This window comes from Acinetobacter sp. 797_lipA (assembly GCF_058243025.1).
Genome location: NZ_JBZAYQ010000002.1, coordinates 1 through 57,671, shown reverse-complemented (window position 1 = coordinate 57,671; position 57,671 = coordinate 1). Strand labels below are relative to the sequence as shown.

The 57,671-nt window shown below is 40.9% G+C and carries 54 protein-coding genes, 8 pseudogenes and 1 other annotated feature (1 of these 63 running past the window's edge); of the genes and pseudogenes, 21 read left to right on the top strand and 41 right to left on the bottom strand.

Annotation, left to right across the window (positions count from 1 at the left end; translation table 11 throughout):
* The 3 genes in view from AC4CU2_RS17760 to AC4CU2_RS17750 are tightly spaced (at most 5 nt apart) and all read left to right on the top strand, a layout consistent with a single transcriptional unit that may run on beyond the window.
* Nucleotides 1-661, top strand: the 3' portion of a protein-coding gene (locus tag AC4CU2_RS17760; protein ID WP_004733147.1) for a hypothetical protein. The gene continues 23 nt to the left of window position 1, outside the view; 661 of the gene's 684 nt are visible here — the last part of the coding sequence; its start codon lies beyond the left edge, outside the window; the stop codon is at nt 659-661.
* The gene (locus tag AC4CU2_RS17755) at nt 645-1,223 is read left to right on the top strand and encodes an NADH dehydrogenase ubiquinone Fe-S protein 4 (protein ID WP_004637113.1); all 579 of its coding nucleotides are present in this window, start codon (nt 645-647) and stop codon (nt 1,221-1,223) included. The genes AC4CU2_RS17760 and AC4CU2_RS17755 overlap by 17 nt, the downstream gene beginning before the upstream one ends.
* A gap of 5 nt (nt 1,224-1,228) precedes the next feature.
* Nucleotides 1,229-1,540, top strand: coding sequence for a cation:proton antiporter domain-containing protein (locus AC4CU2_RS17750; RefSeq protein ID WP_004637114.1), 312 nt, complete (start codon nt 1,229-1,231; stop codon nt 1,538-1,540).
* Between the two features lie 322 nt (nt 1,541-1,862).
* Here the strand turns inward: AC4CU2_RS17750 and AC4CU2_RS17745 are convergent, their stop codons facing one another.
* The 9 genes and pseudogenes from AC4CU2_RS17745 to AC4CU2_RS17705 form a co-directional block, all read right to left on the bottom strand.
* The gene (locus AC4CU2_RS17745; protein WP_004637115.1) at nt 1,863-3,014 is read right to left on the bottom strand and encodes a S1C family serine protease; all 1,152 of its coding nucleotides are present in this window, start codon (nt 3,012-3,014) and stop codon (nt 1,863-1,865) included.
* Between the two features lie 19 nt (nt 3,015-3,033).
* A pseudogene (locus AC4CU2_RS17740) lies at nt 3,034-3,683 on the bottom strand (M48 family metalloprotease).
* The gene (locus tag AC4CU2_RS17735; protein ID WP_004637117.1) at nt 3,673-4,818 is read right to left on the bottom strand and encodes a hypothetical protein; all 1,146 of its coding nucleotides are present in this window, start codon (nt 4,816-4,818) and stop codon (nt 3,673-3,675) included. The pseudogene AC4CU2_RS17740 and the gene AC4CU2_RS17735 overlap by 11 nt, the downstream one beginning before the upstream one ends.
* Nucleotides 4,819-4,903: 85 nt before the next feature.
* Nucleotides 4,904-5,515 carry a heat resistance membrane protein HdeD-GI gene (hdeD-GI, locus tag AC4CU2_RS17730; RefSeq protein ID WP_004637118.1) on the bottom strand — a complete coding sequence of 204 codons (612 nt, stop codon included), beginning with the start codon at nt 5,513-5,515 and terminating at the stop codon, nt 4,904-4,906.
* A 96-nt stretch (nt 5,516-5,611) separates the two neighbouring features.
* The gene (gene yfdX2 / locus AC4CU2_RS17725) at nt 5,612-6,499 is read right to left on the bottom strand and encodes a heat resistance protein YfdX2 (protein ID WP_004637119.1); all 888 of its coding nucleotides are present in this window, start codon (nt 6,497-6,499) and stop codon (nt 5,612-5,614) included.
* 209 nt (nt 6,500-6,708) lie between these two features.
* Nucleotides 6,709-9,558 (bottom strand): heat shock survival AAA family ATPase ClpK, encoded by a 2,850-nt coding sequence (clpK, locus tag AC4CU2_RS17720; RefSeq protein WP_151982546.1) that lies wholly within the window; start codon nt 9,556-9,558, stop codon nt 6,709-6,711.
* A 52-nt stretch (nt 9,559-9,610) separates the two neighbouring features.
* On the bottom strand, nt 9,611-9,772 hold the full coding sequence (locus AC4CU2_RS17715; protein ID WP_004642278.1) for a hypothetical protein: 162 nt from the start codon (nt 9,770-9,772) through the stop codon (nt 9,611-9,613).
* A 92-nt stretch (nt 9,773-9,864) separates the two neighbouring features.
* A pseudogene (locus AC4CU2_RS17710) lies at nt 9,865-10,017 on the bottom strand (IS5/IS1182 family transposase); the annotation flags it as partial.
* A 54-nt stretch (nt 10,018-10,071) separates the two neighbouring features.
* Complete coding sequence (locus AC4CU2_RS17705; protein WP_004733335.1) at nt 10,072-10,776, bottom strand: IS6-like element IS1008 family transposase; 705 nt, start codon at nt 10,774-10,776, stop codon at nt 10,072-10,074.
* Nucleotides 10,777-10,840: 64 nt separating this feature from the next.
* Between AC4CU2_RS17705 and AC4CU2_RS17700 the strand changes: the two are divergent.
* Together AC4CU2_RS17700 and AC4CU2_RS17695 are read left to right on the top strand one after the other, a co-directional pair.
* Nucleotides 10,841-11,047, top strand: a pseudogene (locus AC4CU2_RS17700) (type II toxin-antitoxin system RelE/ParE family toxin); the annotation flags it as partial.
* The gene (locus AC4CU2_RS17695; RefSeq protein WP_000985610.1) at nt 11,048-11,329 is read left to right on the top strand and encodes an addiction module antidote protein; all 282 of its coding nucleotides are present in this window, start codon (nt 11,048-11,050) and stop codon (nt 11,327-11,329) included.
* Nucleotides 11,330-11,415: 86 nt separating this feature from the next.
* Here AC4CU2_RS17695 and AC4CU2_RS17690 read toward each other — a convergent pair whose 3' ends face one another.
* Nucleotides 11,416-11,958 carry a cysteine hydrolase family protein gene (locus AC4CU2_RS17690; protein WP_004637127.1) on the bottom strand — a complete coding sequence of 181 codons (543 nt, stop codon included), beginning with the start codon at nt 11,956-11,958 and terminating at the stop codon, nt 11,416-11,418.
* An 83-nt stretch (nt 11,959-12,041) separates the two neighbouring features.
* Nucleotides 12,042-12,926, bottom strand: a complete 885-nt coding sequence (locus tag AC4CU2_RS17685) for an MBL fold metallo-hydrolase (RefSeq protein ID WP_004733158.1) — start codon at nt 12,924-12,926, stop codon at nt 12,042-12,044.
* 132 nt (nt 12,927-13,058) lie between these two features.
* Between AC4CU2_RS17685 and AC4CU2_RS17680 the strand changes: the two genes are divergently transcribed.
* From AC4CU2_RS17680 to AC4CU2_RS17660, 5 genes are all read left to right on the top strand, one after another.
* Nucleotides 13,059-14,030 (top strand): GlxA family transcriptional regulator, encoded by a 972-nt coding sequence (locus AC4CU2_RS17680; RefSeq protein WP_004637133.1) that lies wholly within the window; start codon nt 13,059-13,061, stop codon nt 14,028-14,030.
* Between the two features lie 229 nt (nt 14,031-14,259).
* Nucleotides 14,260-14,547: a BrnT family toxin gene (locus AC4CU2_RS17675; RefSeq protein ID WP_004884492.1), complete on the top strand. Its 288-nt coding sequence runs from the start codon at nt 14,260-14,262 to the stop codon at nt 14,545-14,547.
* A complete protein-coding gene (locus tag AC4CU2_RS17670; protein ID WP_005098515.1) occupies nt 14,534-14,848 on the top strand; it encodes a BrnA antitoxin family protein in 315 nt (104 codons plus the stop codon). The genes AC4CU2_RS17675 and AC4CU2_RS17670 overlap by 14 nt, the downstream gene beginning before the upstream one ends.
* A 196-nt stretch (nt 14,849-15,044) precedes the next feature.
* Nucleotides 15,045-15,380 carry a carboxymuconolactone decarboxylase family protein gene (locus tag AC4CU2_RS17665; protein ID WP_151725197.1) on the top strand — a complete coding sequence of 112 codons (336 nt, stop codon included), beginning with the start codon at nt 15,045-15,047 and terminating at the stop codon, nt 15,378-15,380.
* Nucleotides 15,381-15,540: 160 nt separating this feature from the next.
* Nucleotides 15,541-16,566 carry an IS30-like element ISAba125 family transposase gene (locus AC4CU2_RS17660; RefSeq protein ID WP_010326927.1) on the top strand — a complete coding sequence of 342 codons (1,026 nt, stop codon included), beginning with the start codon at nt 15,541-15,543 and terminating at the stop codon, nt 16,564-16,566.
* 155 nt (nt 16,567-16,721) lie between these two features.
* On the opposite strand, the gene AC4CU2_RS17655 is transcribed toward AC4CU2_RS17660, so the two are convergent.
* Together AC4CU2_RS17655 and AC4CU2_RS17650 are read right to left on the bottom strand one after the other, a co-directional pair.
* Nucleotides 16,722-17,720 (bottom strand): hypothetical protein, encoded by a 999-nt coding sequence (locus tag AC4CU2_RS17655; protein ID WP_490769272.1) that lies wholly within the window; start codon nt 17,718-17,720, stop codon nt 16,722-16,724.
* Nucleotides 17,713-18,267, bottom strand: a complete 555-nt coding sequence (locus AC4CU2_RS17650; protein WP_490769271.1) for a hypothetical protein — start codon at nt 18,265-18,267, stop codon at nt 17,713-17,715. The genes AC4CU2_RS17655 and AC4CU2_RS17650 overlap by 8 nt, the downstream gene beginning before the upstream one ends.
* A 203-nt stretch (nt 18,268-18,470) precedes the next feature.
* Here AC4CU2_RS17650 and AC4CU2_RS17645 point away from each other — a divergent pair, with 203 nt between their 5' ends.
* A complete protein-coding gene (locus AC4CU2_RS17645) occupies nt 18,471-19,133 on the top strand; it encodes a hypothetical protein (RefSeq protein ID WP_490769270.1) in 663 nt (220 codons plus the stop codon).
* Between the two features lie 66 nt (nt 19,134-19,199).
* Nucleotides 19,200-19,901, top strand: a complete 702-nt coding sequence (locus AC4CU2_RS17640; RefSeq protein WP_490769269.1) for a hypothetical protein — start codon at nt 19,200-19,202, stop codon at nt 19,899-19,901.
* 582 nt (nt 19,902-20,483) lie between these two features.
* Here the strand turns inward: AC4CU2_RS17640 and AC4CU2_RS17635 are convergent.
* The 4 genes and pseudogenes from AC4CU2_RS17635 to AC4CU2_RS17620 form a co-directional block, all read right to left on the bottom strand.
* Nucleotides 20,484-20,819, bottom strand: coding sequence for a hypothetical protein (locus tag AC4CU2_RS17635; RefSeq protein ID WP_129717937.1), 336 nt, complete (start codon nt 20,817-20,819; stop codon nt 20,484-20,486).
* Nucleotides 20,820-20,865: 46 nt separating this feature from the next.
* Nucleotides 20,866-21,258, bottom strand: coding sequence for a hypothetical protein (locus AC4CU2_RS17630; RefSeq protein WP_213687791.1), 393 nt, complete (start codon nt 21,256-21,258; stop codon nt 20,866-20,868).
* Between the two features lie 83 nt (nt 21,259-21,341).
* Nucleotides 21,342-21,635: pseudogene (locus AC4CU2_RS17625) on the bottom strand (type II toxin-antitoxin system RelE family toxin).
* On the bottom strand, nt 21,625-21,870 hold the full coding sequence (locus AC4CU2_RS17620; RefSeq protein WP_155861421.1) for a type II toxin-antitoxin system RelB/DinJ family antitoxin: 246 nt from the start codon (nt 21,868-21,870) through the stop codon (nt 21,625-21,627). Before AC4CU2_RS17620 ends, AC4CU2_RS17625 begins: the two are co-directional and overlap by 11 nt.
* 143 nt (nt 21,871-22,013) lie before the next feature.
* Here AC4CU2_RS17620 and AC4CU2_RS17615 point away from each other — a divergent pair, with 143 nt between their 5' ends.
* Complete coding sequence (locus AC4CU2_RS17615) at nt 22,014-22,469, top strand: hypothetical protein (protein WP_490769268.1); 456 nt, start codon at nt 22,014-22,016, stop codon at nt 22,467-22,469.
* A 133-nt stretch (nt 22,470-22,602) separates the two neighbouring features.
* Here the strand turns inward: AC4CU2_RS17615 and AC4CU2_RS17610 are convergent.
* Nucleotides 22,603-22,761, bottom strand: a pseudogene (locus tag AC4CU2_RS17610) (transposase); the annotation flags it as partial.
* 171 nt (nt 22,762-22,932) lie between these two features.
* Here AC4CU2_RS17610 and AC4CU2_RS17605 point away from each other — a divergent pair.
* Nucleotides 22,933-23,349, top strand: coding sequence for a hypothetical protein (locus tag AC4CU2_RS17605; RefSeq protein ID WP_490769267.1), 417 nt, complete (start codon nt 22,933-22,935; stop codon nt 23,347-23,349).
* Nucleotides 23,350-23,415: 66 nt separating this feature from the next.
* Here AC4CU2_RS17605 and nadS read toward each other — a convergent pair whose 3' ends face one another.
* From nadS to AC4CU2_RS17555, 10 genes and pseudogenes are all read right to left on the bottom strand, one after another.
* Nucleotides 23,416-23,688, bottom strand: coding sequence for a NadS family protein (nadS, locus tag AC4CU2_RS17600; RefSeq protein ID WP_004942828.1), 273 nt, complete (start codon nt 23,686-23,688; stop codon nt 23,416-23,418).
* On the bottom strand, nt 23,681-24,001 hold the full coding sequence (locus AC4CU2_RS17595; RefSeq protein WP_490769266.1) for a type II toxin-antitoxin system RelE/ParE family toxin: 321 nt from the start codon (nt 23,999-24,001) through the stop codon (nt 23,681-23,683). Before AC4CU2_RS17595 ends, nadS begins: the two co-directional genes overlap by 8 nt.
* A gap of 220 nt (nt 24,002-24,221) precedes the next feature.
* Complete coding sequence (locus AC4CU2_RS17590; RefSeq protein WP_490769265.1) at nt 24,222-25,169, bottom strand: sensor domain-containing diguanylate cyclase; 948 nt, start codon at nt 25,167-25,169, stop codon at nt 24,222-24,224.
* 181 nt (nt 25,170-25,350) lie between these two features.
* Nucleotides 25,351-26,871 (bottom strand): catalase, encoded by a 1,521-nt coding sequence (locus AC4CU2_RS17585; RefSeq protein WP_490769264.1) that lies wholly within the window; start codon nt 26,869-26,871, stop codon nt 25,351-25,353.
* A 603-nt stretch (nt 26,872-27,474) separates the two neighbouring features.
* On the bottom strand, nt 27,475-28,593 hold the full coding sequence (locus AC4CU2_RS17580; protein ID WP_126039520.1) for a Fic family protein: 1,119 nt from the start codon (nt 28,591-28,593) through the stop codon (nt 27,475-27,477).
* A 321-nt stretch (nt 28,594-28,914) separates the two neighbouring features.
* Complete coding sequence (locus AC4CU2_RS17575; RefSeq protein ID WP_004637135.1) at nt 28,915-29,112, bottom strand: hypothetical protein; 198 nt, start codon at nt 29,110-29,112, stop codon at nt 28,915-28,917.
* 69 nt (nt 29,113-29,181) lie between these two features.
* The gene (locus AC4CU2_RS17570; RefSeq protein WP_004637137.1) at nt 29,182-29,409 is read right to left on the bottom strand and encodes a hypothetical protein; all 228 of its coding nucleotides are present in this window, start codon (nt 29,407-29,409) and stop codon (nt 29,182-29,184) included.
* 98 nt (nt 29,410-29,507) lie between these two features.
* On the bottom strand, nt 29,508-29,723 hold the full coding sequence (locus AC4CU2_RS17565; RefSeq protein ID WP_004637138.1) for a cold-shock protein: 216 nt from the start codon (nt 29,721-29,723) through the stop codon (nt 29,508-29,510).
* 327 nt (nt 29,724-30,050) lie between these two features.
* A complete protein-coding gene (locus AC4CU2_RS17560; RefSeq protein WP_490769263.1) occupies nt 30,051-30,983 on the bottom strand; it encodes an IS5-like element ISAba12 family transposase in 933 nt (310 codons plus the stop codon).
* 55 nt (nt 30,984-31,038) lie between these two features.
* Nucleotides 31,039-32,108, bottom strand: a pseudogene (locus tag AC4CU2_RS17555) (IS3 family transposase); the annotation flags it as partial.
* Nucleotides 31,717-31,833, bottom strand: a sequence feature (AL1L pseudoknot). It overlaps the preceding pseudogene by 117 nt.
* 203 nt (nt 32,109-32,311) lie before the next feature.
* On the opposite strand from AC4CU2_RS17555, the gene AC4CU2_RS17550 reads away from it, so the two are divergent.
* The 3 genes from AC4CU2_RS17550 to AC4CU2_RS17540 are packed head-to-tail and all read left to right on the top strand — an operon-like array spanning nt 32,312 to nt 34,471.
* Nucleotides 32,312-32,938: a LexA family protein gene (locus tag AC4CU2_RS17550; RefSeq protein WP_004637145.1), complete on the top strand. Its 627-nt coding sequence runs from the start codon at nt 32,312-32,314 to the stop codon at nt 32,936-32,938.
* A 14-nt stretch (nt 32,939-32,952) separates the two neighbouring features.
* Nucleotides 32,953-34,248, top strand: a complete 1,296-nt coding sequence (locus AC4CU2_RS17545) for a Y-family DNA polymerase (RefSeq protein WP_000834353.1) — start codon at nt 32,953-32,955, stop codon at nt 34,246-34,248.
* A gap of 4 nt (nt 34,249-34,252) precedes the next feature.
* On the top strand, nt 34,253-34,471 hold the full coding sequence (locus tag AC4CU2_RS17540; RefSeq protein ID WP_000550046.1) for a hypothetical protein: 219 nt from the start codon (nt 34,253-34,255) through the stop codon (nt 34,469-34,471).
* Between the two features lie 237 nt (nt 34,472-34,708).
* Here AC4CU2_RS17540 and AC4CU2_RS17535 read toward each other — a convergent pair whose 3' ends face one another.
* The 8 genes from AC4CU2_RS17535 to AC4CU2_RS17500 all read right to left on the bottom strand — a co-directional run bounded on the left by AC4CU2_RS17535 (nt 34,709) and on the right by AC4CU2_RS17500 (nt 48,729).
* The gene (locus AC4CU2_RS17535) at nt 34,709-37,909 is read right to left on the bottom strand and encodes a tyrosine-type recombinase/integrase (RefSeq protein ID WP_314340329.1); all 3,201 of its coding nucleotides are present in this window, start codon (nt 37,907-37,909) and stop codon (nt 34,709-34,711) included.
* 4 nt (nt 37,910-37,913) lie between these two features.
* Entirely contained in the window at nt 37,914-40,283 is a 2,370-nt protein-coding gene (locus tag AC4CU2_RS17530) for a hypothetical protein (protein WP_490769262.1), read from the bottom strand.
* Between the two features lie 12 nt (nt 40,284-40,295).
* Complete coding sequence (locus AC4CU2_RS17525) at nt 40,296-40,760, bottom strand: hypothetical protein (RefSeq protein WP_004762884.1); 465 nt, start codon at nt 40,758-40,760, stop codon at nt 40,296-40,298.
* Between the two features lie 308 nt (nt 40,761-41,068).
* A complete protein-coding gene (locus AC4CU2_RS17520) occupies nt 41,069-44,305 on the bottom strand; it encodes a type I restriction endonuclease subunit R (RefSeq protein ID WP_490769261.1) in 3,237 nt (1,078 codons plus the stop codon).
* A 37-nt stretch (nt 44,306-44,342) separates the two neighbouring features.
* Nucleotides 44,343-45,371 carry a DUF2939 domain-containing protein gene (locus AC4CU2_RS17515; protein WP_490769260.1) on the bottom strand — a complete coding sequence of 343 codons (1,029 nt, stop codon included), beginning with the start codon at nt 45,369-45,371 and terminating at the stop codon, nt 44,343-44,345.
* Nucleotides 45,372-45,424: 53 nt separating this feature from the next.
* Nucleotides 45,425-46,633 carry a restriction endonuclease subunit S gene (locus AC4CU2_RS17510; RefSeq protein ID WP_490769259.1) on the bottom strand — a complete coding sequence of 403 codons (1,209 nt, stop codon included), beginning with the start codon at nt 46,631-46,633 and terminating at the stop codon, nt 45,425-45,427.
* Nucleotides 46,630-48,177 carry a type I restriction-modification system subunit M gene (locus AC4CU2_RS17505; RefSeq protein WP_490769258.1) on the bottom strand — a complete coding sequence of 516 codons (1,548 nt, stop codon included), beginning with the start codon at nt 48,175-48,177 and terminating at the stop codon, nt 46,630-46,632. Before AC4CU2_RS17505 ends, AC4CU2_RS17510 begins: the two co-directional genes overlap by 4 nt.
* Nucleotides 48,178-48,486: 309 nt before the next feature.
* A complete protein-coding gene (locus AC4CU2_RS17500; RefSeq protein WP_490769287.1) occupies nt 48,487-48,729 on the bottom strand; it encodes a type II toxin-antitoxin system RelE family toxin in 243 nt (80 codons plus the stop codon).
* 171 nt (nt 48,730-48,900) lie between these two features.
* Here AC4CU2_RS17500 and AC4CU2_RS17495 point away from each other — a divergent pair.
* Nucleotides 48,901-49,137: pseudogene (locus AC4CU2_RS17495) on the top strand (EamA family transporter RarD); the annotation flags it as partial.
* 159 nt (nt 49,138-49,296) lie between these two features.
* Here the strand turns inward: AC4CU2_RS17495 and AC4CU2_RS17490 are convergent.
* Nucleotides 49,297-50,208 (bottom strand): LysR family transcriptional regulator, encoded by a 912-nt coding sequence (locus AC4CU2_RS17490; protein WP_490769257.1) that lies wholly within the window; start codon nt 50,206-50,208, stop codon nt 49,297-49,299.
* Between the two features lie 96 nt (nt 50,209-50,304).
* Here AC4CU2_RS17490 and AC4CU2_RS17485 point away from each other — a divergent pair, with 96 nt between their 5' ends.
* Both AC4CU2_RS17485 and AC4CU2_RS17480 read left to right on the top strand, forming a co-directional pair.
* On the top strand, nt 50,305-51,558 hold the full coding sequence (locus AC4CU2_RS17485; RefSeq protein WP_490769256.1) for an MFS transporter: 1,254 nt from the start codon (nt 50,305-50,307) through the stop codon (nt 51,556-51,558).
* A gap of 13 nt (nt 51,559-51,571) precedes the next feature.
* Entirely contained in the window at nt 51,572-51,907 is a 336-nt protein-coding gene (locus tag AC4CU2_RS17480; RefSeq protein ID WP_063454625.1) for a gamma-glutamylcyclotransferase family protein, read from the top strand.
* Between the two features lie 128 nt (nt 51,908-52,035).
* Here AC4CU2_RS17480 and AC4CU2_RS17475 read toward each other — a convergent pair whose 3' ends face one another.
* The 4 genes and pseudogenes from AC4CU2_RS17475 to AC4CU2_RS17460 all read right to left on the bottom strand — a co-directional run bounded on the left by AC4CU2_RS17475 (nt 52,036) and on the right by AC4CU2_RS17460 (nt 55,272).
* On the bottom strand, nt 52,036-52,500 hold the full coding sequence (locus AC4CU2_RS17475) for a hypothetical protein (protein ID WP_490769255.1): 465 nt from the start codon (nt 52,498-52,500) through the stop codon (nt 52,036-52,038).
* Nucleotides 52,497-53,417 (bottom strand): annotated as a pseudogene (locus AC4CU2_RS17470) (IS481 family transposase). Before AC4CU2_RS17470 ends, AC4CU2_RS17475 begins: the two are co-directional and overlap by 4 nt.
* Before the next feature lie 160 nt (nt 53,418-53,577).
* Nucleotides 53,578-54,477, bottom strand: coding sequence for a ParB/RepB/Spo0J family partition protein (locus tag AC4CU2_RS17465; RefSeq protein WP_063454626.1), 900 nt, complete (start codon nt 54,475-54,477; stop codon nt 53,578-53,580).
* Nucleotides 54,478-54,495: 18 nt separating this feature from the next.
* Nucleotides 54,496-55,272, bottom strand: coding sequence for a ParA family protein (locus AC4CU2_RS17460; RefSeq protein WP_063454627.1), 777 nt, complete (start codon nt 55,270-55,272; stop codon nt 54,496-54,498).
* 899 nt (nt 55,273-56,171) lie between these two features.
* Between AC4CU2_RS17460 and AC4CU2_RS17455 the strand changes: the two genes are divergently transcribed.
* Entirely contained in the window at nt 56,172-57,344 is a 1,173-nt protein-coding gene (locus AC4CU2_RS17455; RefSeq protein WP_004763141.1) for a replication initiation protein, read from the top strand.
* Nucleotides 57,345-57,671 lie beyond the last annotated feature (327 nt).

Genomic DNA, 57,671 nt, shown 5'->3' with positions numbered 1-57,671 from the left:
CTTTCGCGGCAGGGACGTCGCCTACCTGGTAATTTCCATTGTTTTAGTGGGCGTAGGTTACGCAGCCTACCGCGGCTTATACTTTGTTGGTGAAAACGTTCCTTTTGCCCAAGAGATGATCCTAGTGTTCCTGGGTGCAGCTGCCACTATCTATCTGACAGCTGTGCTCCTCAATCGCCAGACTGAGCTTGAGTTAAGAAAAGAAGGGCAAGTTCTTCTTTTTCAACAAAAGCATGACACATATATGCGCGTCATCGAAAAGGTTGCTGAAATCGTGGAGCGTGAACGTCATGATTTTGCGCTCATTGATGAACTCAGGGTCATCAGCCACAAGCTTGCCGTTGTCGGCAGCGCGCCAGTTGTCGAAGCGTTCCGACGCGTTCTTGATCTGCTTGTTGATGGACTTGAGGATGGCCAGTTGAACGGCAATGACGCAGAACAGGTGATGCATGCCGTAGCTGAAGTCACGATTGCGATGCGTTCGGACATCAGCAGCGACAACGACCCTGAAGCGCTTCGGTCGGCTGTAGAAACGATCATGGCGAACTCACGCAAGATCGAGCGGCTGGACGACATCGAGCACTCAAAGTCCAAGCCAGACGCAAATGCAGCCAACAATAAACAGAAGAAAGGAGATTCGAAAGATGATGCAAGGACATAACCGCCCGCCATTCGCACCAACAATTCCCGGAACCAACCTTCGTTCTCATGATGTGCCAACCGCCATCATTTACCGACCCGCGCGCGCGGCCGCCACGTCCGCGCCACGATCCCGACACTGGGTTCTGGAGTTCGAACCGTCACGCCCGCAGAACCTTGAGCCCTTGATGGGATGGACGACGTCTCAGGATCCTTACCGGCCTATCAGGATGACATTTCCAGATCGCGACAGCGCTGTCGACTATGCCCTCAAGAACGATTGGCGCTATATCGTGCGTGAAGATCGTCCGCGGCGCATCGGACCAAACCCTTGGGCGGGCACAAGCAGTCATCAGCTTTATCGCGGGGTCGATACTTCCAAGGAAGGGTGGGTTCAGATGGGGCAACCGACGATGTCGGAGCATCACCTCCCAAAAGGATACGGCGCATCCGAAAACACGGGAACGCCGCAGAAATCGGAGGCTGAGTTTCTCGATCCAGTTCTGGAGGCTGCCATCGAGTCCTTTCCAGCCTCTGATCCGCCGGCGTGGATTGGAACGACAGTATCCGGGCGAAGGGGCTGAAGTCGATGCATGGAACCGCCGAATTCCTGATTGCGGGTGCGACCCTGATTTCGGGCGCATTCATTGCCGTTGCCATATGCTCCCGTTTAGGTGTTCCTTCGATCGTTGGGTTTTTGCTTGCAGGCATGGCTTTGGGCCCGCACGGTCTCGAGCTTATTGATGGTGAAGCAACCCTTGGCGCTATCGGTGAATTGGGCGTGATCTTGTTGCTGTTCATGCTGGGGCTGGAATTCTCGCTTGGCAAGCTGATGGAGCTGCGGCGGCTGATCTTCGGTGTCGGTCTTTTGCAGGTCGCCACAACATCCGGTCGAGTATAGGAAGAATAAACACCTATATGAGAGTAATAAAGTTTCATCCTTTGTTGTGCATAAGTATTTGTTTTTATTGGTTCCAAAATTATATTGTATTTATTAAAGTATCATACTATAGGCAGGGCTAGTCTAAATTTAATTCTATCAAAATAAAAAAAGTTTCATACCAAAATTACAAAATACTGAAAATAATGAATATATCTTCTTTATTTTGAAAATTCGTATGAAACTTTATTACTAAGTATGATTATTTATTACCTAGTATTTAACTTTATTACTCAAAAACAGCTTGACTGCTTCGCTGTGCAGATCCATGACCCACTTTCCATCAAACTCCCGGTTGTAGTTCCACAAGCATCTCGCGAGTCTTGCCGGCCCGCTCCACTAACAAGACCACAACATCTCCAACGTTCTTGTCGTCTAGCCGGGCCTGTAATGTGGTGACGTCGTCGACGGCGATACCGTCGATGCTGATAACGCGATCGCCGGGCACGATGCCGCCTGCGGTGACCTTGATGCCGACGAGCCCGGCCCTGTGCGCCACCGAGCCCGGCGTCACGCGCAATACGAATACGCCCTTACTACCGGTCAGCGCCTGCAGACGCGCGTTGAGCTGCTCATCCACCTCGATGCCCAGCGCCGGACGGATGTACTTGCCGGTCTTTATGAGTTGCGGCACCACGCGCATGACGGTATCCACCGGCACAGCGAAACCGATGCCAGCGGACGCGCCCGAAGGGCTGTAGATGGCGGTGTTGATGCCGATCAGCCGCCCGGCCGAATCGAGCAGCGGGCCGCCGGAGTTGCCGGGGTTGATAGCGGCGTCGGTCTGGATCAGGTGATCGATGGCAGGCCCGCCCCCTTCGCCGTCGAGGGTGCGGTCGAGCGCCGAGACGATGCCGGTGGTGAGCGTCCAGTCCAATCCGAAGGGATTGCCGATAGCGAACACTTTCTGCCCGACCTTGAGGTCGGCACTGGTGCCCACCGGCACAGCGGGCGGGCGCTTGAAGCCGACGCCGATCTTGAGCACGGCGATGTCGTGCTCGGGGCTGGCGCCCACCAGCGCAGCCTGATAATCGCGACCGTCGGCCAGTTTGACCGTGGCAGACGATGCCCCCTGGATGACGTGGAAGTTGGTCACCACGTGGCCGGCATCGTCCCAGATGAAGCCGGAGCCGGTGCCGCGCGGCACGGAAAAGACATTGCGCGACCAGACGTCACGCACCAGTTGCGCCGTGGTGATGTAAACCACCGACCCGCGCGATTTCTCGAACAGTTGGATGGTGGTCTGCTCGTCTGCCGCCAGATCACCACGCGGTGTCACCGTGCGCTCGGCCGCTTCGCGCGGACTGAACCAGGCTTCGATGGCAGGCAAGAACTGCCACAGCAGCATGAGTGCGGCGATGCAGCCAGTGATGACGAGCCAGCGCCGGATGAATCGGTCCGGCGCCGGGCGGCTGTTGAGGTCGGGGTAGGTCATGCCATTCTCCTTGTTGAAATCAGCGCCAGACACCGCTGGCGCGCCAACGCGGTGGGCGTGGCGCCAAGGGGATGTCCGGCAGAAATGGGCTGGAATGAAGCGGTTGCGGTGCCATCGAATCAGCCAATTCCCGCAAGCGTTGGATGCGCTCTGTCGTCGCCGGATGCGTGCGCAACCAGGAGGGTTCCGGGTTGCCCCATCCGGGCAGCAACCAGGCGCGACTCTCCCGCTCGATCTTGGCGAGCGCCAAAGCCAATCCCTGTGGGTCGCCGGTCAATTCGGCGGTGAGCCGGTCGGCGTCGAATTCGTGCACCCGCGACAAACCCAGCAGCGCGAGCTGCGGCGAAACGGCCAGCAACAGCAGCGCCGGCCACTGGATAGCGACTGTGCCCCACAGCAAGGCCGGCAGGCTGAAGAGGAGCATGATTTGCCCCAACAAGGCCAGAAGATGGGTGAGCCGGCTGATGGAATCGGCCAGGCCCATGACACGCAAATCCTCGTTCGCAATATGCGCGATTTCGTGGCCGAGCACGCCGGTCAACTCGCGGGGCTCGCCCGTGAACAAGGGCTGCTGGCAGCGGCCACAGTTGGGATGTTCCGATAGCTTCGCAGTCGGTACGCGGTTGATGGACTGGCATGCGGGCAGACGAGGTGAAGATCATTCTTCATGGTTCGCCTCCTTGGACCACAGTGAGGCTGCCGCGCTTCGGGTCACAGACAATGCCGACCAATCAACGCCTTGGAGCCAATCGTTCCCGTCTTTGCTTACTCCGGCCTCTTCCAAATGAGCAGCGATGAACGCTTCGGCCTGCATGAGCCACCTTTGGACAGTATCTTCCTTACTAGGAATCAGCAGGATCTCAGAGACGCTGCTGGCATCCAGCCCGTCCACACGGATAAGCAGAAAAATGCGCCGCCACAAACGCGGCATGTCCTTCAGCAGGTCGAATGCGAAAGCGAACTCGCTCGACCGATCAACTAGCTCCTCCTGTTCCGCGATCGTTGCGGCATCGGGATGCTGACTGTCAGCGATGATATCGGCAAGCCTGAGTGTGTCATCGGGCTGATAAAATTCGAAGACTTCCTCTTCCACCATGGCCTCGGCGACGTCCTGGGCATCCGGTTCGACCGGCGCGTCCAGAGAAACGAATTCGCCAAATTGCCGGCTGTTTGCCACTTCGTGATCCAGGACGGCGAACAGATGTTTCAGAAGACCGAAGTAAGCCGCTTTTTCTTCCGGCACGGATTGCCATTCCACCTCAGCTTGGACAATCGCTTCATCCACCACGTCGCGCAGCGTCGGATAATCGCGCGGTAAATCGCCGACGGCCCGCAGATAAGCCAGCTCACGCCTTGCGACAGCCTCAAGTTTCGACAGTAGAGGCATTCGGGTCACGTTGGCCTCATGGGCGGCTGACGCGGGTTTTGCGGCAATTCGCACCTTGAGCTCGCGCAAGCGCTTGCGTCGTGCTTTGCGCTTGATTTGGTCCTGAGCATGCAGCCGGTCAAAATGCTTCTTGGCCTGACGGAACAACGACTGTGCGAGCATCTGCGCGAGGGGCGTCAGCTCGTCATGTGATGCAGTAACGCTGACAATCTTTCTGCCGGGCAGGTGCATATAGCCACTGGCCAGAAATTGCCGCTTGGTCTTGTCGCGATCAAGGACGATTCGAAGTCGCACTGAATCTTTAGTGTGTTTGTCGAGCAATGGCTTGAGGTCGCGCTCGACCGCATTTCCCAAAGCTCTCTGCCATGGTTCATGAAACTCTTTGTCGACAGCTCGATAGCTATATTGCATCTGCATGTATGACTCCTTTGATGTCATTTCTATGGAGGTATGAATCGAGGATGCTCATATCCATAGATATAGATTTTGGTTTGGCACGCTCTTACCCCAGGCGCGTTTTGCGAAGACTCCAACTAAAGAACAAAAGCGTGACGCCATAGACTGCCGCATGGAAACCCAACAGCCAGCCTGCGGCCACGAATGACTCGACCGGACGGGTAAAAAATATCCACAAGACGATAGCGCCAAGTATAATCGAGAGCAGTCCACTGAGGGCAAGCCAGATTTCACCCTTGATTTCCCGACGCAGCCGAACGGCGGCGGATATCTCCAGCACACCGGTGAAAATCGCCCAGAAGCCCACGCTAGCCCATAAAAAAGAAGCCAAGACTATCGTGGCGACCCAAGGAGCAACCAGGACGACGACGCCCGTAAGTATGCCGACAATGCCGCTGAACAGCAGCCAGCCCCAGCGCTCTTTTTTCTGGATATGGCGCACCGCTGCAAACAAGTTGAACGCGCCATTGACCAAGGAAAATGCGCCGAACATGATGGTCATGGCCAACAGAGCCGATTGTGGTATCCAGAACGCGAGGGCTGCAAAAATCAATGCCAAGACGCCGCGCAACGCAAAAATCCACCAATTTTCGGTCAATGAACACAGTGTTTTGGTGGGCTCATCCGCACTGGAATCGGTGATAGTGTCTATATTCATGCTATATCTCCCAAAGATCTAATGGGGTGAAAAAGCAAACATTCCTGAGCCAAGAGAGGGGCGCGACGCGCCCCTCTTACGCCCTATCCAGCGGTTTCAGAACAACTTGGACAGCTTTGCCTTGATTTCATCGAGCCAGCCTTTTCCGCCGCCTCCCCCAGCCGTCTTTTGCTTGACTTTCTTGAGTTCAGCATACAGGGGCTCAAAGTCCTTCTTCTTTCCATAGCCCAGCAGTTCTGCCATTTCCAACTGCTGCCGGGCTTCGTTCAATAATGTCTCCAGGCGCTCATTGGACGCTTCGCTGCGCTGACCATCTTCTACCAAGGTCTCGGCGCGCTGCAGGAGCAGCTTCGCACGCAGGACGGGCAGCGGAAGCACGCTGCGCTCCTCGACCAGCGTGCTGAGCGCTGCCTGCAGCGCGGCTTTGGCTTCTTCAATCTTGCCCTGATCGATCAGCGGCACGACTGACTTCACGACTGCGGGATAGGACGCCAGAGGGATGTTGGTGACCGTGATCACGATTTCACTGGCCAGCAAAGCCAGCACGTGACGTGCCTGTTGCACCTCGCCATGTTTGAGGGCATCCAGCGCCTCGTCGGTCATCGCCTCAATGATTTCCGTGTTGGCGAACAAGTCGTGCACGATGGTGCGCACATCAACGGGGGCCAGGGCAAGCGTGGGTTCGCGCGCAACGATCAGCTCCAGCTTTCCCGTCACTTCGGCCAGCGATGCTAATGCGCGTGCAGTGTCCTTGCCGTCAAGTGCGGCCAGCGCTGATTTGGTCAGCGACAAGGCCGAGACGGCCTCATCGAGGACTTGTTTACGTTTGTCTGCCGCCTGCGAGTCCGTTTCCTTCTGAACCTCAGGCTGTACCTCCGTGACGACTTCAGGCTTGGCCTCTGGACTGACAGGAAGGCTGCTTACCGCAGCCTGTTCGTTTATTCCTTCGTTCGTCGCATTGGGATTCGGTGTTTGCTCATTCATGGTGATATACCTCGTATGTGATAGTGAAAATAGGCGAATCTATTGGGGCTGAATGCGAACATCGCGAGACTGACCGACAGAGCAGTCAGCCCCTTCATCACCTCAAAGAAGATGACCGCGTGCCCCGCTGTGGGGATAGTGACCGCCAGCGGCACGAGGGTGGCTGCCCATGTCAGCCCGTTGGGGTCGGACACGACAGCCCCCATCGCTCAAGATTCGCCGCCCGCTGACTTCTTCTTGCGCGCAGGCTTGCTCGCGTCGCTCGGCGGCGCCTCAGCCACGTTCGCGGCATCGGGCTTCTCAGGCTCGGCCGGCTTCGCGGGTGGCTCCTGGCGCTCGAAGACCACCCGTTCGGCCTTGTCATCCCAGCGGGCGCTGGCGTGATCGCCCTTGCCGATACCGCCACCCAGCATCTCGCGCGCCAGTGCCGTCTCCAGCTCGCTGCGGATCAGGCGCTTGAGTTCACGCGCGCCGAACTCGGGCTTGTAGCCTTCCTCCGCGAAGTGGTCGATCAAGGTCTGATCGAAGGTCAGCGTCACGCCCTGGCTGGCGGCGTTGCGGGCCACACGATCGAGCTGCAGGCCGACGATATGGCGGATCTCCTCCTTGCCCAGCGCATGGAAGACGATGATCTCGTCGATGCGGTTGATGAACTCGGGGCGGAAGTGTCCGCGCAGCACGTCCATCACCTCGGACTTGGTCTTCTCGTATTCCTCGCCGGCGGCGCTACGGGCCTTCAGCCGACGCTGGATGATGTCCGAGCCCAAGTTCGAGGTGGCGATGATGATGGTATTGGTGAAATCCACCACCCGGCCCTTGCCGTCGGTGAGCCGCCCGTCGTCGAACACCTGCAGCAGGATGTTGTAGACGTCGGGGTGAGCCTTCTCGATCTCGTCCAGCAGCAACACGCTGTAGGGCTTGCGACGCACCTTCTCGGTGAGCTGGCCGCCCTCGTCATAGCCCACATAACCCGGAGGCGCGCCCACCAGGCGTGCCACGGTATGGCGTTCCCCGTACTCGGACATGTCGATGCGCAGCAGCGCACCTTCATCGCCATAGATGGACTCGGCCAGCGCCTTGGCGAGCTCGGTCTTGCCCACGCCGGTCGGCCCGAGGAACAGGAACGTCGCCACTGGCTTGCTGCCCTCGCGCAGCCCCGCGCGCGACAACCGCACGGCATCGGCTACCGCGCGCACCGCTTCGTCCTGGCCCACCAGGCGCTCGTGCAGCCGCTGTTCCAGATGCAACAGCTTCTCGCGTTCTTCCACCGTCAGCTCGTTGACCGGAATGCCGGTCAGGCGCGAGACGATCTGCGCGACATGCTCGGCCTTGACTTCGGCGCTGCCCGAGGCGCGCTCGCGCTCCCAATCTTCGATGAGCTTCTTGAGTTCGGCCTCTTTTGCCTCGATGCGCTTGCCCAGCTCGGCGGCCTTGTCGTACTGCTTGCGCGAGGCCATGTAGTCCTGCTCACGCCGCAACTGGTGCAGTTCGGACTCCAGCTCTTGTACGGCCACTGGGCGAGCCGTGGCCGACAGCTTCACGCGTGCGGCCGCCTGGTCAAGCAGGTCGATGGCCTTGTCAGGCAAAAAGCGCGCGGTGATGTAGCGGTCCGACAACTCGGCGGCGGCGATGATCGCATCCTCGGTGATGCTGACCTTGTGGTGCGCCTCGAAGGTGTCGCGCAGGCCGCGCAGGATCATCATGGTCTGCGCTACCGTCGGCTCGGGCACCATCACCGGCTGGAAACGACGCTCCAGCGCGGCGTCCTTCTCGATGTACTTCTGATACTCGTTGAGCGTGGTGGCGCCGATCAGGTTCAGCTCGCCGCGCGCCATCATCGGCTTGAACACGTTGGCCACGTCCAGCCCGCCTTCGCCGCCACCCTGGCCGGCACCGACGATGGTGTGCACTTCATCGATGAAGAGAATCATCTCGCCCTGGTGCTCGGTCACTTCCTTGAGCACCTTCTGCACGCGCTCCTCGAACTCGCCGCGGTACTTGGCGCCTGCCACCATGGCGTTGATGTTGAGTTCGACCAGGCGCTTGTCGCGCAGCGTCTCGGGCACTTCGCCGGCGACCATGCGCTGCGCCAGCCCCTCGACGATGGCGGTCTTGCCCACGCCCGGCTCGCCGATCAGCACCGGGTTGTTCTTCTTGCGCCGGGCCAGCACCTCGATGGTGGTCTCGATCTCCTGCGCACGGCCGATGACTGGATCGAGTTTGCCCTCGCGCGCCATCTTGGTGAGGTCGCGCGAGTATTTATCCAGCTCGGGCGTGTTGGTCGGCGTCTCGGCGCGGCCATCCTCGGCCCCTTTGCCGACCACCTTGCTTACCTGCTGGCGCAGCGCTTGCGGCGTGAGACCGTAACGGCGTAGCAGGTTGGCCGCCAAACCTTCGCCTTCCTCGGCGAGCCCGATCAGGAAATGCTCCGGCCCGACATAAGAGTGGCCGAGTTCATTGGAGGCCACGAAAGCACGGCTGAGCGCGTCCTTGACCCGGGGCGACACGCCGATCTCGCCCTCGAACGGCTTCTCGCCGCGCTTGGCTTCGGATTCGATCTGTTGCTTGAGGTCATCGACCTTGATCTTGAACTGCCCCAGGATGGTCTTCACCACATCGCTGTCGGATAGCGCCAGCAGCAGGTGTTCGGTATCCACCTCGGCGCGGCCAAATTCGGCAGCGTGTCGGGCGGCCTCCTGCAATAGGGCCTCGGACTGTTCGCTGATACGGCTGGCGAGCCCACTGCCGCGACGGCGCGGCGCACCCGAACCTGCGGCGGCGGGCTCGCCGAACGAGGCATCGACCACGTCATCGGTATCGGCGGCCATCGGCGTCGCGTCGTCGCCGATGCGGAAGAAGTCACTGCCGAGGAAGTCCTCGAACAGGCCGCTGCGCGAGCCGAACAAGGCTTCCAGCGGCGAGACGGTGCGCTTTTGCTGGCGCACCAGTTGACGGTAATGGTCGTCACACAACAGCATGGTGCTGTGACGACCGTTGAGATTGGCTTCCACCCGCACGGTGGCGGGTTGGCTGCAGACCTGGCATTGTTTTCTGTCCATACTGATGCTCCTGTAAAGATTGATCTGACGAGGCACCGACGATCACGGTGCCTCATCTCTTTTTGTTTTTTGAGAAAAACGCGCTGCCCCGCGTCAGCCGTTGATCGGGATCGAGCGTGAAAATCACCTGTAGGTGCGCTTTCATTTCGCCCTCTCCAATCGCGTCGCTTTGCGGTTCCGGCCAAGGAAATCCTTGCAAGACTTTGTAAGACATTGCGCTTACCAGGAAAAAATATCAAGAGTCAATGTACAGCGACTTTGTTGCACAAAGATTTGAAATGCAAAGCGCCCCTAATTGAGCCAAATTTAAGGCGTAACTTGGGTAAGTGGTCGACCTAATTCCGTAAATCTGTTGAGGACTGCTACACGTGCATGAATTTCATTCACCTGACTAGGAAAGCTTCTTGCCATTAATTTATCGCCTAATAATTTGATGCAATGCATCTTGGTTTCCACCAAACGGCACTGTTGCAAATAGAGATTTGAGTCGATGAAGTTCCTTTTTAAAAGTGCTTAGAGACCGAAAACCCTGTTGATTAGACACACTTCACCTTGAGGCTGACCATAATAAAATGACCATGCTTGTCCTTTACGTAGTGCACGCATGACTTCAATACCTTTAATTGTGGCATAAGCCGTCTTCATAGATTTGAATCCTAATGTGGCCCTGATGATCCGCTTTAACTTACCATGATCACATTCAATGACATTATTTTTATACTTAATCTGCCTGTGCTCAATATCTACTGGACATTTTCCTTCTCGCTTTAACCGTGATAAAGCATGGCCATAGGTCGCTGCTTTATCTGTATTGATGACCCGTGGAATTTGCCATTTTTTCACCGTATTGAAGATCTTTCCTAAAAAACAATAGGCTGATTTACTGTTCCGTCTAGCGGAAAGGTAAAAGTCAATCGTATGACCCCGTTGATCAACTGCACGATACAGGTAAGTCCATCGCCCCTTCACTTTGATATAAGTCTCATCCATATGCCATGAATGTAAATCTGTAGGATTACGCCAATACCAGCGTAAGCGTTTTTCCATTTCTGGAGCATAACGCTGAACCCAACGATAAATTGTGGTGTGGTCAACATTCACACCTCGTTCAGCGAGCATTTCTTGAAGTTCACGATAGCTGATGCCATATTTACAATACCAACGAACAGCCCAAAGAATGATTTCACCTTGAAAGTGCCGACCATGGAAGGGATTCATCTGCTGTATCTCGAAATAAATAAGATATTTAGCTTATCATGTCAGCCTATTTGCAACAGTGCCGGTTGAAGATGGAAACTTTGGAGATACTGAACCAGTCGGTGAAGGTGTCTCTGAATTACGTTTCTTCTTTGGACCTGGCTACAGGATCTATTACTGTAAGCAAGGGCAAAGGGTCGTTATTCTTTTAGCAGGCGGAGACAAGTCTACGCAAAGTAAAGATATAAAACTTGCCCTACAACTAGCACAAGATTTAGAGGAGGAGCTGTAAATGGCTATCAAACTTCGTAAATGGGACAGTGCTGAACATCTTAAAACAGAAGAAGATATGCAAGCTTACCTACAAGCCTGTATAGATGAATCTAATGGTGATGCGGCATTCATTGCAAAAGCTTTAGGTAATATTGCTAAAGCTAAAGGAATGGCTCAATTATCAAGAGACACAGGTTTAGGCCGAGAAAGTCTTTATAAAGCACTTTCTGGCGATGTAAATCCAAGCTTTGATACTGTTATTAAAGTGGTAAAAGCGCTGAATTTACGCTTAGCAATTTAAAAAAAACTAGTAAAAAAGGGAGCTTAAAGCTCCCTTTTTTAACTTCATATAACGTGTATTATGTTAATTTTAGGAAATCTTAGTCTTTAGCTAACATAATCTTCAGTTGATATTACTTGAGCATATGCAAATTCAAAAGCGGCCATTAATGTTGCATGGACATGACCAGCAGGTACTTTAACGCCATTAAATTCCAAGTCTAGTGTTGCACAAGCATCATGTATCACTTTTACCTTATAACCAAAATCAGAAGCAGCACGAACAGCAGCATCAACACACATATGCGTCATAGCACCAATCACGACTAACTCAGTCACTTGATTGCTATCTAAAATTTCTTTGAGATTCGTGTTTAAGAACGCATTGATGTGATTTTTAATGATCACAGATTCATCTTCTTGCGGCTTAACTGTGTCCTGAAATTCAATACCATTTGAGCTAGGTTCAAATATAGGAGATTCAGCATCAGCAATATGTTGGACATGAATCACTTGAGTACCCTGTTGACGGGCTTTCGCAATTACTTTCACTGCATTAGCAGCAGCTTGTTCAATATTTACCAATGGTAATTTACCTGTAGGTAGATATTCATTTTGTAAGTCGATAACTAATAAAGCTGATTTTGACATACCTATTCCTTTACTTAACTAATATTTGTTTTGTTCTACTTATGTTTTAAAGAAGTGGAATGCTTCCACTTCTTTAAGTCACTTTAGAAAGAAAGCGTTTCACCATCAATAGGAATTAAAACCTTATCTTGAATCCCTTTGTCTTTTACGTACTCTGCAAGCTCAGCACGTGTTACTGACATGTGGTTAATTGCATCCATGTGAACAGCAACCACTTTAGCATTTGGTGCTTTCTGAGTTGCACGATAAGTATCTTCTTTGCCCATAATAATGGATTCTTTAAAGCCATCAACCAAGGCGTTACCTGTATTTAAGACAATCACATCAGGTTTAAATGTTTGAATCGCTTGATCAACTTCAGAACGCCAGATGGTATCTCCTGCCACATAAACAGTTTCATGGCCAGCAGCTTCAAATACCACACCCATTGCTTCACCTAATCCAGCTTTAAGCTTAGGAATACGGTACATGGCATCAGTACCGTGTTGACCACCAGTTTTAGTGAGCTTAATCCCTTCAAAGGTCGCTTGAGTTAATACACGAACATCTTTGAAGCCTTGTGACTGAATGATTTTCTGGTCTTCTTTATTCTGTACAAACAACGGCATGTTTTTCGGAATAGTCGCTTGTGCTGCATCATCCCAATGATCTAGATGGGTATGGGTCACGATTACCGCATCTACACCTTCTAAAATCGTTTCGGGCTTGATAGGCAAATCGACTAATGGGTTCCGTAAATAGCTACGATGAGTATCAGGAAAACCTTCATAGAATCCTTTTTTAGCAAACATTGGGTCAATTAAAAAAGTCGTATCAGCATAGGTTACTTTAATCGTTGCATTGCGAATTTCTTGTATATGCGTAACTTTAGAAGTATCTCGCTGAACCACCTTATCATTCGCATATAAATGGACTGAAGCCATTGCCAGAGAGAGTGCAATAACAGAGCTACTTAAAATTTTATTCATGTTCCAGATCCAATCATTTAGTCATACTCGAATCATGATAGGAAAAATTAAGCAATAAAATTGTCTTTAAGGACAATCATCGAAACTATTGGGACAACATGCTATATTTATTATTTTAGAGAGGTAGACCGAATGGCTATACCAGTGATTGGATTGTTCGTTTATCCCAATATAAATCCATTTCACTTCTCTATCCCCCATATCATTTTCAATATCAGGATTGAAGATAAACGCTTATTTGATCTGAAAATTTTTTCTATAGATGGCCAACCCGTAAAAACAGAACAGTCTATGATGATTATCCCTGATGGGGGGATCGAACTCATTAAAGAGTCGGATCTTATTATTATTCCTGGATGGGATGATTTTAATCATGAGCCTGAAGAAGTACTTATCAATGCCCTAAATTGTGCATATCAGACTGGAATTAGAATTGTAGGGTTATGCTATGGAACTTATGCATTGGCATATGCAGGGCTGCTTGACCATAAAAAAGCAGCTACGCACTGGATGGCTGAACAAGATTTTAGTGAACGATTTCCACAGGTTCAGCTTGATAATGACGCCCTGTATGTAGAGGACCAAAGGATCGTAACCTCTGCTGGAACAGGCGCAGCGTTAGACTGCTGCTTGTACTTGGTACGTGAAATCTATAATGCACGAATTGCGAATAAAGTCTCTAGAGTAATGGTGATCCCGCCTCACCGTGAAGGTGGGCAAGCTCAGTTTATTGAACAGCCAGTCGCAGAATCGAGCCAAGATGCACAAATTAATGTATTACTTGATTTTTTAAGAAAGAATTTAGCTTTACAACATAATATTGAAAGCCTCGCTGAACGGACACATATGACACGCAGGACGTTCACACGGCATTTTAAGAAAGCGACAGGCATGACCCTAGTCGATTGGCTGAATACTGAAAGAATCAGATTAAGTTGTGAACTTTTAGAAACGACAAACTTGTCTATCGAAAAGATAACCGAGCTTTCAGGTTTTAATAATACCGTGTCATTTAGAAAAAATTTTCGTGAAAAATATGGCACCAGCCCTCAGGCATGGAGAAAAGCTTTTGGGATCATTAATGAAAATAATCCATCCATTTAACATAATGGGCGTTATACGAAACGCATATAAAAATAGTTTTATATTTCAAAAAGTTATGTTATAAAAAATCGGGGACGCAAACCCGAAAAGCCGACTTGGAAACAAGTCGGCTTTTTTATGAGCAATTTTGATAGTTCTTGCCAATAAATTTGACTAAAAATTACGCTTCTCAACTTGAGTGATACAATTTTGTGATACATTATTGTATATACAAATTTGAATGTTTTTTATGGAACAGTATTTCGAATGGGATGAGGCAAAGAATCGAAAGAATCAGAAAAAACACGATGTCTCTTTCGAAACGGCAAGCCTTGTTTTTGATGATCCACTGAGGATCTCAATTCAGGATAGACATACCGATGGTGAAGAACGTTGGCAGACCATTGGGAAAGTAAAAGGCGTACTAATGCTCCTAGTAGCTCACACCATCTTTGATGAAGATGACTGTGAAATCATACGAATCATTAGTGCAAGACAAGTAACTAAGGCGGAGCGAGATAGATATGAGCATGGTTAGATACTCACGCAAAGAACTGAATGAAAAATTCAGCGACAAGCAAGATGCTGAAATTCAACGCTTGCTTGCTAAGGGAACGGTTCCTGACGATCAGCTAGATCTCTCAGATATGCCTGAAATTACCGACTGGAGCAATGCTGTACGCCATAATCAATTCTATCGCCCAGTGAAGCAACAGACTTCCATTCGTTTAGATGCTGATGTACTTGCATGGTTTAAAGCTCAAGGCAAAGGCTATCAAACACGAATGAATGAAATTTTACGGGATGCTATGCTCAAAGAATTAAAAAATCATCAGTAAAAATGGGAGCTTAAGCTCCCATTTTTGACTTCGCATAAGGTGTATTATGTTAATTTTAGAATAATTATAAAGTGTCTACAAAATCGGTAGCTATTCATTTATAAGATTAAAATTACGTTGTTTACACAAAATTTAAGAAATTTTATATCCAATTCAACTAATATTAAATCTGTATTTAATCAAAGGTATTTTTAAAATGTTCCTAGATTGGCCAGAACATACAGCACATGTCAAAAAATCATTTGGATCTTTAGGAAAAACTCATCCTAAAATGCTTCAAGCTTATTTAGCACTTAATGATGCTGCTGCTGCCGAGGCATTAGATATCAAAACACGTGAATTAATATCTATAGCAGTGGCAATCACTACGCGTTGTGAAAGCTGTATTTCAGTGCATGCAGAAGCAGCAATGAAAGCTGGTGCAACAGAAAGCGAAATAGCTGGTGCTTTAGCTACAGCAATTCATTTGAATGCAGGAGCTGCATATACATTTGCTTTACGAGCTTTAGAGGCATGTGAAGCACAGAAATAATATCTTTATTAGGTATTGAAAAAGATAATTTGACTAGAAAAAGTGCTACATAATTATTTGAAAAAATTTAATGTGCAGTCTCAAAAATGGGAGTTCAACAAAACTCGGCAGAGTAAAACTTGAAGTGCGACATAAACCACCTAATTAATTTAAAGGGTTTATGGAGTATATAAAATTGTCATACCATCATCTTAACTTTGAAGATCGTACTGCATTAATGCTTGAGTCAAGAAAAGAAGGCTTTTCAGCCAGAAAATTTGCTGAACTTATTAAAAGACATCCTAGTACGATCTATCGTGAGCTTAAAAGAAATAGCATCAATGACGTTTATCAAGCTCGATATGCTTCTGATAACACTTTTGCTAGACGTAGACGTGGTCACAGAAAACTCAAAATCGATTCAATCCTCTGGAAATTTATTGTTGAAGCGATCCGTTGTTTATGGTCTCCTCAGCAAATAGCAAAGCGTTTAAAGACATTTCCTGATTTGGATCAAACAATGAATGTAAGCCATACAACGATTTATTCAACGATACGCGCATTACCCAAGGGTGAGTTGAAAAAAGACTTATTATCCTGTCTGCGTCATGAAAATAAAAAGCGAAAAGCTAACGGTGAACCTAAAAAAGATTCTATATTACAGGATATTAAAACTATTCATGAGCGCCCAGCCGAAGTTCAAGAAAGAAAAATACCGGGTCATTGGGAAGCTGATTTAATTAAAGGTAAAGACAATAAAAGTTCGATAGCAACACTTATTGAACGAAATACACGGCTCTGTATCTTGGCAACATTACCTGATGCAAAGGCAGAATCAGTGCGCAAGGCTTTAACTGAAGCTCTGAAATATTTACCTGCAGAACTGCGTAAAACGTTGACCTATGACCGTGGACGCGAGATGGCAGAACATAAAATACTTGAAGAAGATTTAGGCATAGATGTATATTTCTGTGACCCACATTCACCCTGGCAAAAAGGCACATGCGAAAATATGAATGGTTTAATTAGGCAATATTTACCTAAAGGGATTGATTTAAATCAGGCAGATCAGCATTATTTAAATCAAGTTGCCATGTCACTGAATACTCGTCCTAGAAAAGCGTTAGATTGGCTTACACCATTAGAGAAATTTGCTCAGCTTGTTGATTATCATAAGACTTTTCAAACTGTCGCACCTCATGTTTGAATTCGCCCTCCCATTTTTTATTATTGAGTCAGTTCTTAGTCGATGTAATGAGAATTTAATATAATAGCAATTACATTAAATTTCTTTAATTATCAAAAAGATAATATCATTTTTAAAATTTCGTATAACGTGTATTATGTTAATTTTAGGAAATCTTACAAATAAATATCGTTTCCATTCAATAGTACTTGATCTAATGAATAAATAATATTCCCATGTATATCATTAGCTCTAGCTGTATTTTCAAAGATATTAGCTATATTTTCCTTGAACTCTACTAGCGTCTTAACATTGTTTAATAATGCAAACCGAACAGCTCCCAAACTCCTAGAGGTTCCATAAATCATAATCTGACTATATAACGCCAGAACTGGCTTTGAAAAATCAACTATCCTAAATCCAGAATGAGCTGAGTTATTTCGAAAAATTCGAATCTTATCAACATCTTCAATTAGTTTTTTCTTCCAAAAATCATATCTAGGATGATCAGATATACTGGCTAGAAAGGGTTCAGATATTTCTAACCTTTTTTTATTATTAGGAAATCCCATTAAAAAACATATGTTTGAAGAAATATTATCAGACTCTCCCTCTTTTAATAATGCTTCTAACGTAAACCAATTAAACAATATCTTTAACTGACTATTATTTTCATGTCTACCATGCCTAGCCCAATGTAAAGCTCTTAAATATCTTTGACTTAGCTCACAATCTAAACCAAGAATATAGTTAATATCATCCATCCTCTGAATATTTCCATGGGACATAACAAAAGATGTTGATGGATTAAATCCCCACCTTTTAACAGGATGTAGCTCACCTGAAGCTAAATTTTTAGCAAATCCGATCTCTGAAACATCAACATTAGAAATATGAAATTTACTGGCGCTCAAATCCAGAATTGTAGAGAACCGATCAGCAGCTATGCTTAGAGCCTCTAGCACTGTTTCAGAGGAAACAATCGTACAAATCCTTGCCGCATAAGTGTATTTATCAAACTGCAATCTATGATCATCAGCAGATTCTTTTAATGCAGAAAGTTCTTTATCTGAATCAACTGAAGCAGGTCTCAATTCTACATCACCATAAATGATGGTATTCGGCAAAGTAAAACTATTAGACTCTAAAACCCTAACTATAAGAAAATTAAACATTTTTATACTTCGCTAATGAATCTCTTAACCTTTCTATAACTATACTTCTAATTAACTTATCCATTTGAGAAGTAAGTTGAAGTCTTTGTTTCATTGCATATTTATGAACCATTACTGAGAGTTCATAGTTCTTTATATTCCACGTAACTTGCAAAATACTTTCCATATATTCTCTTTTTAAGTTATGTTTTAATAACAAAAACTTAGCACTATTTATAATTTGAGAAATATTATTTACTGAATAGTAGTATTGCAGTCTATACCACTCCAACTCAAAATCATCTTTTCTTTTTGAAAACAACAATTTATCATAATAAATCACTCTTTTATGATCAAAAATAGCTATGGCTAACTTATAACCCAATCGAATAGAAATTATATTTCCACTATGAGTTTTTTCTAACTGGTCTAAATAAAATCTTGCTTCCAGAAAACGTTCTTTAGATATGAAAAACGTAATTAATTTTGTTAAGTTTTTTGCATAACTTCTACTATTTAAGTCAGTAATTAAGTATTTTTGAAAAATATTTTCTAGACAGGGTTCCAAAGTAAATCCTTAAAAATAATTTCTGCTATATATGTATTACATGAAAAGTAAGAGTTTTTATAATTCAATCGGTTACTTGCCTATATTTTAGGCAATAAAAAACCCGCATAGGCGGGTTTTTTAAGATATCGTATGTCTACGGGGGGAGGCAAGCCAACAAAGTCCCATAGCTAGTGCATTCAATATAAGGTTTATAGGCATATATGTCAAATCAGAAAATAATAAACGCTGTAACTATTGTTATTTCGCCTGCAAGAATTTCAACTTATGAAAATGCTACTGGTGGAAAGAAACCTGACAATTTAGAAGCCTTAAATTTATATGCTTGGAATGCAGATATTTCGGGTGCCTTACTTATTCCTTTGCATGTCTGTGAAGTTGCTATTCGGAATGCTGTATCCAGAGCAATTGAAAATATTTATGGGGATAGATGGCCCTGGTCTTCAGGTTTTGAACGAAGCTTACCTAATCCTACTCGCGGTTTTAGCCCTAAAAAAGATCTCATAAATGCTCGATTAAATCAGCGAACAACAGGAAAAGTTATTCCCGAGTTGAAATTCGCATTTTGGCAAAGTATTTTCACAAGCAGACATGATCAGCGTTTTTGGAATCCCTATTTAACTGATCTGTTTCCCAATATGGATAACTCAAAGAATATCCAAGACCGAAGAAAATTAATTTACGATGATTTAGAGCAAATTCGACGTCTACGTAATCGTATCGCTCATCATGAGCCAATATTTACTCGAAACTTATCAGACGATTATCAAAAAATTTTAGCTCTTGTCTCATATCGTTGTGATGTAACAGCTACATGGCTTGATACACACCAAAGAGTAACTGAAATTCTTGCTAAAAAGCCATAATGGAATTTTTTAAATATCTTGTAGAAAAAGTGAAGTATTTGAATTACGGATTTGAACAAGGCACACATGAAAGAAATTGAAAAATATGTTGGGCTATATTTGCTTGTTTATCTTGCAATTTTAGCTATTTGTGGCTTTTTCCAATATATGGCGGTATGTCAAGGGAAGTCTTTAGAATGTTCCTTTAGTATGAATGGAATAAATACTATCATTACTACAACTGCATATGTTCTAACACCAATAGTAGCAATTATTGGTTTTCTAAACTGGAAAAGCCAACATAACACAAAAATGTACTCTGATTATGCTAATGAAGTTCTTAAAATTTATGAGCAAGTATTTGATTTATTAATTAATATTAATAAAATTCACCAATATGCTGAGAGTAAAATTTTAAGCCTGAATCAACACCATCAATTAACAATAGATAAAAAAAATAAGATAATTGAGGAACATATAGAAACAATGAAAAGTAAGTTCTATGCTGAGCTTAGAGAAATTGATGCCATGATAGATAAGCTTATTCAAAAATCAGTTTTTTTAGCATACTTAGTGCCTGAATCTATTCTCGTTACAGATAGAAATACTGACTTAAAAAAGGAACTTAATATAATAAAAGAATGCTTAAATGATTTAACTCAGGAACGCCAAATATCTCATGCAGAAGGCTTCCACCTCGTTAAAGAAGCTTGTAATCAGATTTCCAGTATTGCTGAAAGAAATATAGAACCATGCCTTATTGAAATAAAAAAATATATCGAAGTCTAAATTGTAGAGATTCCTCCAAGTACACCTCTATGGAATATTTTTATTTAACATAAATCTCATCTACGAAATCAAGATTCAAGACATAAAAAAGCCCGACATCCTGTCGGGCTTTTTCGTATTTGATGCGTTAGGTATAACTCCTGTCGTACCTGCATTCTCCGTTGCTGTCTTTTCTTATTCTTATCTGGAGCATCCTGCTCTCTATGTCCCCATGATAGGAAATTGATGAAGAATGGCATAGACGCAAAGCACCTGAATGGATGTGCGCCAAAACGTACAAGTCTGGCCACTTTTTATCCCAAGAGTTGTCCGCAGAAATTGGGGATTGTTTAAGCCGTGGATGGCTTGATAAATCACAACAATGCGTTACATTGATTAATTTCTGATCGATTTTATTGGCAAGAAGTATCAAACCTGCTCATAAAAAAGCCGACTTGTTTCTAAGTCGGCTTTTTACTGTTTTTGAGGTCAGTAAAAATTTTATAATTATATGAAAAACAATAATATTTTAAAGTGCGTTTCGTATAAGCTCTATTATGTTAAATAAACTATATTTAAAGTTATAACTAGCTCAAAAATGGTTTATTTTTCATCATAAATAAATTTAGTATGAGCTTTCCCATTTGCATCTAGATTTAAAATAAATTTTTTCCAATCACCACCTGTATGGCTTTTCATAATTTTATGCAAGCTTTCAATTAGACTTGGAACTTTTGATTCAGGATCTTCTAAAAAAGCGAATTTTTCTTCTCCTTCAATCAAATAGGAAAAGTTAGCCTCCATTGAGACGGAGTTATCTAATGAAGATTCAAAATAATCAAAAATTGCTTTTAACTCATCATAATGACCATTAACCGAGTCATGCATAATTTGTAATAGGTTTGTCAAAATATCTGTATGGTCATTAATAGGATTCACAATAGTTACCTTAACAGCCATTATGTTAATTGATTCAGTATATAACTTATTTCCAAAAAATAAGATTTTGTAAAAGGCTTCTTTTTTCTAGACATTTGTTAGGTTTATTTTCAGTCATTGTTTTATCTTTAATATCGAAAATACTATTTATAAAAGAGAAGCTGAATCCGCTTTCAGCTATTAAATTTTTAACTAAACTATCTTTCTGAATATGAAAAATTATTTCTTCTTGAGGTAATAGTATTTCTACTATTTTTTGATCATCTGCTCTTCCAAGCATATGGTTATGTGAAGAACTATATTGAAGAAATTTTACTGTGCAGATTTCCTTTATTACTTGTTCTAATGTTACATTTTCCTCAAATTCTAATTGTATTTCTAAAGGGCCTAATTGATCATCTTGGGAACAACAAGCTTCTCTTATAATATGGACTATCATGATCTAAGAATCCTTTAATTTTCCTAAAATTAACATAATACACCTTACACGAAGTCAAAAATGGGAGCTTATAGCTCCCATTTTTAGTCTTTAATGCGTTTCTTCGCTTCGTCATAAACTATGCTGTCAGATCGTTTCCCAACAGTGATGAGCAAGATGACTACTTGATCATCTTTGACTTGATAAACTAATCTGACTCCAGCCTTTAATAATTTAATTTTATAGCAGCCTGAAAGATCACCTCTGAGCATATTCTTGGGAATATGTGGCTGCTCTATGACCTTAGCGAGTTTCTTCTTAAATTGATCTCTGATAGCACTGGGAAGTTTTTCTCATTCAGCTGTGAAGTCCTTATGACGTAAAAGCTTATAAGTCATCTAAAGTAATTTCCTCGAACATTTCTTTAGGGTCATTAATTCGCTTGCGTACAGTCGCTAATAATTCAGCATCTTCTTCTGAGAGTAAGGCTTTTTGAACAGGTAGTTTTCCTGTAGTCGCAATATACTCAAGGATGTTGGTGAAAAACTCAGTCGGTGCAATACCTTGTTCTTTTAGGACAGAAAAGGATTTCTCTTTTAGGGCTGCGTCGACCCTGAAGTTAACAGTAGCCATTACTTTTCCCATTTGTTGAATGCATGGATATATTGTAATGCAATTTGCATTACATGAATAGTTCGTATAACCGCCATTATGTTAAATGGCATTAAAATTAAAACAGAGATACTCTTATTTTTTAATTTTAATGTGAATTTAAAATGAGTGAAGATATTGAGCTTCTACTAAGCTTTTCAAAAATGTTTGATAGAATTAGTAATGCTGAGGTAATACAACAAGATAAAGAAAAAATTCTTACGGATTTTTTGAAAGCATACTATTCCGATATGTATGAAATCGAAAAATTACATTTAGGCGATGAATTTGATAAAGCAGACAAGAAATCTTGTATTAATTTCAAAAGAAAAATTTTTGAAAAATATTGGCATAATCATGAATCTTATTATGAGCCTTGTTCTTGTGGAAATAGTGCATCTTTTGACTGGGGGAAAGTTTCTGATATAAGTTTTTTTGAAAAGGGTGATGATTTTCAACAGCTTTACTTAATATCAGTTACTTATTGTGATGATTATAAAGATAAAAGAATTTATATGGTTGAATACAAAGATGGAAAACTAGGAATTCAACACCAGTTTTTCGAAGTTATTCAAACTTAAGATTTTCTAAAATTAACATAATACACCTTATACGAAAGGCCCTATTCACGGGCCTTTTGATCATCTGCTTAACATAAAATCTCTTATACGCAGCCTATGATGTGTGCTGAAAAAACAGGAGGTTTTAACTTGGTAAAGTTCCAGCCTTTGCTTTGGTATTCCAATTTGAAAGAGTTTGCATTGAAATGCTAAGTTGTCTGGCTGTTTCCGAGACATTGCCTTGATTGGCTTCAATTAATTTTATGGCTTCAGCTTTAAATTCTGTGGTGTAAGTCTTGTGTTTCTTGCTCATGGTAAACTCCTGATGAGTGTGTTTAGTTTACCAAGTTAAAACCTCCTGTTTTTTCAGCACACATCATAATTGGACTAGCTGTTGCTGTCGGAGGGTATGCTGGTGGAGAAATAGGAAAAGCTATCGGTGAAAATTCAGGAACATATATAGCTTATCAAGTAAATGAGTATTATGAATAATAGTCAAAATTTTTTTTATCACTTTGGTCATATATCAACCATACTGTTACTACTAATTTATTTCATATTAGTGTTTATTGAACGTTCTTATCTTAAAAGAAATTTGTCTAAGATATGTGAACTAGCTTTCGATAATAATAATTATTTTACTAAAATTGATTTAGGAAATTATTTGGTTCTCAGTTTCTTACCAATTGTTATACAAATTGGATTTTTAAGAGAAAAAATTATTTTGAAACGAAAAGTCGTATTTCCTAATCCCCCTATTCTCTTTTCATCTATTAATGATAAAAAGATGAACACATTTTTTAAAAAATATAAAACTTGGCTATATATATCTAATATTAAATGGATTTCAGGTATTTTATGGCTAATTATTGGTGGGTTGATGCTTCTATATTCAAAATAATTAACATAATACACCTTGTGCGAAACTAAAAATGAGAGCCTTAAGCTCCCATCTTTTAATTAATTTTTAGATAAGGCCAGGGTGAGCATCTAAAATTCGAATCAATGTAGCCGCTGGTCCAGTTGGATAACGTCGTCCTTGTTCCCAATTTTGCAGGGTACGTGGGCTAATATGTAGACGTGCAGCAAATTCATTTTGGCTCAAGCCAGTTTTTTCTCGTACTTCTTTAATATCAGGTAATTCGAGTTCTGTAACTCGGCTTGCTTTAACTTCTTTACGTTTGATAGCTCCAGCTTCTTTGATTGAAGCAACCAAGTCATCAAATAAGTTGTTATCCATGAAATTGCTCCTTCACGAGTTGGCGCAGAATGGTTGTTTCTCTATCCGTTAAATTATCTTTAACAGATTTTGGATAAGCAATTAAGAAAAAGATTTGATTATCCTCATTTACCCAATAGTAAATTACTCTAATGCCGCCACTTTTACCTTTGTTACCTTGAGCACAACGTACTTTTCGAATGCCACCGCCATTCTTGATTAAGTCACCTTTATCTGGCTGAACCAATAGATCTTCTTGAAGTTGGCGATATTCCTCATCAGATACAAGGTCTTTAATTTGCTTGGTAAAGATGCTGGTTTCAATAAATAACATAGACTCAATGTGCGTCAATGGCGTATATCGATTTTAGCAGTTTCGATATCAAAAAACGAGAGCTATCGACTCTCGTTTCGTATAACAACCATTATGTTAATTTTAGAAAAACTTCAAATGAGCTTACTGCTCAAGCAAGACTCCTGTCTAGCTTCACAATCCAAGTGTCTGACTTACGATTATTGTTTTAGATCCTCAAACATCCTGTTCTATGGAATCATCAAATGATGACTTTAATTTGACGTTTATGCTGATACATTTTTTCATCTGCTTCAATTACTGCCATTCGTAAATTTTTACTTGGTTCACGTGCCGCAACACCAAGAGCAGCATTAATTCCAGCATTTTGTAAGGACTTTAAAAGCCGATTCACCAATTTCTGAGTATTTTCTAAAGTCGTTTCAATATTTAGAATGCCAAACTCATCTCCTCCTAAACGTGCGACTAAATCATTGGAGCGTACATTTTTCTTTAAGATTTGGGCCGTTTTTTGGATCATCTGGTCTCCAACCGAATGACCAAATTTATCGTTTATAGCTTTTAAGTCATTTAAATCTATCATAATCACTGTGGTTGGATGTCCGTACGTTTTACATCGATCTTCCTCTAAATCCAAAAATGTATCCCAAGCACGACGATTAAAAACACCCGTTAAATGATCGGTTAATGAATCCATTTCAAGCTTTTCACTAACTCTTTTTTGTTCATTAATTTTAAGTTCATTTTGTAAAATTCGACTAAGTAATAAACTTAATAGCTCTAATAGATCACTATGTTGTTCTATGCTTTGAGGCTGTACTGATGGATCAATAGCACATAATGTGCCGAAAATAGAACCATCCTCATTGAATAAAGGTTGCCCAATATAGGCGTTTATATCGACCAGTTTGTTGATACCTGCTTCTACATACAGTGGAATCTTTTTCGAATCAGGTGCTATGCGTGGCCCTTTATCTAATACCATCTTAGAGCAGTATGAGTCAGCCCAATTGAAGACCTGTCCTGCCTGTACTCCATATCCATGATCTTTAGCTTGCAAAACTATCCAATCATTACTTTCAGTACGAGTGATCATCCATAAAGCAAAGCCTAAGTGATTATGTAAATACTCTAAAATTTTTTCACCAGCATCTTTAAAATCTTTAAAGTTTTCATAAGAAGGGATCATAATTACTCACTATTTTGATTAGGATTGAACCTAGAAGTGGCAAAATGCTATTTAATAGGACCAATAGAAACTTTAATTCTCATTGTATATACACTTACAAGCTTAATCTAAAAAATAGAGAATAAAAAAGCCCGACATCCTGTCGGGCTTTTTTATTAACTATCTAAATCAAATTTCCACATTAAAGAAAACTTGGTAAACCTTTAGCAGGATCTGTTTCACGTGCCGCTTGAGCATCTGCTACAGTCATACCTAAGGCATTAGCAACGCCTTGCCCATAAGCTGGATCGCAAGCATAACAGTTGCGGATATGACGGTATTTGATGAAATCTAGCGCATCACCCATCGCTGCGGCCGTGTTATTAAACAATGCTTGTTTCTGCTCATCATTCATCAAATTGAACAGGGCACGGGGCTGGCTGAAGTAGTCATTGTCATCTTCGCGGAAGTCCCAGAAATCAGCATCACCGGTAATCTTTAATGCTGGTTCTTTAAACTGAGGTTGTTCCTGCCACTGGTTAAAACTGTTCGGTTCATAATGTGGCAATGAACCATAGTTGCCATCCATGCGGCCCTGACCATCACGACGATTAGAGTTTACAGGGCAGCGTGCAGCATTGACCGGAACCTGTGAATGATTTACACCAACACGGTAACGCGCTGCGTCGGCATAGTTCACTAAACGTGCCTGTAACATACGGTCCGGTGAGTAGCTGATGCCCGGTACAAGATTACTAGGTGCAAAGGCTGCCTGTTCTACATCCTGGAAATAGTTTTCCGGATTGCGGTTCAGCTCAAATTCACCGACTTCAATCAGTGGATAATCTCCCTTCGGCCAGACTTTGGTCAGGTCAAATGGATGATAAGGCACTGTTTCGGCTTCCAGTTCTAGCATGACTTGAACGTACATTTTCCATTTTGGATAGTCGCCACGTTCGATGGCATCAAACAGGTCGGTCTGGCTGCTTTCACGGTCTTTGGCAATCAAGTCTGCTGCTTCAGCATCGGTCAGGTTCTGGATGCCTTGCTGGGTACGCATATGGAATTTCACCCAGAAGCGTTCATTTTGGGCATTGATAAAACTGAAGGTATGGCTGCCAAAACCATGCATATGACGGTAGCCAGCAGGAATACCGCGATCCGACATGACAATGGTCACCTGATGCAAGGCTTCAGGCAATAATGTCCAGAAATCCCAGTTATTGGTGGCACTGCGCTTGTTGGTTTTCGGGTCACGTTTGACTGCTTTATTCAGGTCAGGGAACTTGCGGGCATCCCGTAGGAAAAATACCGGAGTATTGTTGCCAACTAGATCCCAGTTGCCTTCTTCAGTATAGAATTTCAGGGCAAAACCGCGAATATCACGTTCTGCATCGGCCGCACCACGTTCACCCGCCACCGTTGAGAAACGCGCAAACATTTCGGTTTTTTTGCCGACTTCAGAGAAAATTTTAGCGCGGCTATATTGGGTAATATCATTGGTCACGGTAAAGGTACCGAAAGCACCTGAACCTTTGGCATGCATACGACGCTCTGGAATCACTTCACGGACAAAGTTGGCCAGTTTTTCATTCAGCCATAAATCCTGGGCAAGTAAAGGTCCACGCGCACCTGCCGTCATACTGTTCTGATTGTCGACCACAGGGGCACCAGCTTCAGTAGTCAGGTGGGTAACAGGACATTTTTTAGGGTCTTGACTCATACTATTAACTCCCGTTTCTTTTAATTTAAATTTCCTACAGAAATTTAATATTTTCAATCCTATCTTACCCTTTACTTGCTTATTAAAATATTAAACTAAGGATATTTTTGAAAATTTATAGCCAACTGATTTAACATAAATCTCTTATACGAAACGTGTTTTTAATATTACTTTAAGATCAGTATCTTATCGTTATTCATACCCTCTGGAACGTTCTCGTTCAACCGACTTGGAAACAAGTCGGTTTCTTTTTAAGCAAAACTGTAACTTTTAGCCAATAAAATTGATCAAAAAACATTCGTTTTTGCATTTTTTCCTGATTTCTCAAGGGTCACAGTTCAGAAATAATCCCCAATTTCTGCGGACAACTCTTGGGATAAAATAGGCCAACTTTGTAAGCTAAAACTTACACAGATTTAAGGTTTTTGCGGATTGGTAATTCAACGCATTAATCCTATGATGAATACATAAGGGAACTGGATGTTTCTAGAAAACAAGAATAAGAAAATAGCGCAAGGAATGGGCAGCACGAGATCAGTAAGACTAGCAACCCGATATGAAAAAGCCCGACAGGATGTCGGGTTTTTTTTATGGCTTAAATTTCTATAACTGAGTATTGATCTGATAGCGTGTATTACGTCCCCCACCTTCCAATTTGACGATACATTTTTTCTCAAGTAAGTCTGATAAATGGCGAGTAGCTGTTGCCTTACTAATTTTAGCAACCTTTTGATATTGTGAAGCGCTAATACCATGTTCAAAGCCATTTTCTCCACCGTCTAATAAACGATTTAGAACTTTGCGCTGTTCTTCACTCAGGGCTAAATTTGAATATTTATGCCAAAACTGACTTTTAAACAATGTTCGACTTATCTGCGCTAAGGTTTTTTCAAGGCTATCATTCAATGTATCTAAAAACCAAACTAGCCAATCGGTGATATCAGAATCATTTTTTTGAGTTTGTTCTAATATCTCATAGTAACTTTTACGTTTATTCAATATCGCAGTAGACATAGCATATAAACGAATGCTCTGTTCATCCATTTGAGCTAAAGAAAGGTCTGTAAGTGTACGTGTAATACGTCCATTACCATCATCAAAAGGATGTAGGGTAACAAACCATAAATGGGTAATACCTGCACGTAACAGAGGATCAAGCAATGAATCATTTAGGCTTTGATTAAACCAATCTATGAAGGCATTTAAGCGTTCTTCTAAGCCTTGTCTTGGCGGTGCTTCAAAATGCACTTTAGGATAGTCCAATCGACCTGAAACGACCTGCATAGGCTCTGCCCCCCTAAGTTGACCAATGCGTAAACGGTGCATTGTCCAATCTGGGTCATTGAAAAGCCAACGATGCCACTGCATGAGACGATTAACAGTCAATGGTTGCTTAACATCGTTAAGCGCATCTAGCATGATATTGGCTAAACCTTCTGATCGATCTGAGCTTGGATAAGGCTGTTCAAGTGTGACACCTAAGCGTTGAGCTAGAGATGATCGTAGTGAAAAAACATTGATCGTTTCGTTTTCAATCGCAGATGAAGCAACAAGATTGGCAAGCAGAGTATCTAGGGTGAATTGCTCTTTTGCTAAATCATGCTGACTTTGCCCCAGAATAATCCCTATTTTTTGATGTATCTGTCTGGTTTTAGGTAAGATAACTGAATCTAGCCATGTAAAATTTGTCCAGTTTTCTGCTTGCCAAATCCATTTCTGCATTTTCAATCGCTCATCTAAAATTTCAGATGAGTTGAATATAGCACTTATTCGGCTCATAACAAGAGCCGAATATGATAATTAATCAGCTCATTTTTTATAGGACATTTTAAATGGTTTATCGCATAGACATTTTAATTGGTGAATAACAGAAATATATCGGCTTTTTTATAAACAAACTTGATATGTTTTTCCAAAAAATAGAGATCATTTGAGAATATTTGTATTTTCTACTTTTAAACTCAATTATTTTTAGGGGGATGACCTGAGAGCTATTAGCTCTCGTTTCTTACAATGCGTATCGTATTGGTTTTAAAATACTATCTATAAAATTTTAAAAATTTTTCCACTTACAGTACTTTGAAAAAACATTTCAAAACTAGGTCGAATATCTTCTCCATCAACGGTGATATGTCTTATATTTGAGTGAGATTGCGTATCGGCAAAATGATGATCTACTGTTGCTTGAATAGCTTGTTTAACCCCAAACTGGTCTTTTACGTTGAGAGTCTGTTTAAACATATATATCCCCTTAATAAAATTATAGTGGCAGAAATCTACCCCAATTCTTAATACTTGTTGATGTTGGCTCTAAGCAACTTTATGACTTAATTTAAATAGCTGATTTAAAGAAGTGTAAAATGTACGGCCATCCAAATTTAAATCAACCTCGATTCCAGATGAAAGAAGGACTCTTTTACCTACTTCGATTTTTTTTGAACCTTGACGTGTATTTTGCATTTTATGAAGAGGAATTAATGAAACAATAATTTCAGTACCATTTTTAGATTTTGCAATTAAATTACTTAATTTCAACAAATTTCATCCTATTTTTTAGAAATATTTTAATTTTTAAAACAAATTTTGAAGTATAAAAAAAGCACTCATGAGTGCTTTTTATTACTGTCTATTATTACTTAGATAGCAACAATATTTACAGCATTCGGTCCTTTTTGACCTTGAGCTACACTGAATTCAACTTGCTGGCCTTCCATTAAGGTTTTGAAACCTGAACTTGCGATTTCGCTGAAATGAGCAAAAACGTCTGGACCTGATTCTTGTTGAATGAAACCAAAACCTTTAGTTTCGTTGAACCACTTAACAGTACCTTTAACAACATTTGAGTTTGACATAATATATCCTACTGATTTTTAATAATTTTTAGTCATTATATTGACCGATTATAACTTGGAAAATAATAAAGAATGAAACTTAAAATCTAAAAAACGAAGGATTATGACTAAAACTGCGATACTTAAGGAAGATTTACCGAAACGAGACTTTTTTTCTAGTTGAGTTAAATATACAGTAAAAAGAAAAATAATCAAGTTTTTTTAATAGTTATATTTATTTTTTTGATAAAAGAAAATTATATTTCATAAAAAAGCCTTATAGTCTCTCTCGGAACGGCTTTGTTGCACAAAGATTTGAAATGCAAAGCGCCCCTAATTGAGCCAAATTTAAGGCGTAACTTGGGTAAGTAGTCGACCTAATTCCGTAAATCTGTTAAGGACTGCTACACGTGCATGGATCTCATTCACTTGGCTATCAAAACTCCTTGCACTGAGTTTATCTCCTAATAATTTGATGCAATGCATCTTAGTTTCAACCAAACTTCGCCGATGATAGCCTGACCATTTTTTCCATAGTGTCCTGCCTAAACGTTTAATTGTTCGAAGTAATTCATTTCGCTCTAGCGAGCTACTCTTTGTATCTTTCCATGGTTTCGCATTTTTTCTAGGTGGAATCACCGCATGCGCTTGCCGATCTGCAATGACCTGACGGCATTGCTTGGTGTCATAAGCTCCATCGGTATAAACAGAGTTAATCTGCTCATCTTGTGGAATCTGATTAAGTAAATCACCAAGCACCTGTGAATCACTGACATTATTGGTTGTAAGCTGAACTGCTCGTATTTGTAGGGTTTTAGCATCTATACCAATATGAAGTTTACGCCATTGGCGACGATATTCAGGTCCATGTTTCTTGCGTTTCCATTCGCCCTCACCTAGAAACTTCATGCCTGTAGAGTCCATGAGTAGATGCAGCCCATCGCTACTTTTTTGGTAGCTGATTACAATATCAATATGCTTTTGTCTTCTACAAAGCGTGGTGTAATCTGGAGCTATCCAATTTAATCCGCAAAGTTTAATCAGACTTTGCACAAAGCCAGTGACCATACGTAAAGACAGACGGAATAAGGATTTAATCATTAAGCAGCATTGGATGGCTGCGTCGGAGTAGGTTTGATTTCGCCCTTGTTTGCCTTTTGATGGCGCATACCATTGCGTAGCAGGATCAAACCAAATGGCAATATTTCCGCGACTCATGAGTGCTCGGTTATATGCGGACCAATTGGTTGTGCGGTAGATTTTGTGTGTAGGCTTCTTCATTTAGAAATTATATCGCTGAAAAACCCTTTACAGATAGGTTTGTGCAACAAAGCCAATATTCAATCACCTCTGTTTTGTATAAGCCATTCACTGTTTCAGCCAAAGCATTATCGTATGAATCACCAGTCGTACCGACTGATGCTCGTAAATTTGCTGCTTCTAAACGATTGGTATAGCGAATGGAAAGATATTGAACACCCCTGTCGGAATGATGAATCACATTCTTTGGCATGCCTCGATCGTGCAATGCTTGCTCCAATGCATCGAGCACCATATCTGTATTCATTCGTGTAGATACTTTCCATCCAACAATTGCTCGTGAAAACACATCAATAATAAAGGCGGTATAGACCCAGCCTGAATGAGTTTGAATATACGTAAAGTCAGCAACCCACAGCTGATCTGGATGATCAGCACTAAAATTACGTTTCACTAAATCATCTGCTCTTTTTTGATCATCTCGGCTACGGGTGGTTTGTTTATTCTTACCTCGCCAAACACCTTGTATACCTAGCTTTTTCATTAATCGAGCAACAGTACAGCGTGCAATAATATAGCCTTCACGTTTCAGTTTTTGCCAGACTTTACGTACACCATACCGACCTGAACTTTCCTTCCAAATTCGTTTAATCTCCTCAGCATGATGCAAGTCATGTAAATCTCGCTTTGCTCGATGTTCCCTTGCGAAGCAATGCTTCTCATCGCAGAGATCTAGAGTCCGGTAATAGGTTGAAGCTGCGATCGGTAAAATCCTACAAATCGCATCAACACCATATAAGTCTTTATTGTTATGGATGAAATCCACCATTATTTGTGTGGGCGGTCGAGCTCCGCCTGGGCGAAAAAAGCGGCTGCTTTACGTAGAATTTCATTGGCACGCTTTAATTCTTTAATTTCACGTTCCATTTGCTTCATTTTTTCTTGATCATATATCTGTTGTACTTTAATAGGATTTTGCTGATCTAAATGCTTTTGATGCCAGGCACGAAGTGTTTCAGGAGTACAACCTATCTTGGGAGCAATAGCGGTGATCGCAGCCCAAGTAGAAGGATAATCTTTTTCAGATTCAATCAATAATTGAACCGCTCTATCTCTGATTTCAGGGGTATATTTAGGTTTTTTCATCGGAACATTCTCTCAAGAAAGTTAGTCTCCGACAAACCCGGTACGGTTCACTTTTCCACGCGATGAGCAGAAACAAAACGACTTATTTTGACTTCTCCTTGTTTATCCACAACTTTTTAAATTTGAATTTTAATCCCTGTTAGTAATATCATATTTAGACAAATTCTACTTCCAAACACGCCACTGTAGCGTAGGAGTATCACATGTCTAAGAAGTTGCCTATCTACTTCTCTGATGACGCATGGTCATCTTTGCAAGAGCTCATGGGTCCAGAGGGTAAGCCAAGCCCTACCATCAATACAGTTCTAGAGCAAATCGCTGTTCAAAATGAACTTGTTGAGAAATTAGGGTTAACCGCAGTACTACCCAAATCCAAAGTCTCAATTCCAGTCTCTTTAGAGCGCATTCCTGCTGGTCCTGCATTTAGTATCAAGGATGAACAAGATAAAGCACTCGATCTGAATGAATTCCTTATTCATAACCCTATTTCTACATTTATCGCTTACGTAGACAGTGAATCGATGCTTGATGCAGGTTTTGAGATTAATGATCCGATCATTGTTGATCGCAGTATAGAAGCAAAGCACTACGATATCGTAATTGCATTAATTGATAATAGTGCTTCGACAATTAAGCGGTTAATGATTACAAGCAAGATGTCTAAGTCTGAAATCAAAGAGATTTTCGGAGATGAAGACTACCCTCTTCCAGACCTTTGGTTAAAAGCTGAGAATCCTAGATACAATCACATCATTCCCAACGACAGTCAGACAATATCTATTTGGGGTGTAGTGACTTTTAATTTAAAACGTATTCATCACCGTTCATAAAAAGAAGAATAAAAATGAAAAGTGAAAATGAGATATTTGCGTTAGTTGACGTGAATAATTGCTACGTCTCGTGTGAACGTGTGTTTAACCCTGCCCTAAATGATTGCCCAACCATTGTGCTCAGCAACAACGATGGCTGTGCCGTGGCAAGAAGCCAAGAAGCAAAAGACTTAGGTATAAAGATGGGGGTTCCTGTATTTCAGATTCAGGATTTGATCAAACAACATAACATTCAGGTTCTCTCGAGTAATTTCTCTCTGTATGGTGAAATGTCCAGACGCTTTATGGAGCTTCTCGGGAGTTATGTTGCACCTGGAGAGCAAGAAGTCTATTCAATTGACGAATGCTTCCTAAAGCTCACAACGTATGAGCACTTATTTGACCTGACAGAATATGCGCAAGATATGAGAACTAAAGCATTCCAATGGTTAGGCCTACCCTGCTGTATTGGAATCGGTCGCTCTAAAACTGAAGCCAAGATTGCCAATCATTTAGCCAAGAAGAACAAGTATTTTGGTGGCGTGTGTAATTTAGTTCATATGGACCAGTGCTCTGCTGAGACTTTACTGGCGCAAGTCGATGTATCTGATGTTTGGGGAGTCGGCAGGCAGAACTGCAAGAAACTCAATGCTATGGGCATCCAGTCTGTTCTAGATCTGATTAACGCCAATCCTAAAGAAATTAAAAAGCAATTCAGCATCGTCATGGAAAAGACAGTACTTGAGTTACAGGGTTTGTCTTGTATCGACCTGACTGATGATGCAGTAGCCAAAAAGCAGATTATCAGCAGCCGTTCATATGGCAGCCCTGTGTATGAAGTGGATGATCTAAAGGCTTCGGTGCGACTCTATGTAGCCAGAGCAGTAAAGCGAATGCGTGATGATGGCTCAATCTGCAAGATGATTGGGGTTTATATTCAAACCAGTCGATTTGATAAGACTGAGCGTTACACTCCATACACCGTAGTTCAGATGCATGAGCATACAGACGACTGGTTACTTATCACCAAGGCTGCAATGAAAGGTATCGATCAGATATTTAAGAAGGGTTTTAAGTATAAAAAGGCAGGAATCGTACTTTTAGAAATTAAGGATAAATCCAAATTTGTGCCTGATCTATTCACGGACTATTCGCATAAGCAAGAGCGCGAAAAACTTTCAGATGTTATTGAAGCCATCAGTGAACGGTTTGGGAAGAATCTCGTTACGCTAGGCATTGCCAACAATCAAGAAGCCTCATGGCACATGAATCAAAACCTTAGATCACCATCGTATTTAACAAAATGGTCTGACTTACCTAGAGTAGGATAAAAACATGCACTTATTTAAATTAACTGACGAACAAATTACTCAACTCCTAATCCCGAAACGATTTGTACCACCTACTCCGCAAGAACATGAAGGCAAGAACATGGTTTATGTTTTTGATAGTGATGATAAGTTTGAACTGACTTATTATGAGCTGGTGGATATCATTAGCAAAGCGAGAATGGCTGGGCCGAAGTTGATACCTGTTTTAGGTACTGTGAATTAGATTGAGCAGAGGCGGCACGCCACTTGAATCATTATTTGATTGGAAGCGGATTTGGGCTGAGAATAATTTAGCTCAAATTTAACCTGACAGGCACACTATAAAATGGGTAACTGTCATATCGAGTTTGGACTACAACACTTTAGCTCAGCGATTTACCAATTTACACTAGTGTCTAAAATCCAGTGACGAAACTGTGATGCTAAAGCTTTTAAATTTCCCCTTTTTAAGATGCTTAGGCTATTTGATCCAGAGTTCATCTTCTTGCATCATTTTTAACATTAAATTAAATATAACCAGCGGAGTAACATTTTTTTTGTTAGAACCGACAACTCTTTGAAAACTAAATTTAACGGTTCGCTCAGGAGCACCCAAATTAACTGGGTAGTTTTGTTTTTCTAAATACAGATGATCTCCTAACATTGGCTCTATACCAGTAATAAAATTAACAATTTGTTGCTCATCACCTTTCATTCGGCATTGAAAATGTAGAAAATTCTTACGCAGTTTTCCAAGTAATAATAATATTTTAAGCGCCTTAAACATGTTCTTTTCTTTCAGTGCATCTTGCTGCCTATCATCTTTATAATGAAAATCAAGGAGAGGAATTATTTCATCTTGACGAGTCAGTTTTTTAGCCTTTTCGTAAAGTTCATCAAACCAACTCTCTTCTAAATTCTTACTATAAACATAATTCGTTTTTAAATTAAATTTTTGGCGATCCATCCATTTATTGCTCATCCATTGACATCGTTGCATCCATTCTTGAGCTTGAGTATCTTCGCTTAAACGACCTTCTCTAAAACTTATCAAACGTTGAAAAGGTGTCAGATTACTCTTCTCGATACTAAACTTCTTTTCTTGTCGGCCAGCAATCGTAACTGGCTGTGTTTGCTGATAAGAATTAAACCATTTCTGCTGCTGAGTATAACGATTTAGGTTTATGTAGTCTGTACTTGACTTCACTGGACTAAAACACTGTTCTAATACTTTTTTTGAAATGATACACGGCGAATTATAAATTCGATCGACTGCTAATAAATCCAAAACATGAAGGTAATTTGAAGCCGTTTGCTCAATACTGCTATGCCCCATCCAAGAGGCGAGCACCTGCCATTTATGTTGAATAATCTCTTCTTGAGCACGTGCTTTCATACCAAACAATAAATCCCTCATCTTTTTTGCTTTTACCCAAGGACAATCTGTGTAGGTCTTGATCATTTCTTTTGAACCGAGCAAAGTTATTGCTAGATAGTTAGCAGCACTGTGGCGTAATGTATGAAAACTAAAGCCATGATGCATACCTAATATTTGACTAAACAAATCTACTGTAATTTTGCTGATACATTGATCAGTTAATACACGATGATTCACACTAAAAAGTAGATCATCCTGCTGATTAACCAAATATTGCTCATAACGATGTTGTATGTAACGTTGTACTACTAAAAACTCATGTTCTGACAATGCAATTTTCAAAGGTATTTGACGATTTGCACTTTGCGTTTTCAGACGGCGATATGAATTGTTCTGAATATGAAGCGTGATATTATTAAAAGCTGTATTTTCTTTTTCTTTACAAAGTAACTCTGGGCAAATAATATCTTGTATTTTAAGACAACGAACTTCATTTAATCGAAGTCCAGTTCTATAACTTAGTAAATACATCAGCTTTAAACAACTCAGATGATCGACCCACTCTGATGCCGTTGGCTCTTGACTTAAATTTTCTAGTTTTTCCAATAATTTGCCAAATAGCAAAGGACTCACTAGCCGTGCATTGCAAATTTGTAAATGCTTAAAACTTGAATTCTGTAACACCAATACCCCTGGAGCATCATAATTCTCTATACAGAATTGATGAAAATCTTTTAGGCGACCAAAACGGTATTCTGCGCTTTGGTGCATCTTACGAGAGGTTTTTCCTTTCACCGAATCTCGTTGAACTGCTTTTTCATCACGTTCACTGCTGTATTTCAATAGCTGCCGATATAAATCCTCATAATCATCAATGGATTGTTGCTTTAAATCTAATTTATTGAGCCAAATCTCAAATATAAATTCTTTACCAAACGATCCTAAGTAGCTTTCAATAGTTGATAATTGAAGCCCTCGTTTTTTTAAATGCATTAACCAGTGAATTAAGCGTAGTTGAGCATCAATTAAAGACTTTTCCTCCGTATTAGCATCAACTATCTTCTCCTCTAACACCCTTCTGGTTTCTTGCCAAAAACGTAGCGTGCGTTCTTCTTTATTCCTCTTTTTATCTAAACGCTCAACTTTTTGACCTTTACGTTTCTTTTGATCAAACAACATCAACTCATACGGAATCGTTTGTAATTTGCTTTGAGCAGTCGGAACTTCCGGAAGTAACTGCTCTTGTTCAAAATGAATAGGGCGACTCTCTTGTTCTGTGACTTGATTGTAATCATTATTCCACAGCAATCTAAATTCGGATGGCCTTAAAGCGACAGTATTAATCTCTTGCTGAAGCACATTACTCAAAAATATATCTAGGCTAAGGTTTGGATTAAATTCGAGTACCATTTGCACATCATTAAATGCACGAAATCCACGGCGTTTAATTTGATATTGCAGATCCCCAAGACTTTTTTTCCTGCCTATCTTACTCAAGCTTTCTAAAATACAATCTTCAACTGAATGTTGCAGACGAAATTCTTTCTGAGTGGCTTTCAACTTTTTTAAATATTGTAAAATGAACTGCGCATATGGGTTAAAAAAAACATGTTTCCATTTGTACAACTTTCCCTGTTCTACATCGTTGCCATATTGAGAGTTTTCAACACGATAATGTAGTAACAATGGATTAGTGATCTTTTGATAATCAGAATGGTATAACCGAAAACAATTCAGATCTGTACCAAGCTCAATGGCATCCTGCAATTGTTTCTGAATAGTAATCAAATGCTGTTCATCTGCACAGCCTGAAATATATATAAAACTTAAGCATAAATTTCCCCATAAGTACTTCGGTTCATCCCAATATTCAAATGAATCTTGCCAATACTGCCTTAATTCCTTGACTACCAAAATATGTAGATGCCCCTGTTCTAATCGTGACTCTGTACTTTCAATTTTTCTAGGCAGTACTATCCGTTTCGTATGTGGATTTAGCTTAATTCTGTATGATTTTTTATCTACATTCTGGTTGAATTGCCTCCTTCTTTTATTAAATTCATCTTCAGTTAATTGCATCAGTTTTGATTGTTCGTCTCGGCTCAACTTTTGACTCAAACAATCAACACTATCTTTAATGTCATGCCATTTTTCAGCGATCTGCTGATCAAGTTTTTGCTGCATGTCTTTCGTCAATACTTCAGGTGAAGAAGGCTGTCTATCTAGCGACTTTTTCACCAATTTATGAATATCAACAAATAGATCATCTAGTTGCGGTTTTATTAGTTCTTTGATTTTTTGCATACAACTATTTTCGCTCTAAGTGTTTAATCGATAAAAATTTGACATTATCTTGCAATTGCTGGCGGGCTTGCTGTACATAGACATTCGGAATAAGTGAAGAATGCGGATGAAAAGCCTCTCGGTCACGTTGATCATGACCATAAAGAGCCTGTATTAAATGGAATGCTAAAGCAGTTTTTTCTTCTTTTTTTTCTTCTTTTTTTTCTTTTTCTTCTTTTTCTTCTGCATACATCAAAAAATTCATATCAAAATGACGTAACCAATTCGAATACATATTCTTTGGAAAGATTCCTTCCATATATAAATTTACCCAGTTTCGAGATAAAGGGATTAACTTAATTTTTCTGCTCTGCCACTCTTTGACAGTTATCGGCAAGATATCTTTACTATCAATGACCTTGCCAAAAAGATCATTTACAGTAATTTTCTTTGTAAAGACTTGTCTAAAAAACGAACCGTACGCTTCAATAATTTGTTCTAAAAAGACTGTGTAATTTTGCAGTGTTTTTATGAAAAAATCAGATAATGGGATAAAACGACCATCTTTTCTTGCTTTACTATTTCTTTTATCATTCACATATAAAAGCTTGAGCTCAACACAATAATCATCCAAATTCCCCAACAGGTTTTCTTTAGGCCGACTTGCCAAACTCAACAAGCTGATATGCCACATCCAACATGCGTATGCATTCAGTTGATTAATGATATGTTGATCTTTTTGAATATTTTCTTGGCAATGTTTATGTAAAAAAGCAAATTGCTCTTTCACAAAACTGGGTTCAAGTGCCAGTTGGCTCCCTATCCTTCCGATAGATAATGCAGATTGCACTTTGAATTGTTGTTGCAATATTTTTAGTTCAGCCGTGTCTTCAGTAAATTCCGAGGAATGTGGTGTAAGTGCTGTTTCTACAAAGGCTAGATATGTGCTACTGAGTTGAGCTTTCGGTAGCCCTCCATAATAGATACCAGGCATGTGATGCTGACTATCCCGCCCAGCAATTACATGAGCTAGATATTCATTATATGTTTCATAATATATATGAAAATATAATTGAGCCTGCAGTTTTTCAACAGTGATCGAACCTACAAACCGATTATCAAGCCAATTCTTAAGTTTTGTATTAATGTCTGTTGAAGAAATTATTGGATTCGATGCTTGTTCTATATAGTCAAACCAAGCAGAAGGTAAATGTAGTTGATGTGTCATCACTTCATTCCATCGCTCATCATTTAAGCTCTTAATCTTCTGCTCTGTAATATTAAGATTTAATTTGAGTAAATATTCGCGACGTCTACTTGAACCATTTTGAATCAACGTACCCTCCTGAATAAGGTCATTAAAATCCATCAGTGCAACGGGTGATAATCCCGTCAATAAAGACAATAAACAGGCAGCAGCGATCGCCGCATTCCTCGGTTGTCCTGATAATTCATCTCTTAGCACATAAACAATTTGCTTCAGTATATCTGGCGCCAAATAATGTGGATTTGTAATAAATGGCGCATGACGGCGTTGGCGATGCCGCGTGTAATACGCAGCATAATCACTAATTAAATGATTAAAATTTTTAGTTTTTTCATCTTCAGAGTATAATTCTACTTCAGTGTCCAATAACTCAATTTCACCATCTTCATCTTTGTAAAGAGAGGCATCATAAAAACTGATCTTTGCGTTATGTCCGATATCTTCATGCTTACCTGATTTTATTTCACGAAATTTTTTGAGTTCATTTTTAGTTGGCCATTCCAAAACTTTGCTTTTTTTTGACTTACGCTGACGATGAACTACACGACGATCATCTAGTCTTTTAAAAATTATTAATAGAGCCGATAAATACTCTATGACTTGTACTTGTTTGAAATCTTTAATATTAAAAAGTTGATTACGATCCTCTTTTTTCAAATTACGTTCGTACGTGACATAGCGATTTAGTAGCTCACTGCATTCTTGAAATAATTCAGCATGATTAGAATCCAGAACATATCGTGAGACATAGCGAAAGAGATCACAAACATGTTTTTGCTTATTCTCAGCTTTATCAATTTTTGCAAATTCTTGATACTGCCGATATGTTAAAAAACTCGCTTGCAAAATCAAATAACGTACAGACGACAACTCTTGAGTATTACTAATATTCGGACATGAAAAATAACTCAAAGCAGCCAAAAAAGAATACTTACCGATCTGTCTGGAGCCTGATATATAGCTATAAATTTGTTGTGCTAATTTGTATAGCGCGTAGACTTCTTTATACAAATCATCTGATAGATCAATAAATTGTGTATTCACAACATCATCATGTAACAGACAATAATCTTTTTGGAATTTTTCTGCTAAATCTAAAAAGTGCTCTTCTGCGTCAATCTTCGGCATATTCATTTTCGCTTAATTTTTTATCACATTGCATTGTCTAAATTCATTACGATCTAAACAATTTTGTAAAAGTTGATCTTTTATTGAATTCTTTGTTAGCTTAAAAAATCGAGCAAAAAATTTAGCATCCAGCTCTTTCTGAGCTTTCCTTTCAAAGCACAAGTGTTGCTGTGATTTTTCGATAAAATCATCAAGATTATGTATCAGCTGTAAGATTGCAACATAATTAGAATGCACACGTAATCCTGGCTCCCTTTGCATCAATAGCAAGATTTTTTGCCAAATTTTGACGTAGATTACTTTGAACTTTGCCTGTACTACTACTTTCTGACTCTGTTTAATCTTTTTGATTTTTAGTAGTTCTGAGTTAATTTTTACTATCTCAAGCAGAACATTTGGTCGGTCAAAGCAAAAGGGCATGATAAATTGCCCTATAAAAATCTCAATATTTTTTACTAAATAGTCAAATTTTAACATTTTTATCGATATAAAAAATGAGCATATCTTTTTATATGAAAATACATTTAATCTATCAACTAAATTTTCTCAAAATTACAATTCTCAACAAATACATAGGTTTTTCTTATTAAAGTTGATCTAAATTTCAAATATTCTTCCACTTTTTTTTAGTTTTCTGTTATTGCTAGCAAGAAAGCTGCAGTAGGCGAGAGCTACGCTGATCTTGAGAAAATACTTCTGATTGAACTACAAGATGGATTTAGAGATCGCTAAATTGAAACGATCTCTATGAAGCACACATTTTAGTTATTGTTTGGTGATATGAATTAAGCTGCCGTTGCTAATTCTTCAGCCAATTGCTCTGCCTGTTCAAGTACAGTCTCTGTCGCCAGTAAAGCCATATCAGGTGGATAGCCATACTTCTTGAGTAGACGCTTCACAATGACTCTCAGCTTCGCCCTGGCAGCTTCTTTGATGGTCCAATCCAAGGTTACGTTCTTACGAATAGACTCAGTCAGCACAACAGCGAGTTCGCGTAGGATCTCCTTCTGCATTAACTCCCGAGCACTCTCGTTATCCGCGACAGCAGAGTAGAACGCATATTCATATTCAGTCAGGTTGAGTTCCTCTGCCATTTTGTCTGACTCTTGGATTGCCTTAGCCAACTTGATGAGTTCATCAATTACTTCGGCTGCAGTCAGCACCTTGTTCTGATAGCCCTTAATGGCAGAGCTCAGCATATCCATCAGCTTCTTACCCTGGGTAACGCTGCGCTGTTCTCTTACCTTGATTTCATCACTGAGCAATTTCTTCAGGGTTTCCAGTGCAATGTTCTTGTGCTTGTATCCTTTCATCTCCTGCATGAACTCATCAGAGAGAATTGAGATGTCTGGTTTTTGGATTCCTGCAGCATCAAAGATGTCGACTACCTGTTCAGTCACAAGCGCCTGGTCAATGGTCTGTTTGACCTTGGCTTCTAATTCAGCATTGCTCAGTCCTGAGATTTTTCCTGAACCATCACTGAACTTGGCCAGTCGTGCTTTCACAGCCTGGAAGAATGCAACCACTGGCGCTGCTTCCATCGCACTTGGGTGAGGTACAGCTAATGCAAATGCTTGAGACATGGCTGATACAGCATTGAGGAATCGGGTCTTACCTTCGCCCTGATCTACACCAAGGATGTGTTCCTCAGCTTCCAGAATGATGTTCAACTTACGAGAGGTATCTGCTGTGAAATATTCCTGATAATTAAAGCCATGCATAATGCCATCAAGCACTTCAAGCTTCTCTTGCAGGATGGTTGCAGCTTCGTCCTGAACCAGTGCAGGATCACCCTTACCACCTGCCTCAGAGTAGAAGGATAGAGCCTCTTTCAGATCTGATGCAATACCGAGGTAATCTACGACCAGACCACCAATCTTGTCTTTATAGACACGGTTTACTCGTGCAATGGCTTGCATGAGGTTATGACCTTTCATTGGCTTGTCGATGTAGAGCGTGTGCATACTCGGTGCATCGAAACCAGTCAGCCACATATCACGAACAATCACGAGCTTCAGCTTGTCATCATTGTCCTTCATACGATTAGCCAGAATTTGACGCTGCTGCTTGGTCGTATGGTGCTTGGCAATTTCTTCACCATCCGAAGCAGATGAGGTCATCACGACCTTGATTACACCATCGTGCAAGTCATCACTATGCCATTCTGGTTTGATTGCTACAATCTCGTTGTAGAGAGCTACAGCAATCCTACGAGACATGCTGACGATCATGCCTTTACCTTGGTTTGCATTGGCTTTTAGACGCTGCTCAAAGTGTTCTACGATGTCTTTGGCAATGGCTTTGACACGTTCTTTACTACCAATGAGTCCTTCGACTCTTGCCCACTTTGCCCGTTCTTTTTGTGTCTGGTTTAGATCGTCTTCGGTGAACTGGTCGTCAAAGTCCTCAATTAGTTCTTTGCCTTCCTCACTGATGGCAATCTTGGCGAGTCGGCTTTCATAGAAGATACGAACAGTGGCGCCATCCTCTACCGCCTGAGAGATGTCATAGATGTCGACATAGTTACCAAAGACTGCAGGCGTGTTGACGTCAGTCTTCTCAATTGGTGTTCCTGTGAAGCCAAGGTAAGTGGCATTCGGTAAAGCATCACGCATGTACTTGGCAAAACCATAGACAGTCCGCTTACCGACAACCTTGCCATTCTCGTCTTTGACATCGACCTCTTTTGCATTGAAGCCATACTGAGAACGATGTGCTTCGTCTGCTATTACGACAATATTGGTTCGGTCTGAGAGTTGCTCATAGACACTGCCACCATCATCAGGTTGGAACTTCTGGATAGTGGTGAAGATCACCCCACCTGAACCCACCTTAAGCAGCTCTTTGAGCTCATCTCTATTCTCTGCCTGCTTAGGTGTTTGACGAAGTAATTGGCTGGATGCAGCAAAGGTTCCAAAGAGCTGATCATCCAAATCATTACGGTCTGTAATCACAACAACAGTTGGATTATCCAAAGCCAAGACAATCTTACCTGTATAGAAAACCATGGACAGAGACTTGCCTGAGCCTTGTGTATGCCAAACAACACCTGCCTTCTTGTCACCTACAGCTTGTTGCTGGACCAGCTCCAGCTTGCTTCTACCTTGCTGTTGCATTGCGACTTCTGCAGACTTCGAGTCCGAGTTCACTGCAGACGCACGAATAGTAGAGAGGACTGCTGCATTCACTGCATAGTACTGATGGTATGCAGCCATCTTCTTGATGGTTTTGATGGTGATCAAGCCATTGGCATCTTCTTGTTTATTGGATTCAAACACAATGAAGTGCCTGATCATGTCCAGTAAAGTCACTGGATTCAGCAACCCATGTAGTAAGACCTCGAGCTGTGCCTGAGTACTCTTTGCCTTGGTTTGTCCATTAGTCGTCTTCCAAGCCATGTACCGACTGAGATCTGCTGAGACCGTTCCTGCTTTCGCCTCTAAACCATCAGAGATGACGTTAAAGGCGTTGTAGGTAAACAGACTAGGGATTTGGCTTTGGTAGGTCTGAATCTGCCTGTAAGCGCCATCTACAGTAGCATTTTCATCAGTAGCATTCTTAAGCTCAATGACCACCAAAGGTAAGCCATTCACATACAGGATCAAGTCTGGTCGTCTGGTCCAGCGATCCTCTTTGATGGTGACTTGGTTGATAACCAGAAATTCGTTGTTGGTTGGTTCATTGAAATCAATCAGCCAAGCATACTCACCTTGAGTATTACCATCCTTACTGACTTCGATGTTTACACCTTCGGTCAGCAAGCGATGAAATGCTTGGTTGTTACTGAGCATATCCGGGGAGTGCAGATTGGTGACTTGCTTCAGTGCTTCAATGCATTTATCTTCGCTCAAATGAGGATTCAGACGCTGTAATGCTTCTAGCACCTTGGCTTCTAAGATGACCTGCTTATAGCTTCGCAGAGGATTGCTTCCCTTGGATTCAATATCAGGACCATACACATAGCTATAGCCCATTCCCTCCAGTTGCTCTATCGCCATCAGCTCAATGTCTGATTCAGTCATCTTAGTCACTATCCTCCCCCCCTTGCTCACTTCTTCTTTAATCAGTATGTACGTTGTAGCCGTAATTCGTTGTCATTTCTTCTAGTGTTCCATTGAAATCGCCATGACACGCATGAGCATAAATTTCAGCATCCGACATCAAAACGCCTGGTACACCTAGATCTTTGTTCAATGGGACTACTGTCACTTGTCCTTCCATACGAACTGTCGGCTTCTCAATAGAGCAAGTAATTTGGATTGTATGAGTAGCATCATTCCACTCAGTAGACTCATCCTCCCACCCTTTGCTTCCACCCAATAAGGTCAATTCGATATCTACGTCATTTGGAGTTTGGCTTAATATTTCAAATCCTTTGACCTGTGCAACAGAACATGGATCACGATAGCAAAATTCCATGACTTTACCGACTTGAGCACCAGAGTGATTAAAGATCGTTTGAGATATTGTTGGTCGATCTTGTACTTTTGCCTCAAGTACTTGTTCGCTTGATGTATCTTGAAGATTAGATTCTTGATCCAAAGCAACTGAATTCTGATCTAGGTCTAAAGCTAATTTGGTTACCTTCCAACTTAAGCCACTACGATGCATAATCACTTTCAGCTTCTTGTCTGTATCCAATCGCTTAAGCGTTAACTCAAAATCATTAATAGTTAAATATCGAGTACTCGACTCAAACTTTACATTCTGTTCTTGCTTGACATCTTCAGTTGCCAAATCTTGCTTAATTGCATCACGAATATCCTTACCTTGAAGCATGAGTGTTACACCCTCAGGTGTCACCATAGCATCAACGACTTTATCCACCATAGCAACAGCCAACATTTCACCTAATGCTTCCCAACCATCACTATTGCTATTCGCCATGTCCTTCATAACACTGGCTTTCACCTGAGATTTAAAGCTTTCTCGAACGCTTGGATAATCAATGTAGGTTGATAGCTTTTCAGTATCACCTGCTTCTGCTGCTTTCTTAATGTTATTGATGGCGAGATATGGCGAAGCATACAAATAGCCACAGATCACGACTACGATTGCAATTAAAGCCCCTATTAGCTTCTTGTTCATGTTTACCCCTGAATGTAAAAAAGGAGAAGCCATCAAATGACTTCACCTCAATGTTATGCAACTTCTTCTGTTTGGTATTGGACTCTCACTTCAGCACTCATCAACTTTGGTAGAAGCGTGTCTCTTAGGTTTTCTAGTGTTTGGATCTGACTTTGGTTTGCTTGTACCTTTTGATAAATTCCCACCAATTGCTCATCTAGTTTCTGTATTACATCAGGGGAAGGTAAGTTAAGTTCCAAGCTTTTTAGACCTTGAATAGTTAAAGCTGCTTGTGTGCTACCAATACTAATGTTATCTAACTGCTCTTTCCCATCTTTTGAGTTAAGCCAACAAAATATGATATTGGATGAGATACGCTTAAAATCCTTAAACCAAGTTAAGTTACCATCTTTAAAGTAGAATCTATCATTCGCTTTAACTTGATAAGTAACACCTAGAGTTCCTACTGACGTCAGCAAAATATCGCCTTCTACTGGAGCACCAAACTTAGCCTCAATTTCATCAAATCTTTCATTTGAAATGAAAAGATCACTTCTGGTTTGACCTGATTTGTTGAGCTCTATAATTTCCTTACTTCTGTAAAAAGGAATGCCTTCATCAACATACTCTGAGTAGAAGATACGTTTACTAGAAGTAATATTGACTACTTCTCCTAGAGTTACTTTTTCCCAATCCTCTTTCGCGTCCTCAATAAACCATTGACGAAACAGTGTTTCAGCCATGGCTTCCAAAGTCTTATTCTGACGATGCAATAAGTCAATCTTTAACGACAAGTTGAAATACGTATCACCAATATACTTTTGAAGTTTTTGTTCAACTAATGGAATTTGAAGATCATCAAAATCTGATTTCTTAAAGTGAGGAATTAAGGAACCAACATGTAGTCCCTCAATTTCTTGTTGTATCTGTGATGACCTAAGAACAGCAAACAGGTATTTAGGGTCGACTTTGCTCTCATCAACTCTTAAAGCAACCATGTCCTGTGCTATACAGAAATCTACAGGATCGTTAACCCAATTTACTCTACCAGGAGTGCCTTTAAGCACGAAGATTAAATCACCGGGTTCAGGATGTCCTCTAAACCAAGTGTCATAAATCTCTTGACTAACATATCTAACTTTCTCATAGACCGGATACAGGTGCTCATTCTTAATACAGTTTGTAGCAATCAGTGGTATACCATCTTCACTGGTTGGGCAGGTTTTTCCTCGGTTATCGATAATCTTGGCTAGCAAACTGCCAAAAGGTACACTATCACTCATACAGTCACCTTCGCCAAGTTCTCAGCAATGGCTTGGTTTAGCTTCGCTTCCTCTGCAAGCTGCGCCTCAAACTCTACTTTCAAACTGGTGAAGCGTTCCTTAAAGTCGAACTCGTCCTCGTCATCGGCTAAACCAACATAACGACCTGGGGTAAGCACATAATCCAGCTCAGCCACTTTCTCAAGCGGGACAGATGCACAGAAGCCTGCCACATCTTCGTACTCACCGTCTTTGTTACGCCAGTTGTGGTAAGTGTCCGTGATCAGCTTAATGTCTTCATCAGACAATACTTTTGTTCTGCGGTTAATGAGATGCCCTAAGTTACGAGCATCAATGAATAGGATTTCATTGCTACGATCTTTGTATTGGGTTGAACCAACACGATCACGACGCATAAACCATAAAGCTGCAGGAATCTGTGTGTTCAGGAATAGCTTGGCAGGTAGGTTCACAATACAGTCAATGACATTGGCTTCAGAAACCAAGGCTTTACGAATCTCACCTTCGCCACTGGTCTTAGAAGTAAGCGCACCTTTCGCAAGGACTACACCTGCCTGACCTTTAGGACTCATGTGATACAAGAAGTGTTGCATCCAAGCGAAGTTCGCATTACCTGCAGGTGGTGTACCAAGCTGCCAGCGAGCATCACCTACTAATTGCTCACCACTCCAGTCAGAGACGTTGAATGGTGGATTCGCAATGATGTAATCCGCTTTAAGGTCTTTGTGTGCATCGTTGAGGAATGAACCCTCAGAGTTCCATTTCACATGCTCTGAATTAATGCCACGAATTGCCAGGTTCATCTTGGCCAAACGCCAAGTGGTCTGGTTACTTTCTTGACCATAGATGGAGATGTCATCTACCAACCCCTGATGCGATTCTACGAACTTCTCAGACTGTACGAACATACCGCCCGAACCACAGCAAGGATCGAATACACGTCCTTTGTATGGCTCAAGCATATTGACCAATAGGCTCACAATAGATTTAGGCGTGTAGAACTGCCCACCTTGCTTGCCTTCAGCTAAAGCGAACTCACCCAGGAAGTATTCAAATACGTGCCCTAGAACGTCAGCAGAGCGCGATTTCGCATCGCCTAGTGCAATGTTACCAATCAGATCAATCAGCTCTCCTAGGCTCGTAGGATCGAGATTCTGACGTGCATAGACTTTAGGAAGTACACCTTTCAATTGAGGGTTGTCATTCTCGATGGCTTCCATTGCATCATCGACTAACTTGCCAATGTTAGGTTGTTTGGCTTGGTTTAACAGGAATGACCAACGTGCATTCTCAGGAACGAAGAAGACGTTGTATGCAGTGTATTCATCACGGTCTTCAGGGTCAGCTCCTGCAAACTCTCCTTCGCCTTCTACAAGCAGATTGTAGTGAGCTTCAAATGTGTCGCTAATGTATTTGAGGAAGATTAAACCAAGGACTACATGCTTGTACTCTGCAGCATCAATATTTTTACGAAGTTTGTCTGCTGTCTTCCATAACACAACCTCTAAGGGTTCTTGTTTGGTTTGCTTTGGAGTACGAGCCATATTGAATCCTATGATTATGCAGGTATTTTCATTAAGGCAATACTACCAACAAGCACATGAGTAAGTAAGTAGCACGTCGACATTACTTGTCGTATATCTTTGAGATACCGAAATTATCGTAATACTTAAATTTCGAGGGATTGGCTTTGTATTGCTCAGATATAATAGGATTACCGCCACCTTTACTCTTACTAGGTTCAGCTCGGACAGGAAACTGACTGTCGTTACCGAATAAGATGAGTATGTTACTGAAACTTACCTACTTTGAGTGTTTTCATAGACACTATCAGCTTATGGGCATTACATCATTTATGAATGACGAGAGTTGGCATCATCATAGACAGCATTGTTTTCACGTCTGCCTACAGCAATCACGAGGACAACTACTTCATCATCAATGACTTCATAAACCAAACGATAACTAATGCTGCGAATTTTGATCTTGTAGCGATTAGGATGTCCTAACAGCTTGTTTTTGGGAATGCGAGGATTCTCCAAAACCTTGATCAACTTCTTCTTCAATGGCTGCTTAAAATCATGATGAGAATGTATAGTTTACCAATTTAAAACCTCCTGTTTTTTCAGCACATATCAGAATCTTTCAATCGGTATATTTCAGGTAAAAACTAGTAATCAGAAGTTATTCTCATACACATATAAAACAAGCATAAACATAAAAACAATAACTTAGTAAATTATTCTTCCACTTTTTTTATATTTAGTGTTATTAGTGCGTCGGCTTTAGCATTTCAGTCCTTGTCTGCCCTGCATTTAAACTTAAACCTGTTTGGACTGTTGGTTTATGTTGAACCGATATTGTTAGTGGCGGTTTCAAACGCCTTAGGGGAAAGCATTACTTCAGCAGAATGGCCAACCTATATCGCTATTTCGCTCGCAGTTTTCACCCTCATGCTTGAAGGATTACGCAGCTTTAAAAAGAATCGTAAATTAGCGACATAGACATTTTTTATGCATATTTTCCTCTAGATCGCTTAAATATAGCCGTCTAGACATGTTGTGGTGCTGAATCGAGAACAGACTTTCTGATCTTATTTAAATGGCTATTTGACTCCGCGAGTGACGTGCTGACAATTCATATTTAAAACGACATAGAGTGAATTACAGCGCACCTTTTAAATGATGATGCTGCCTCACAATACTATTCAATAAACTGGAAAAGTTGATTGCAGGTTGGCTATGCAAATCCGCCTTGAACGCAATACCGAGTCCAATTGTCGCGGTCTTATTCTTCAGGTATTTATATTTAATCCCTTCAATTTTGAGCTGTTGGGTGGACTCAGGCACCAAAGAAATGCCCAAATTCGCCGCAACCAACGATAAAATTGAAACAATCTGAGGGGCTTGCTGTCCAATTTTAGGCGTGAAGCCATGCTGTTGGCAGCTATTTAAAATCGCAGCATACAGCCCCGCACTCACCTCTGGTGGTGAGACAATAAAGCTTTCATACTTAAACTCTGCCAAATCTATCACCTCATCTTCTGCGGGATATTGAATCGGCAAGGCTGCAATCAATTTTTCATCGATCAAATTACTAATCGTAATGGCTTTAGGATACTGCGCAGGTGGTCGCACAATCGCAATGTCTAATTCATTATTCAACAAACTCTCAATCAAAATCAAAGAATTGGCTTCTTTTAATACCAAATTCACCTGAGGGTATTGCTGTTGAAATGCTTGAATGGCTGTTGGAATTAAAGTGTTTAAAATTGAGGTGCCTGTAAAGCCGAGCCGTAGTTCTCCCAATTCGCCATTGGCCGTACTTTGGGTCAATTTCACCGCATTTTTCAGTTGGTTCTGAACGGGCAAGACCATTTTAAGAAAAGTTTCCCCTGCTGGTGTCAGAGCTACACCATGAGAGTAGCGATAAAAAAGTTCTACACCGATTTCCCTTTCCAATTTTTTAATTTGCATACTCAACGGCGGCTGACTTATGCCGAGACGTAAGGCTGCTTTAGAGAAACTTTGCTCTTCCGCGATAGCAATAAAATATTGAATATTGCGCAACTCCATATATTAAAGCTATACCATTATTGAGTTATATATATTATACATATATGCATGTAGTTATTAAAATAAAGCTTCTCTCCATTTTAAATCCGCCAAGTTATGAAACTGAGCTCTTCACTAGAAGCAGATTGGTCTACCCCTCAACAGCCGATTCCACAGACCATCAGCCAAGGTACAGTTGAATATAAAAGAGCGGGCATGGCGCTGTTTTTGTTGGGCTTTGCCAGTTTTTCACTGATTTATTGCGTACAACCCTTACTGCCTAATTTAAGTCAGAGTTTCCATATTGCACCCAGTGCAAGTGCTCTAGCACTGTCCATAACCACAGGCTTTTTAGCCATGTCGATCGTGCTATCCAGTGCCTTTTCACAAACATTGGGCAGAAAAGGCCTGATGTTTTTCTCTATGCTTTTGGCTTCTATACTCAATGTGGTATGCGCGATTTCACCGAGTTGGCATGTGCTCATGGTTTCAAGAAGCTTAGAGGGTTTTGTTCTAGGTGGAGTTCCCGCAGTTGCAATGGCTTGGATTGCAGAAGAAATTAGTCCCAAAAACTTAAGTAAAACCATGGGGCTGTATATTGCAGGCACAGCATTTGGCGGCATGATGGGACGTGTTGGCATGGGCATTTTGACCGAGTTTTTCTCGTGGCGTATTTCCATGGCCATTCTCGGCGTCATCTGTCTGTTCTGTGCATTAGGTTTTTTGAGACTCTTACCCAATTCACGAAATTTCATTGCCCAGCAAAGTATTTCTTTTAAGTTCCATCTACATGCATGGTATGCACACTTAAGTCATACACGACTGTTAAAAATCTATGGAATTGGCTTTTTACTCACCAGTGTATTTGTCACGCTGTTTAACTATGTGACCTTCAGACTGTTTGCAGCACCATATCATTTAAGCCAAACCCAGATTAGCCTCATTTTTTTATCTTATAGTTTGGGTATTATTTCCTCTTCGATTGCAGGCCATATTGCAGACCGAATAGGCAAAAAGCAGTTAATGGTTTTGGGCTTTTTGTGCATGCTCTTAGGCGTGCTACTCACTCTTTCTGCCTCGTTGTTTTTGATTATTCTCGGGATTGGCTGTGTGACCACTGGCTTTTTCATTGCCCATGCCATTGCCAGCAGTCGAGTTGGAGAACTCGCAATATCTAATAAAGGTCATGCTACTTCTTTATATCTGCTTTTTTATTATTTAGGTTCAAGCATTGTAGGTGCGTATGGCGGAAATATCTGGCAAAGCCATGGCTGGAATGGCATCGTTATATTAAATATTTTTCTGATTCTAATTGCACTCATCGTTATTTTTTCAATAAAACCGCTTCATTCTCCATCTGTTACCCATTAGGAATATTTACATCATGCAACAACACTTATTTGTTTACGGTACTTTAGGACCAAACAAACCCAATGCTCATATTTTAGAAGTGATTGCTGGTACATGGAGCAAAGGCTCTGTGAAAGGTTTGCTTAAGGAAGCAGGTTGGGGAGCAGAACTTGGCTTTCCTGGGCTAATGCTAAGCCCAGATGGACAAACTGTTGATGGATATATATTTAGTTCAGAGCAATTAGATACGCTGTGGAACAACTTGGATGAATTTGAAGGAAGTGAATATCAGCGTGTTTTAACTGAAGTCACTTTAGAGAATGGGCAGACGCAACAGGCTTATGTTTATGCGTTAAACCCAAATACATAAAAAGCATGACATCATATCGTTAGCGTATAAATGTTGCGCATACATCGAAAACTTATGCGGTATTTGAATGTTACCCTCTAATATTCAAGTACCGCTAATTTTTGAACCCTTGATATGCATTATCAAATTCATGCAAAGTTCTGTTTTTCTAACCATACCAGCAACCCAGACCAACTTTTAAAATCATCCACCGCACGTACAATACAATTTGGACTACGCTCCAAGAGCATTTTACTTAAGGCGTTGCCCGGCCCAATTTCTAAGACAACATCAGGCTGATTTTCTTGTATTGCAGTTAAACAAGCATCCCAGTGAATTGGATGATTCATTTGGTGAATTAGCGCGTTCACTGCGTCTGTGGTCTTAAAAAACTTATGTCCACCCGAACCACTAATCATGGCCGTGCATAAACGAGCAAAGTCTTGCTGCTGTAAAACTTGCCGATACGGCTGAACCGCAGCATCCATACATACGGTATGCGATGCAATGGTGACATTCAAGCGTTTAACAAAACGTGTTCCTCGTAATTCGAGTTGCAGAGCCAGCTGCTGTAAATTGGCATCATCCCCACCCACAACAAAAACTACTATCACTCAGTTTGATGGAAAGTGTTTAGTACGGGCATTTGATGGATCGGATCAATCTTAAAAAGTTCAGGTTCATCTGTCCACTGTTTGCAGATGAATTCGTAGGGAGTCAGGCCCCTGAGTGTTTTGAGTCTGCGGCCGAAGTTGTATGCAGCAATAAAATCAGCAAGGTAAATGCATAGCTGAGTGTGATCGTCGTAATGGAACCGTTTGACAGTAGCTTCTTTAATTGTTCGGTTCATCCTCTCGACCTGTCCATTGGTCCATGGATGCTTAACCTTGGTAAGACGATGTTCAATGCCACATTCAGTACAAATCCGATCAAAGATGTGCTCAGAGGCGTAGCGATCACAGGTGCGGTCGTGAACTGGATGCCGTTATCTGTTAGCCCGTATGGATTCTATAGGGCACAGCCTTAACCAGATTGCGCATGAACTCCGCGGCCGCCATCTTACTGGCTTTAGTATGCAATTCAGTGAACGCGAACTTGGAAGTGCGATCAATGGCAACGAAGAGATAAAGCTTACCCTGTGCTGTTTGCATCTCAGCGATGTCGATATGAAAGTAACCAATGGGGTAGCTCTTGAAGCGCTTCCTGACAGGGCGATCACCTTGTACCTCAGGTAGTCGTGAAATACCATGCCGCTGCAAGCAGCGGTGTAACGACGAGCGTGTCAGATAAGGAATACTGGGCTGCAATGCATAAAGGCAATCGTCTAGCGGCAACAAAGTGCGTTTTCGAAAAGCAACAATTGCCGCCTCATCTTCAGGCGATAACACGCTTGAGCGAGGATTCTTTGGCCCGGTTGAAGATCATCTACTGAAGTACGTTTCTTCCATTTTGCGACGGTCTTTTGATTGATGCCGTAACGCTTGGCTAGCGTTCTTAAGCTCTCTTGACTATTTTGTATTGCTCGACGCACTGCCTATGTCGTTGTGGCGATGCTGTGTAGAACTTGTCCCATAGTGCTTCCTTCCATTTATCTGAGAATATTGCACCATTAAAATCTGGGACTAAACAACTATATAATTTTTCCCAATTACAAAAAAATAGTGTAGCAACTTGCTACACTATTTTTTACTTTATTTTTCTAACATTCGTTTTAGGAACGTTTCTAATTCTTGTAAATTTAGATCATCAAATTGTCCGATTTTTAAAGATACCTTTAATGTATTATGGTCAAATTTGATATTACCAGCAACTTTCCCATCATATTCAATTTTATGTACAATTGAAGTTTGAATAACATCTTTCGTTTCTCTTGACTTAAAGATTTTTTCAGCTAGTGATGCCAATTTTGTCTGTTCAACTTCTTTTTTAAGCAGATATGACCAGGCTTCGAATAATGCTTCTTTAGCATATTCATGGTTTTCTTCATGATCTGATAGAAACTTTTTCACTGCTGTAGCAGCAGTCCGTGCTAATAATGACGGCTGTTTTTCCAAATCTTCAATCAACTCTCCAGGTAATTTTTCAAAAGATAAATATTTATACATATCTTCACGATTCATACCTAATGACTTTGCTAACTTCTGCTTATTTTTTTTTAATTTTTCATCCAAAGAAGTTAATCCAACATATATTTCATAATCTGTCAGATCTTCTCGCTTTAAATTTTCAGCTAATGTTAATAAAGCAACTTCTTCATCTGATGCATCAATAATGATTACTTCAATGGTGTTCTTATTGAGAAATTGGTGAGCTTTCAATCGTCTTTCACCAGCAATCAACTCATATTTATCATTTATTCTACGAACCGCAATTGGTTGCAATAGCCCTATTTCCTCAATTGATGCTGCTAAATCTTCAATATCTTGTTGATTAAAGAGTTTTCGAGGCTGGTTCGGACTAGCTTGAATATCTGTAATTTGTACATTACGTCTTAGCTCTTTGACATCTTTTATATGCTCCTTTTGGGCATTTTGATGCTTTTGAGTATTTTGCTGAAGACGTTTAGCCAATAGCTCTTTATTACTTACCATAGTATTTCCAGAATTATATTATCCGACACGTTGAACAATTTCTTGTGCTAAATTTTCAAAAGCTTTTCTAACTTTTGAGTTTTTATCAACAGATAATAAAGGTTGTTGCAAAATTGCAGCTTGATTAACCTTAGTGCTCATTGGAATTGTGGTATGCAATAATTCTCCAACTTGATTAAAAGCTTCATCTTTTATTAATTTACATACATTATGACGCTCATCATGTTTAATTAATAAAGCACCTAAGAGTTCTAATTTAGGGTTAACTCTTCTAATTTTACTTAAATGATTAATTAAATCAGTAACACCATAGAGACCGTATTGTGAACCAGATTCAATTGGGACAATAACATGTGTCGAAGCAGCTAAAGCATTGCTAGTTAGTAATTTTAAGCTCGGAGGGCAATCAATAAGAATGTAGTCATATAATCCTTCTAGAATTTCCAATTTATTTGAAAGTTCCTCGGATGGTCTTGGTACATCATCTTTCAATTGATCTTCAGTTTTACCAAGAGTTAATGAGCCATATATTAAGGAAACATTCTTAAATTTTGTTTCTTCTTCTAATGCTTCCGATAATAGACTTATATCACCAATAAGTAATTCAGCTGATGTAGTTTCAACTTCGCTAGGGTGTCTTAATCCTATATGTAAACTTGCATTTGCTTGTGGATCAAGATCAATGACTAAGACTTTATTTCCTAATTCAGCAAGTTCTGAAGCAAGATGTACTACGGTAGTTGTTTTCCCGCAACCACCCTTATGATTAGCTACAGCAATGATTTTAGTTGACATATTTGTATTAAGGAATTTACTTTGATTTCATTTAATATAAAGTTATTTGTAGCAACTTGCTACAGTTCCTTTGTCATATTTTTAAATTTAAAAGAAGTGGAAAAAAATTTAACTTTTTTAAAAATATAGCTAGCTAATTTTAATTAGTATTAATTAGTTAATTAGTTAATTATAATTAGACATATTTTATTTGTTTAAAAACAAATAGATATGATTTTTAAAGTGGAAGACATGTCACTAATAAGTGGAAGGTCTGTCATTGATAAGTGGAAGGTCTGTCACTGACAAGTGGAAGGCTTGTCACTAATGAGTGGAAGGTCTGTCACTGATAAGTGGAAGACTTGTCACTATGGTGGAAGACTTGTCATTATGATTTATTTTAACGTGGATTTTTTAGTTTAAAATATTATAATTCAATTGTTTATGGTGTTGATAAGTTTGCTTTTCTTAGAATAAAGGTGGAAGGCTTGTCATTAGATGTTTTTGATTCTGTGGATAAACTATTTGTTTAAAATTTAATTGATAACATGATGTTTGATAGTCAAGAATATCTGAATGGTGGAAGGTTTGTCACTTGAATGGTGGAATATTTATGAAGTAATTCCACTTTAGATATGTTATAGGCTAGTCCTACTTTCAAGTTAATTGCTTTATCGACAAGGATGAACTATCAAAGGTGGAAGAATTGTCACTTATAAGTGTTTAATTCTATATTTATTCCACCATAAGATTGAATAGTATCTAAATTGCACTTTTATAGTGACACTTCTTCCACTCTTAGGGTGTTTGATGGTCATAAACTGAGTAAACTTAATATAAGAAAGTGAAAATAGTGAGCGGTTTGCATCTTCTTCCACTTTTGTGTATAACATATAGAAAATATTTTAATCTTTCCACTTATGAGTAATCACAACGAACCAGAAGAATTAGAACATCTACCTTATTGTATTGGTAATATTCGACATAATGGAGTAGTCAGTACAAGTAACCGTCTGATTAGACCCATTGAATTATCATCTAATGAGTATAAAGCTCTACTTTATGCAATGGCTGTTGCAAATTATGGTGAGAAGAATAATCAAGATCGTGAAATTACAGAGCAAACTTATATTTATTTGCATAAAGATGATTTAGGTGAATTATTAGGATTAGACAAAAAGAATTCCATTAATGTTGCTATTGATCGTATTTATAAAGAATTATCATCACGAGTAGCTCATTTTGTAATTGAAGAGCCCGTGGATGACAATAAGCGTAAAGTTAAAAAAGTACACTCAGTAGTTCCAATTATTCGTGAACTCCGTTGGGAAGATGATGCTAAAAATGCTTTGCAGATACGTTTCACCAGTGAAGTACTGCCATATTTTACTCGTTTAGCAAATGGAAATTTTACGACTTATCAATTGAAAGATTTATTTGCTTTGGACTCCGTAACCAGTATGAGTTTGTATTCATACTTTATCAAAAATGAATTTAAGTATGCTAATCAAGATTCTTATGAGGTTGAACTTTCACTGGAGAATATCAAAGCATTAATTGATATTGGGGAGAAAAAATATGATCGTTGGGTTGATTTTAGACGATACGTTTTAGACAAAATTATTGAAGAAATTAATGATAGGACTAGTCTTCAATTACAATACGATACCATCAAGAAAGGTCGACCTATTGTCGGAGTTCGATTTAAAATTCTTAATAGGCACGCCACTGAAGTCATTGCATCTAATACTAATGATAAGACTCAAATCTATTTAGACGTCAATTTTGATGATAATGCGCTTGTTAAAGAATTAGGTGCGAAGTTCGATATGACTGTAAGGTCTTGGTACATCTATGCAAACGACCCAAATTATAAACAGTTTAGTAAGTGGTTTAAGACAGAAGGGTGCTTAACTGAATCTCAAGCAAATGTGATAGTGAATGATATTATGTTCCAAATGGATTTTGCTGTAGCTGGCAGTTCAATGAGTGAATTTAAGCGAGAAATGAAATATAAACTAAAAAATAATCCAAATTTTGTAAAAGAAAATAGAAAACGTTTGAATGAAATATTTGGAAAAGACGTTATATGACTGTGTAGCAACTTGCTACACTTTTCACTATAAGGTGTAAAATAAGACTGATATCAGTTTACTTCATATTTTGATAGCTAATTATTAGACCTATGAACAAATTATTCATCCATTAAGGTAGAACATGAAAACTAATCCTTACATTCCTAACCACACACTTACGAAGACAGATCAAGGTTATGTTGTTAATTTTATCGTTAAACAAAATAAACCGATACCCGTATTTGAGAATATGTCACTTTGAACCGTACCGGGTTTGTCGGAGAGTCAATATTCTGAGAGACTATCCCGATGACAAAATTAAAATATACCTCTGAAATCAGAGAA

Coding starts and splice junctions, on each gene's coding strand:
- AC4CU2_RS17755 (WP_004637113.1), top strand. CDS start 645: ATGATGCAAGGACATAACCGCCCGCCATTCGCACCAACAATTCCCGGA.
- AC4CU2_RS17750 (WP_004637114.1), top strand. CDS start 1,229: ATGCATGGAACCGCCGAATTCCTGATTGCGGGTGCGACCCTGATTTCG.
- AC4CU2_RS17745 (WP_004637115.1), bottom strand. CDS start 3,014: ATGACCTACCCCGACCTCAACAGCCGCCCGGCGCCGGACCGATTCATC.
- AC4CU2_RS17735 (WP_004637117.1), bottom strand. CDS start 4,818: ATGCAGATGCAATATAGCTATCGAGCTGTCGACAAAGAGTTTCATGAA.
- hdeD-GI (WP_004637118.1), bottom strand. CDS start 5,515: ATGAATATAGACACTATCACCGATTCCAGTGCGGATGAGCCCACCAAA.
- yfdX2 (WP_004637119.1), bottom strand. CDS start 6,499: ATGAATGAGCAAACACCGAATCCCAATGCGACGAACGAAGGAATAAAC.
- clpK (WP_151982546.1), bottom strand. CDS start 9,558: ATGGACAGAAAACAATGCCAGGTCTGCAGCCAACCCGCCACCGTGCGG.
- AC4CU2_RS17715 (WP_004642278.1), bottom strand. CDS start 9,772: ATGTCTTACAAAGTCTTGCAAGGATTTCCTTGGCCGGAACCGCAAAGC.
- AC4CU2_RS17705 (WP_004733335.1), bottom strand. CDS start 10,776: ATGAATCCCTTCCATGGTCGGCACTTTCAAGGTGAAATCATTCTTTGG.
- AC4CU2_RS17695 (WP_000985610.1), top strand. CDS start 11,048: ATGGCTATCAAACTTCGTAAATGGGACAGTGCTGAACATCTTAAAACA.
- AC4CU2_RS17690 (WP_004637127.1), bottom strand. CDS start 11,958: ATGTCAAAATCAGCTTTATTAGTTATCGACTTACAAAATGAATATCTA.
- AC4CU2_RS17685 (WP_004733158.1), bottom strand. CDS start 12,926: ATGAATAAAATTTTAAGTAGCTCTGTTATTGCACTCTCTCTGGCAATG.
- AC4CU2_RS17680 (WP_004637133.1), top strand. CDS start 13,059: ATGGCTATACCAGTGATTGGATTGTTCGTTTATCCCAATATAAATCCA.
- AC4CU2_RS17675 (WP_004884492.1), top strand. CDS start 14,260: ATGGAACAGTATTTCGAATGGGATGAGGCAAAGAATCGAAAGAATCAG.
- AC4CU2_RS17670 (WP_005098515.1), top strand. CDS start 14,534: ATGAGCATGGTTAGATACTCACGCAAAGAACTGAATGAAAAATTCAGC.
- AC4CU2_RS17665 (WP_151725197.1), top strand. CDS start 15,045: ATGTTCCTAGATTGGCCAGAACATACAGCACATGTCAAAAAATCATTT.
- AC4CU2_RS17660 (WP_010326927.1), top strand. CDS start 15,541: ATGGAGTATATAAAATTGTCATACCATCATCTTAACTTTGAAGATCGT.
- AC4CU2_RS17655 (WP_490769272.1), bottom strand. CDS start 17,720: ATGTTTAATTTTCTTATAGTTAGGGTTTTAGAGTCTAATAGTTTTACT.
- AC4CU2_RS17645 (WP_490769270.1), top strand. CDS start 18,471: ATGTCAAATCAGAAAATAATAAACGCTGTAACTATTGTTATTTCGCCT.
- AC4CU2_RS17640 (WP_490769269.1), top strand. CDS start 19,200: ATGAAAGAAATTGAAAAATATGTTGGGCTATATTTGCTTGTTTATCTT.
- AC4CU2_RS17630 (WP_213687791.1), bottom strand. CDS start 21,258: ATGATAGTCCATATTATAAGAGAAGCTTGTTGTTCCCAAGATGATCAA.
- AC4CU2_RS17620 (WP_155861421.1), bottom strand. CDS start 21,870: ATGGCTACTGTTAACTTCAGGGTCGACGCAGCCCTAAAAGAGAAATCC.
- AC4CU2_RS17615 (WP_490769268.1), top strand. CDS start 22,014: ATGAGTGAAGATATTGAGCTTCTACTAAGCTTTTCAAAAATGTTTGAT.
- AC4CU2_RS17605 (WP_490769267.1), top strand. CDS start 22,933: ATGAATAATAGTCAAAATTTTTTTTATCACTTTGGTCATATATCAACC.
- nadS (WP_004942828.1), bottom strand. CDS start 23,688: ATGGATAACAACTTATTTGATGACTTGGTTGCTTCAATCAAAGAAGCT.
- AC4CU2_RS17595 (WP_490769266.1), bottom strand. CDS start 24,001: ATGTTATTTATTGAAACCAGCATCTTTACCAAGCAAATTAAAGACCTT.
- AC4CU2_RS17590 (WP_490769265.1), bottom strand. CDS start 25,169: ATGATCCCTTCTTATGAAAACTTTAAAGATTTTAAAGATGCTGGTGAA.
- AC4CU2_RS17585 (WP_490769264.1), bottom strand. CDS start 26,871: ATGAGTCAAGACCCTAAAAAATGTCCTGTTACCCACCTGACTACTGAA.
- AC4CU2_RS17580 (WP_126039520.1), bottom strand. CDS start 28,593: ATGCAGAAATGGATTTGGCAAGCAGAAAACTGGACAAATTTTACATGG.
- AC4CU2_RS17575 (WP_004637135.1), bottom strand. CDS start 29,112: ATGTTTAAACAGACTCTCAACGTAAAAGACCAGTTTGGGGTTAAACAA.
- AC4CU2_RS17565 (WP_004637138.1), bottom strand. CDS start 29,723: ATGTCAAACTCAAATGTTGTTAAAGGTACTGTTAAGTGGTTCAACGAA.
- AC4CU2_RS17560 (WP_490769263.1), bottom strand. CDS start 30,983: ATGAAGAAGCCTACACACAAAATCTACCGCACAACCAATTGGTCCGCA.
- AC4CU2_RS17550 (WP_004637145.1), top strand. CDS start 32,312: ATGTCTAAGAAGTTGCCTATCTACTTCTCTGATGACGCATGGTCATCT.
- AC4CU2_RS17545 (WP_000834353.1), top strand. CDS start 32,953: ATGAAAAGTGAAAATGAGATATTTGCGTTAGTTGACGTGAATAATTGC.
- AC4CU2_RS17540 (WP_000550046.1), top strand. CDS start 34,253: ATGCACTTATTTAAATTAACTGACGAACAAATTACTCAACTCCTAATC.
- AC4CU2_RS17535 (WP_314340329.1), bottom strand. CDS start 37,909: ATGCAAAAAATCAAAGAACTAATAAAACCGCAACTAGATGATCTATTT.
- AC4CU2_RS17530 (WP_490769262.1), bottom strand. CDS start 40,283: ATGCCGAAGATTGACGCAGAAGAGCACTTTTTAGATTTAGCAGAAAAA.
- AC4CU2_RS17525 (WP_004762884.1), bottom strand. CDS start 40,760: ATGTTAAAATTTGACTATTTAGTAAAAAATATTGAGATTTTTATAGGG.
- AC4CU2_RS17520 (WP_490769261.1), bottom strand. CDS start 44,305: ATGACTGAATCAGACATTGAGCTGATGGCGATAGAGCAACTGGAGGGA.
- AC4CU2_RS17515 (WP_490769260.1), bottom strand. CDS start 45,371: ATGAACAAGAAGCTAATAGGGGCTTTAATTGCAATCGTAGTCGTGATC.
- AC4CU2_RS17510 (WP_490769259.1), bottom strand. CDS start 46,633: ATGAGTGATAGTGTACCTTTTGGCAGTTTGCTAGCCAAGATTATCGAT.
- AC4CU2_RS17505 (WP_490769258.1), bottom strand. CDS start 48,177: ATGGCTCGTACTCCAAAGCAAACCAAACAAGAACCCTTAGAGGTTGTG.
- AC4CU2_RS17490 (WP_490769257.1), bottom strand. CDS start 50,208: ATGGAGTTGCGCAATATTCAATATTTTATTGCTATCGCGGAAGAGCAA.
- AC4CU2_RS17485 (WP_490769256.1), top strand. CDS start 50,305: ATGAAACTGAGCTCTTCACTAGAAGCAGATTGGTCTACCCCTCAACAG.
- AC4CU2_RS17480 (WP_063454625.1), top strand. CDS start 51,572: ATGCAACAACACTTATTTGTTTACGGTACTTTAGGACCAAACAAACCC.
- AC4CU2_RS17465 (WP_063454626.1), bottom strand. CDS start 54,477: ATGGTAAGTAATAAAGAGCTATTGGCTAAACGTCTTCAGCAAAATACT.
- AC4CU2_RS17460 (WP_063454627.1), bottom strand. CDS start 55,272: ATGTCAACTAAAATCATTGCTGTAGCTAATCATAAGGGTGGTTGCGGG.
- AC4CU2_RS17455 (WP_004763141.1), top strand. CDS start 56,172: ATGAGTAATCACAACGAACCAGAAGAATTAGAACATCTACCTTATTGT.